Here is a 52719-nt window from a genome sequence, read left to right on the forward strand (position 1 = left end):
AATGACTAGGCTACTTCTCCCTCGCCGCGATTAAAACGCTTTTATCTCGAACAAAGTTTAACCACGAAAGGTCAACGCGCCTTAATTAAGTATATGCATTAATTGATTATTTATTGGGAGCTAGGAGGATATTTCTTTATTTGTATCTAATTATTGAATTCAGGGCTCAATAACGATGTTTCATTGAGAAAATTAAGTCTCAATTTATCGATGTAGGTACTAATTTTTCTCGAACTATTTGACTAGATACACAAAGATTCATGTATATACGTGATACGGGTCACGGCGATATACCAAGTGACTTCACAATTACTTCGCAAAGTAAAAAAATTACCGCGTTGATGATTTCTGGAGCGTAAAATGTACATGGCTCAACCGGGCCATATTGATCATATCAAACAGGTCAATGCTGGTCGTGTATATAAACTAATTGACCTTAAAGGTCCTATTTCTCGTATCGATCTGTCCAAGCAAAGTGAGTTGGCCCCGGCGAGTATTACTAAAATTACCCGTGAACTCATTGAAGCTCACCTTATTCACGAAACGACGGTTCAAGAAGCCACGACTCGTGGGCGTCCTGCTGTCGGTCTGCAAACCAATAACGAAGGTTGGCAGTTTCTGTCGATGCGTCTTGGTCGTGGGTATCTCACTATCGCGCTTCATGAATTGGGTGGCGATGTACTTATCGATACTAAGATTGATATTCATGAACGTGACCAAGACGATGTACTTGCGCGTCTTCTGCATGAAATTGATGAGTTTTTTCAAACTTATGCCGAGCAACTCGATAGGGTAACAAGTATTGCGGTTACGCTACCTGGGCTTGTGAATTCTGAGCAGGGAATTGTGTTGCAGATGCCACACTACAACGTTAAAAACTTAGCGTTGGGTCCTGAGATCTACAAAGAAACAGGTCTACCTGTCTTTATTGCCAATGATACCCGAGCGTGGGCATTAGCAGAGAAGCTGTTTGGTCACTCTCAAGATAACGATAATTCCGTTCTTATCTCGATTCACCACGGTGTAGGCGCTGGGATCATTCTCGACGGTCGAGTATTGCAAGGTCGCCACGGTAACATCGGTGAGCTGGGTCATATTCAGATCGATAGACAAGGCAAGCTTTGTCATTGTGGTAATCATGGCTGTTTAGAAACGGTTGCTAGTTCACAGGCTCTCCGTGAGCAAGTCAAAGAAAGACTGGCTAATGGCGAGGCATCATCACTAACGGCGTTTGAAGATGTCACAATTGAACAGATCTGCGCTGCTGCTGCTGATGGTGATCCACTGGCTGTTGAAGTGATTGAGCAGTTAGGTCGTTACTTAGGTGCCGCGATAGCGATTGTGATCAACCTGTTCAATCCTGAGAAAATTTTGATAGGTGGTGTTATCAATCAGGCTAAAAGCGTGTTGTATCCTGCGATTCAAAAGTGTATCGAAGAGCAGAGTTTATCGGTTTACCATCAAGATTTAGAGCTGGTGGAATCTCGATTCTATAAACAAGCCACCATGCCAGGTGCTGCGCTTGTTAAACAAGCTTTATATGATGGCCAATTGTTAATGAAAGTGATTGAAGGCTAACCCTTTTTTTATCGTTTTTAGCCTTCCTTTAACCCTTTCCATGCACTTAAACTATGTATAACAGCATTTGTTGTACTTAGTTTAAGCATCTGTGTATTTGCGCTTTGCTTTAACCTATCGAATTAGGCTATTGTAGCCACAGTTATTATTTGTCACTAAGGTGTTGTATGTCTGGCGTTTTAAATTCTGTTGATCAGAGAACTAAACTCGTCGGTGAAAACCGTCTGGAACTCTTGTTATTTAGCTTAAATAGTCGCCAACTATTTGCGATTAACGTATTTAAAGTGAAAGAAGTCTTAAAAGTGCCTGTACTCACTCGCTTGCCAGGCTCTCACCATCATATTACGGGTGTTGCTTCTTTACGTGGTGAATCTGTACCTGTGATTGACTTACGCAGTGCGATTGGTTTCCCACCATCACGTGATGAGACTCAAGAAAACAACTTGATCATTACCGAATACAACCGAACCGTACAAGGCTTCTTGGTTGGACAAGTTCGCAATATCGTGAATACGACATGGACAGAAATCCAACCGCCACCAAAGACTACGGGTCGAGCAAACTACCTAACTGCTATCACGCATATCCAAGAAGAAGAGCAGCACAAAATCGTTGAGATCATCGATGTTGAAAAGGTGTTAGCGGAGATCATCGACTACGATGTGTCGATTTCTGACGGTGTTCTAGATCAGCAGTTAGCGAATGAAATGGTTGGCCGTAATGTGCTTATCGTGGATGATTCTTCAACAGCACGCAACCAGATCAAAGGCACCTTGTCGCAACTTGGTTTGAACATTATCGAATGTTGTGACGGCTTAGAAGCACTGACTTTACTTAAGAAGTGGTGTGATGAAGGCAAAGACATCAATCAAGAAATACTGTTGATGATCACCGATGCTGAAATGCCAGAAATGGATGGCTACAAACTGACTCATGAAGTTCGAACTGATCCTCGAATGCATGACTTGTTTATTACGCTAAATACTTCATTAAGTGGTAGTTTCAATGAAGCCATGGTTGAGAAAGTAGGGTGTAATCGCTTTATTTCTAAATTCCAACCAGACCTCTTAGTTGAAGTAACTCAAGAGCGAATGCGTCAGATTTTGTAATTAATGCAGCTGTACGGTTTGTTTCGAATGACCTTGGCGAAAACGTTTGCTAGTATTTGATACAGCATGTTTTTTAACAAAATATGCTCAACTACTAACGTAACTTTTCATGCACAATCTAAGGTAGTTCCTCTGAATGATATGGTTAACGTCTAAAGTCGTCATGACTTTGAGCTTATTACTGTATAGGGAATTTAAGAAAAGACGTACGGAAGCGGACGTTGAGGTATAACTCAACAACTTGAATTTAAGGGAAGCGGATGCTTCCCTTTTTCGTTTCTAGCGTTTCTTGGAGGGCAACTTGATTCGTTAATGAAAATCTCGGGATTTGGTGTTCAAACCAATAATTTCATCGGTAATATCGATGAGTTTACCCGCTATAACATGCACAACTTCGCCTTCCTTTTCTAATATTCCTTGTACTTTTAACGCTTTGGCTGTCAGATAAGCTTGCTGTTGAGAGCGCGCGGTTGCTCCCCATACCACGACATTAATATTGCCCGTGTTATCTTCTAATGTAACAAAGGTAACACCTGCCGCGGTTCCGGGAGCTTGTTTTCCTGTGACTAATCCAACAACCGTGACCATAGATTTGTGTCTTTGCTGTATTAAATCCTTCATGTGTGTGAATCGACCTAATCGTCCCGCTTCTTCTAGCAAAGTGATTGGGTGTTTGTTCAATGAAATTCCGACACTGGTGAAGTCTTCGAGTAGATCTTGCATCTCATTGGGTTTGTGCAGTGCATGTTCGTCATGTCCATCCCCAACATCGTCATAGACTTGGCTAAACAGAGGTAAATCAGAAGCGGAGTCCATGATCGCCCAGCGAGTCTGGAAGCGGTCTCCCGATACGTTATGTAGCGCATTGGCCGATGCCAGTAGCTCGATATCTTTCTTATTCATCGATAACTGTTTCACCTGGCTAGGGTGGCGATAACCGGATTGTGGCCGATTGGCGAGCACGCTTTGAATCCCATGTTCGCTGAATCCTTTGATTTGTCGCAGCCCTAAGCGAATCGCTAAACCATTCTGATGAGCGATGACAGTGTGGTTGTCTTGTGAGGCGTTCACACATACCGGAAGAACTACCACATTGTGTCGTTGTGCGTCTTGTACCAACTGTGATGGGCTATAAAACCCCATAGGTTGGCTATTGAGCAAGGAAGCATAGAAGCATTCTGGGTAGTAGCATTTCAACCAAGCTGAGCAATACGCTAACACCGCAAACGAAGCCGAGTGACTTTCAGGAAAACCGTATTCGCCAAAGCCGCATATCTGTTTAAAGATCTGCTCAGCAAATTCTGTCTCATAGCCACGCTTTTGCATTCCCTCGATGAGTTTGTTTTTAAACTTAAAGACGTTGCCATTTTTCTTCCAAGCGGCCATCGCGCGTCTGAGCTGATCCGCCTCTCCACCTGTGAATCCTGCGGCAACCATCGCGAGCTTAATCACTTGTTCTTGGAATATCGGCACACCCAAAGTGCGCGACAGTACCGACTCCACGTCTTTAGATGGATAACTGATTGGCTCAATACCATCTCGGCGCTTTAAGAATGGGTGAACCATATCGCCTTGAATAGGCCCAGGACGTACGATAGCAATTTGAATCACCAAGTCGTAATAAGTCCTTGGTTTGAGCCTTGGCAGCATGCTCATTTGCGCGCGTGACTCTATTTGGAAGATCCCGACGGTGTCTGCTCGCTGAATCATGCCGTAAACCTGAGGGTCATCCTTAAGGCGGGTGATCTCAGCAATGGTCAGTGATCGCCTGTGAATGCGTTTGATCAGGTCGAAACATTTACGAATCGCAGAGAGCATACCTAACGCGAGTACATCAACTTTCAGCAGCCCCAATGTTTCAAGATCATCCTTATCCCATTGAATTATGGTTCGATCGTGCATAGCCGCATTTTCGACGGGAACCAATTCATACAAAGGCCCAGAAGAGATCACGAAGCCGCCAACATGCTGAGACAGGTGACGTGGAAAGCCGATGATCTCATTAACCAAATGGATAAACTGCTGTCCCTTCAAAGAATCAGGCTGTAGCCCCAATTGAGTGAGCTGAGCCTGCCAACCTAAGCTTTTGTCCCTGCGATTGGTGTTCTTTATAAAGTAATCAAGCTGAGTTTCTTGTAGCCCTAAAGCTTTGCCGACATCTCTGACCGCGCTTTTAAAGCGATATGAAATGACAGTTGCGGCAAGTGCTGCACGTTCTCTACCGTATTTTTTGTAGATGTATTGGATGACTTCTTCACGGCGCTCGTGCTCAAAATCGACATCAATATCGGGCGGCTCATCGCGCTCTTTACTGATGAAGCGTTCAAATAGCACTGAGATTTGTCTTGGGTCGACAGAGGTGATCTCTAGGCAGTAACAGACCACGGAATTGGCCGCTGAACCTCGACCTTGGTAAAGAATGCCTTGGCTTTTGGCAAATATGACGATGTCGTGAATGGTGAGAAAAAAGAAAGGGTAGTCAAGCGCGTCAATTAGCCTCAATTCTTTATCTATGATTTGTTGAATGTCATTAGGTACACCTTGCGGGAAGCGAGCTCGTTTTCCCTTTTCGACTAACATGCGTAGGTAGCTCATGGGTGTCTCACCTTGAGGGATCAGCTCGCTTGGGTATTCGTAGCGCAAGCTGGCTAAATCAAATTCACACAGCTCAGCGATTCGGTTGCTCTCTTCTAGCCACTCAGCTTTGAATATATGAGAGATCTTATTGATACTCCGTAAACAGCGCTCGGCATTAGCGAGTAAGTGACTGCCCACTTCAGTAATGGGACGTTGGTATTTGATCGCAGTGAGTGAATGCTGCAAGGGTAAGCGGTTCGCGTTGTGCATCAGCACGCCACCACACGCTGTTATCGGCAGTTGATGATGTTGTGACAGCTCAACGCAGTAATCTGTGTAATGCTGGTCGGTTTGTTTTAGGTGTCGTTGTAAGCCGATCCAAAGCCGACCTGAATGATGCTGGGAGAGCCATTGCCCCCAGTGTGCGTCTTCATTTTTCTGTTGAGGAAGCCAAAGAATAAAGCAGTGTTTAGCCGACATGATATCCCACTCAGAGAGCTGATAATGTCCCTTGCTACTACGACGTCTCGCATTGGTAATAATACGACACAGCTCGGCGTAGGCTTGTCTATTCGGACATAACAAGACAACTTGGCACTCTTCATTTAACCAAAACATGCTCCCGACAATTTGCTTGAGCGACAGTTTATGTTGCTTTATCGCAGAGTGAACCTTAACGATGCCCGCTACTGAGCACTCATCAGTAACCGCGAGTGCTTTGTAACGTAAGAAGTCGGCCTGTAAAACAAGCTCTTCCGCGTGTGAAGCTCCCTCTAGAAAGGAGTAATTACTTTGACAGAAAAGCTCTGAGTATTGCTGAGACATAACGTAATCTCACTTAACCATTGCGAGTGAAGATGATTGAAAAGGGCGTTTAAATTGAGTAAATGGTGCGGGTTGGCGATTCAACTTTTGTTGGTTAGCTAAATAAGCCGTGCAAAAACCACTGTTTATCTGGTGTTCTAAATACCCATAACCATCGACCGTTTTCACTGTGAGCAATAAAGTAGTCACGAATGATCTTCTCTCCGTCCCACCAGCCAGACACAATGCGCTCAGGGCCTTGAGATAAGGTGACGCTTTCGGTTAAGGCTTCGGGCTCTGGCAGTAAAATACTGGGCCGGAGTCGTTGTTGATGGACGTTGAGATCTATGGTTTTTTGCTCGCTCTCTGGGGGCGTTTGCTTTTTTGCCACAGACTTACTCAGTGTTGGGATCGAATACTGATTGGCCTTTTCTGGCCTTGGATCGTGCAGTATTTTGGGAGTCTGAATACAAGCTTGCCCAAGCTTTGCTTGAAGCAGCGAGAGCAAATCTAGCGCAGCAAGCGTTCCTGTATTGCCATCGAAAAGATCATGGTAGGCGACTTGCGGTTCTCCATGACGAATCAAAGAGAGAGTCAGCCCCTGTACGGGTGCTGTTATCTTCAGTGACTCTAAGGTTAGATGCGTTAGGTTTGCCCATTTGACTGCAAGGTAATCGCCCTGCGCGGAATAAAAAGAGACATGATGGTCGTCTTTATCCCTTAGGTGCAAAGTCAGCGTTAACTCGAAAGCCACTCGGTCGCGCAGCTTCAAAAAACACTCGAGTTGATTCAGTAATTTCAGCAACGGCTTTTCGATAAATAGGATGTTTTCAATATCAAACAACAGCTCCAAATATTGCTGGAAATTCTCTGGTGGGTGATAGAAATCAATTGGGTGCTTGAACTGCCCATTAAGGCGACCGACATAATTCACCAGGTCGATATCAAAGCGACGCGCGACCTCTTGCAAAGGCAGCTTTAATAAGTCTTCAACGGTATTGATACCGACACGGTTCAGGCGTTCCACTTGCTTGGTCGGTAGCTCACTGGAACTCAATGCTTGTTGATTGACCCAAGTTTTCATCTGCTCAATATTGTTTGTTGCTTGATTGATCGCTTGCTTACCCAAAAGGATCGCAGCAAGCGGCGAATAACCCGTAGCGAAGCTGAACTGGATATTGAGCGTCTCCAAGTGGCTTTTGAGCTCATGCCAGTAGTTATCTAGCCCGTCGTAAAGTGACAGCATGTTAGAGGCTTTAATCAACAAACCATTAGGTGGCAATAACGCCATGTCGGAAGTGACCAAATACGCCCATTGAGCGATCTCTTTGAGCTTACTTTTCTCCAGTTCAATACTGTAAGGGTGGACGTGTAAGTTGTGACACAGCGCCGCCGCAGATCCTAAGCCCATACCAAGTGAAATTCCCGATTGCAACGCAGCTGGGTTTGCTTGCAGTACTCGGTGATCTTTTTCATCCACGATGATAATGGGTTGTTCGCGTGAGTCTTCGCTCGAACCCAATTCATTAGAGTTAAACAAGGTATCCAATTGTAGGGATGAGAAATGCAGATACAACCACAGCATACGTTAGCCTTGCTTCGCAATAGGAAAAGCCAGCACAGTGTTACCTGACAAAGCACGATCTAAATTGTCTTCATGAATGACTTTCTCTGTGAGTAACGGCCAGTTGTGTGTCATGTCTAGAATAAAGCTGCCATACGACCAACTGCCTTTTCTTTTCGTGACTTCAACCTTTAACCCTTGGATGTGAGAAGACAGCTTCATGCTTAAAGAAACGGGTAGGGATAACTGATTATGGCTGGTGGTTTTAAAATGAAATTGCAGACACTTGCCCGTTTCGCTTGCCGCTTGCAGGCGCTTGGTTTGGTGAATTTCTAGCTCCGCTCCCCATAGCAAAACAGAATGACAGGCACCACTCTTGAGACACTGCTCTGCGGCCCATAACGCATCGAGATCACGTTGAGGCTGAATAACGAGAATGTTCTCTAATTCAATGCCTTGGTTGCTAAAAAACTCGGCACAGATCTTCCCTGGAGGGTTGATGAAAATGGCCAACTTCTGCGATTTTTGTTGAGCTAAATAAGGAGTGAGTAGACGAAGTTCGCCGATCCCTTGTTGTGTTTCAACCTCAATAACGCCGTGCGTCGGGAAGCCGCCATCAAGCTGTTTATCCAATTGAGGATAGCCTGTCGAAGTGGTGCTGCCTTGCGTTGTTGATTGTAACCCTTTCCAGATTAGCTGGCGGTCTTGTAAGTTTTTTATTAGTTCATGCATAATCAAATACCTGTATATTTATACAGTATATTTAACAATGAAAAAGATGCAAAGCAAAATGACGAAAATCAGGTGAACTAAATATTAGATGGTTGATTTAGATACAAAAAAAGCCGCTATGGAAGCGACTTTTTACTGTTGGTTAATGATATCAGTTACTTAGGTTGAGCATCGATACATTGGCCATTAATGTCTGTCACACTTGGGTTCATTAAGTGTAGGTACAGAGGGATGATGTCGAGTGGCGTTTTTAGCTTATTCGCATCTTCTCCTGGGTACGCTTTTGCACGCATGCGTGTTTGAGTGCCGCCCGGATTAATCGCATTAACGCGGATATCGGTACCTTCAAGCTCATCGGCTAAGATCTGCATCATGCCTTCTGTAGCAAACTTTGAAATTGCGTAAGTACCCCAGAACGCGCGGCCAGAGTGACCAACCGTTGAAGAGGTAAAGACAATACGACCCGCTTCCGCTTTCTTAATGACAGGCAGTAACGCTTGAGTCATTAGAAATTCAGCTTTAACGTTGATTTGCATGACGCCATCAAACGTTTCTTCATCGATTTGATCGAATGGACTTAACGTGCCAAGCACACCTGCGTTATGCAGTAGACCATCTAAACGACCGAACTGTGATTCAATGGTTTCAGCCATGTCGATGTAGTTCTGTTTTGTCGCGCCTTTTAAATCCAATGGGATAATCGCAGGCTGTGGGTAACCAGCGCTTTCGATTTCATCGTAAATCAATTCAAGGTTTTTGACATTGCGTCCTAACAGAATAACAGTTGCACCATGTTGAGCGAAACTTAGCGCGGCTTGGCGACCAATGCCAGCACCGGCACCTGTAACCAAAATTACTTTATCTTTGAGGGCATCTGTAGAGATTGGGTAATCCACTGTGCTTATCCTTCTTTCTTTTATTATGTTCGTCATTCCATTGATGTTTAATCACACAGATAACCGCAGGAATGATGAGAAATTCTTGGTAATCGTGACAAGATGGTTACAATACACTAATTCATACAATAGGGGATATGACATTGGAATTTTTGTTGGACTACGGCTTGTTTTTAGCCAAGATTGCGACCGTTGTAATCGCCATCATTGCAATTTTAGTGATAGCTAAATCTGTGGGTGGAAAATCAAGCGCGATTAAAGGTGAGCTGGAAATCACGAACCTATCTGAGCACCACAAACAAACGATTGAACAACTAGAGCACCATTTACATGATGATGCTTTTATCAAAGCACGTGATAAAGCAGAAAAGAAAGCGGAAAAAGAAAAAGTAAAATCACGTGGCAAAGAAGTGAAGAAAGCAGCGAAAGAGGGGGAGCTTGATAGCAAGCGTGAACCACACCTATTCGTTCTTGATTTTAATGGCAGCATTGATGCGAAAGAAGTGGCTTCATTACGTGAAGAGGTAACGGCGGTTCTGGCTGTTGCTCGTGAAGGTGATGAAGTATTGCTTAAGCTTGAGTCTGGCGGTGGTATGGTTCACGGCTATGGTCTGGCGTCTTCTCAACTTGACCGTATCAAAGCGGCAGGTCTGCCTCTGACTATCTCGGTAGATAAAGTCGCAGCAAGTGGCGGTTACATGATGGCATGTATCGCAGACAAAATCGTATCTGCACCGTTTGCTATTGTTGGTTCTATTGGTGTTATCGCTCAACTGCCAAACTTCAACAAACTGCTTAAAAAGCACGACATTGAATTCGAACAGCTAACGGCAGGTGAGTACAAACGCACGCTTACTATGTTTGGTGAGAACAGTGATAAAGCACGCGAGAAGTTTAAAGAAGAGCTAGAGGAAACTCATGGTTTGTTTAAAGATTTCATCCGTGACCACAGACCTGCGCTAGATCTTGACAAAGTAGCAACGGGTGAGCACTGGTTTGGTACACAAGCGCATGAACTTGGGCTGGTGGATGAGATTAGCACTTCTGATGATTTAGTCGTAGCGGCATGTAAGGACAAAACAGTTCTAGCGATTCACTACGTACAGAAGAAAAAGCTGTCAGACAAACTAGCGGGCGTGGCAGGTAAATCTGCAGACAGCGCGCTGATGAAGCTGATTGAACGTGGTCAAAAGCCGATTGTTTAAGCTTATTGAGTTCTAGTTCTAGTTCTAGTTCTAGTTCTAGTTCTAGGTTTAGTGCCTTACGTTCATTTGCAGACGTTTGAGCCTTAAAAAGAAAGCGCATAAGTCATAAGACTTATGCGCTTTTTTATTGCTCCACTTCCGAGCGGGTGACCACTATGTTGTAGGGGGAGCGGAGTTTTATACCAAGCACTGACTTACTGTGATTGATATTAAATCTTGGCTCCATAGTCATTGCGTTTTGGACAAGTGGTCAGAATCTCTCGATGACCTGTGTCTTTGAGCTCTTCCAGAATCACATCAAAGCCCCATAAGCGATAGAGATGTTTCATCACTTCGTCGTAGCCTTTATCAAGCGGGATACGGCCGTGAGGTACATATTGCAGTGTCATCGAGCGGTCACCGCGAACATCGACATTAAACACCTGAATATTCGGCTCAAGGTTGCTTAGATTGTACTGCGCCGCAAGCTTTTCACGAATTAAGCGATAGCCCGGATCGTCGTGAATAGCGCTTATCTCAATGGTGTTTTTGCGGTCGTCGTCGAGCACAGAGAACAACTTAAAGTCTCGAATGATTTTTGGTGAAAGGTATTGGCTGATAAAGCTTTCATCTTTGAAATTGTGCATGGCAAAGTGCACCGCCTCTAACCAATCACTTCCGGCTAACTCAGGGAACCATTCTTTGTCTTCATCGGTTGGTTCTTCACAGATACGTCGAATGTCTCTAAACATCGCAAAGCCAAGCGCATAAGGGTTTATTCCGCTGAAATAAGGGCTATTGTAGGCGGGTTGAGCAACCACACTGGTGTGGCTGTGTAGGAATTCTAAGATGAACTTATCACTCACCAAGCCTTCGTCGTAAAGGTGGTTAAGAATGGTGTAATGCCAGAAGGTTGCCCAGCCCTCATTCATTACTTGAGTTTGTTTCTGAGGATAGAAGTATTGGCTTACCTTGCGAACAATACGAACACACTCACGTTGCCAAGGTTCAAGCAGTGGGGCGTTCTTCTCAATAAAGTACAGAATGTTTTCTTGAGGCTCACTAGGGAAACGTATCTTGGTCTCTTCTTCCTTACTTTTGTTCTGAGGAACCGTTCTCCAAAGTTCGTTCACTTGAGATTGCAGATACGCTTCACGTTCTTCTTGTCTTGCGGTTTCTTCCGCAATGGAAATCTTTTCTGGGCGTTTGTATCTGTCTACGCCGTAGTTCATGAGAGCATGACAAGAATCGAGAAGTTTCTCGACTTCAGCTACACCGTATTTTTCTTCGCAATCGGTAATGTATTTTTTCGCGAATAATAGATAGTCGATAATCGAGCTTGCATCAGTCCAAGTTTGGAACAGGTAATTACCCTTAAAGAACGAGTTATGGCCGTAACAGGCATGCGCCATTACCAATGCTTGCATGGTGACAGTGTTCTCTTCCATTAAGTAAGCGATACATGGATCTGAATTGATCACGATTTCGTACGCTAAGCCCATTTGGCCGTGTTTGTAGTTTTGCTCTGTCTGGATGAACTTCTTACCAAAAGACCAGTGGTTGTAATTGATGGGCATACCAATACTGGAGTAAGCATCCATCATCTGCTCAGAGGTAATCACTTCAATCTGGTTCGGGTAAGTGTCTAAACGGTAATGCTGCGCCACACGCTTAATTTCTACGTGATATTGTTCCAAGAGGTTGAACGTCCAATCTGGACCATCAGGCAGCATCTTGTCGTTTTTCTTCTGTGCAGATTTGTCTTTCTCTGCAACGTTTGATTTCGCTGTCATGGCAAACTCCCTTACGCAGTCTCTTTCTGGAACAGTTCTCTAAACACAGGAAAAATATCATCCACCGTTTTAATGTTCTTCATGGCGAAGTTATCGAAGCTCGCTTCTAGCTTCTCGTACTCGTGCCAAAGCGTTTGGTGTGAACGGCGCGTAATTTCGATGTAAGAGTAATATTGGCAAGTCGGCAATAGCGTATTGACCAACAGTTCTTTACAGCGAGGTGAGTCATCCGCCCAGTTATCTCCATCAGAAGCTTGTGCTGCGTAGATATTCCACTCATTAGCAGGATAACGATCTGCGACAATTTCTTTCATTAGTTTCAGTGCACTAGAAACGATCGTGCCGCCAGTTTCTTGTGAATAGAAGAACTCATGTTCGTCAACTTCTTTAGCCTGAGTATGGTGACGAATAAACACAACATCGACGTTTTCATATGTGCGATTGAGGAATAAGTAAAGCAGTACGTAGAAGCGTTTTGCGATGTCCTTGGTGGCTTGATCCATTGAGCCAGATACATCCATTAGACAGAACATAACGGCTTGGCTAGATGGAATAGGGCGCTTCTCGTAGTTTTTAAAACGCAGGTCGAAGGTGTCAATAAATGGCACGCTTTCAATTTTTTTACGTAACTCGGCAATCTCTTCTTTTAAACGACTTTCTTCAAAGGGTTGTGCTGGTTCCGTCATTTTAACTTGGTCAAGCTGCTCCATCAGTAGGTTAAGCTCGCGCTTTTTACCTGCTGTCATCGCGGTTCTACGAGCCAGAGATTGCTGCAGTGAACGCACGATTGCGATGTTGGAAGGAATCCCCGCGCTTTGATAACCAGAGCGATGTGTCTTCCATTCGGTGATTTTGTTGACCTGATTCTTCTCTAGATTAGGAAGAGCTAAATCTTCAAAGAGAATATCAAGATATTCATCTTTTGAAATTTGGAATGTAAATTCATCTTGGCCTTCGCCATCAGGGCTTGCGTCACCCTGGCCTGCGCCACCACCTTGACCGCCACCTTTAGGACGTTCAATTTTATCGCCCGTGATGAACTGGTCATTACCTGGGTGAACGCGTTCTCTTACGCCGCCTTGACCTTGGTGAAAGCTTGGCTCTTTGATGTCTTTATGGGGAATAGTGACGTCTTCACCGGTTTCAGTATTGGTGATTGAGCGTCGGTTGACTGCATCGGCCACAGATTCTTTGATTTGCTCTTTATGGCGTCGTAAGAAACGCTGTCTATTCACAGCACTCTTATTCTTGCCATTGAGCCTCCGATCGATAAATTGTGCCATAAGAACTCCCTCTCAGCTGATGTTGCGATCCTACTTTTTATTCGGGTATAAGAGTTATTAGTTTACTAAAGCTATTCGTTCGTTAGGGTATAAAGTTATTGGTTTGTACGAGCTGCCCAATTGAGCAGCTCAATACAGTTTGGTTATGAGGATTTACGAACTCTTAGGTACCACTCAGATAGCAGTCTCACTTGTTTCTCGGTGTAGCCTTTTTCCATCATACGAGCAACGAAGTCGTCGTGTTTTTTCTGATCATCCGTTGAGGTCTTAGCATTGAACGAAATAACAGGAAGTAGCTCTTCTGTGTTAGAGAACATTTTCTTCTCAATTACAGTGCGCAGTTTCTCGTAGCTCGTCCAAACTGGGTTTTGACCGTTATTGTTGGCTTTGGCACGAAGCACGAAGTTCACAATCTCATTTCGGAAATCTTTAGGGTTACTGATCCCTGCTGTTTTCTCGATTTTCTCTAGTTCACCATTCAGAGAAGCACGGTCAAATAGCTGTCCTGTTTCTGGATCGCGGTACTCTTGGTCTTGAATCCAGAAGTCCGCGTAGGTGACATAGCGGTCGAAGATATTCTGTCCGTACTCAGAGTAAGACTCTAGGTAAGCGGTTTGAATTTCTTTACCAATGAATTCTACGTAACGCGGTACTAGGTATCCTTTCAAGAACTCAAGATACTTCTCAGCGGTCTCTTGAGGGAACTGCTCACGTTCAATTTGCTGTTCAATCACGTAGAACAAGTGAACCGGGTTTGCCGCCACTTCGGCTTGGTCGAAGTTAAATACACGAGACAGGATCTTAAAGGCGAAACGCGTTGATAGCCCAGACATGCCTTCGTCAACGCCGGCATAATCTCGGTACTCTTGGTAGCTCTTCGCTTTTGGATCGGTGTCTTTTAGAGTTTCACCATCGTAAACACGCATTTTTGAGAACAGAGAAGAGTTTTCAGGCTCTTTCAGTCTCGATAGGATGCTGAATTGCGATAGCAGATCGAGTGTGCTTGGTGAACAAGGGGCTTTGGATAGCTCACTGTGCTCAAGCAGTTTTTGGTAGATCTTAACTTCTTCAGAGACGCGCAGACAGTAAGGGACTTTTACAATGTACACACGGTCGAGGAAGGCTTCGTTGTTTTTGTTGTTACGGAAGGTCTGCCACTCGGATTCGTTTGAGTGAGCTAGAATCATACCGTCAAATGGCAGTGCAGAAAGTCCTTCAGTACCGTTGAAGTTACCTTCTTGTGTTGCCGTTAGGAGTGGGTGCAAGACTTTGATTGGCGCCTTGAACATCTCTACGAATTCCATCACACCTTGGTTTGCTTTACACAGTGCACCAGAGTAACTGTAGGCATCAGGGTCATCTTGAGAAAAGTGCTCAAGTTTACGAATATCGACTTTACCTACAAGTGAAGAGATATCTTGGTTGTTTTCATCACCAGGTTCTGTCTTCGCGATCGCAACTTGGTCGAGAATAGAAGGGCGCAGTTTGATGACTTTGAATTTGGATATGTCACCACCGAAGTCATGGAGGCGTTTTGCTGCCCAAGGTGACATGATAGAGCGTATGTAACGTTTCTCTATTCCGTACTCTTGTTTCAAAAGCTCGCCATCTTCGTTTACGTCAAATAGACAGAAGGGGTGATCATTCACTGGGCTTCGCTCACCATCGGCAGACAGCACATAGATTGGTAGCTTTTGCATCAGTGCTTTGAGTTTTTCAGCAAGGGAAGATTTACCACCGCCCACAGGGCCAAGTAGATAAAGGATTTGCTTACGTTCTTCTAAACCTTGCGCTGCATGTTTTAGATAAGAAACAATCTGTTCAATCGCGTCTTCCATGCCGTAGAAATCTTTAAATTCACTGTAGCGTGAGATGACACGGTTCGAGAAAATACGACTTAGTTGAGGATCTTGAGCAGTGTCAATGACCTCCGGTTCGCCAATGGCGAGTAATAAGCGCTCGGCAGCATTCGCGTACGCACTTTTATCGTCTTTACACAGCCCTAAGAACTCTTGCAATGTCAGCTCTTCTTCCTTGGCTGCTTCATAACGTGATTGATAGTGGTCAAAAATACTCATAGTCACATTCCCCTTGTTAACCAGTCAAAACTGACGAGCGATTGAAAAATAGGCTCTCCCTACATTTTAAGGTTAGACCCGCTTCGACAATTTTGCTTAACAATTATGTATTTATTTACAATTTTGCGTGTGAAAAACGTAGCGAGCGCAATAGGCAACTTGAGGCGTGTGGAATCGAATTATTTTACATTCGAGCGGATCTAACCGTTTGTTTTGTGATTTTAGGTCGCTTAACAATACTCACACTGGATTTATGTGTATTAGATGTATAACTGAGCTCTATTGATTTTTTGGAATGAAGTACCATATAATGCGCAGCGTTATCCAAAGTTGCTCAATAAATAGGTAAATATAGTGAAGAATAATGGGTTAAAAATAGTGGCTATCAGTGTGGCGTTACTGGCTTCGACAGCAACGCATGCAAAAATATCGCAGTGGTCACTGGGCGTTGCCGCCTCTTATTCTCCTGCTGTCTATAAAGAGACGCCGTCAAATCGTACGGTGATTCCCATGATTAGTTATGAAGGTGAGCATTTTTTCATGCGTGGATTCAGTGCGGGTTATCGCTTGCTACCTGCAGGTTCACCACAGAATATTGTGTTTAGAGCGGTTTATGATCCAAGAACATTAAAGCCAAGTGACTCTGATAATGCTGATATCCAGAAGTTAGATGAGCGTAAAGCGTCGGTGTTGGGAGGTGTAAGCTATCAAGTGATTACATTGGTCGGTATGTTTGAAGCGACAGCGGGCTCAGACTTAGGGTTTAGGCACAATGGCATCTATGCAGAAGCGGCATGGCGCCTACCAATTCGTCGTAATGGCTGGGCGATTACACCATCTATTGGTTACTCGTATAACAGTAAGCGTTTGAATAATCACCTGTACGGGGTGAGTTCAGCAGAAGCGTCGAGAACTAATTTGAACGAGTTCGATGCAGACTGGGATGGTCAGTACTTTATTGGTTTAGGTGGTTATCTGCATGTGACGCCAAATGTTCGAGTAACCGGCGGTGTGCGATATACCAACCTTGAAGGTGATATTGAGAACAGCCCAATACTTGAAAGCGGTATTAATATGGCAGCGAATGTTGGCGTAGCATACGTCTTCTAGGTGCTGTTGTTTTTCTCGTTATAGACGAAAAGAAAAAAGGGTTACTCATGATGAGTAACCCTTTTTTTGAAATTTTATAAGCCTAGTTAAAGCTAATCTTCTAATGCACTAAGCACTAAATATTTGAGATAGCTCTGTCGCACATAGGTGGTACTGACGAGGGCAGTTACGCCACGTTGTTAGCATGCGACGGTACTTTTCTAACATTGGCATTTGACTATTGAAGTGGTGATCTGCTTTGTCAAATTGAGGGTAAAGTCCTTCAGAGTCAACAAGGAAACGCACGTAATGTACGATTTGTGCTTCAGAAGCAATATCGAAACCTAGGAATTGTAGACGACGTTGGTCGACTTCCGCACGCTCTTGATCTGCAAGCATTTTATTCGACTCTTGCATCGCATGGTACATCTCCATAATGTCGATAATTTCGCGACATTCTGCTTCAGTTAAACAACCAAATTCTTTGTTAAGCTCACGCATTTGGAGTTCGTAACCACGTTCTACAATCGTTTGTAGACGCTGGTATTTAGCTGAGTTCTCAGGATCCATTTGAGACATTAGGTAGTATTGATTTGATAGAATTAGACGCTGAGCATTGGTCATTTCCATGGGAGGAACCTCACTAAAAAACTAAATGTTATATTATTTTGTTGCAGTAAGAGTAACAGCATTCCTAAGAGTGGAAACATGATCTCAACACGGATTTAATATGATTTTTTGAATTGATAAACAAAAGTTGTAAAGAAAAGTGAAAGGATTGTTTTAACCAAAAAAGAAAACGCCCCAATCGAAATTGAGGCGTTTGAAATCACTATTAACGTAAGTCTAAATTAGTATTTTACGTTTGAATGGTATTGACTGAGGATAGCAACAATCTCGTCCATTTTTTCTTTGCTTGGCGGATTTGTACCTTCAAGAGGGTAGTCGTGACCCAATGCTTCCCACTTATGAGCACCTAGCTTGTGGTATGGAAGCAGTTCTACTTTTTCGATGTTATCCATGTCCTTAATGAATTCACCCAGAAGATGCGCATCTTCTGGCGTATCTGTGTAGCCAGGAACAATCACATAACGAATCCACGTCTTCTTACCTATTTTGTGTAGGTAGCGTGCAAAATCCAGAGTACGTCGGTTGGATACACCAATGAAATCGTGGTGAATTTCATCTCGCATATGTTTAAGATCCAGCATTACCAGATCAGAGGCTTCTAGTACTTCATCGACCACTTCAGTGTGTTTACGAATATAGCCATTAGTATCAAGACAAGTGTGGATGCCTTCAGCTTGAGCCGCGCGGAAAAAATCACGAACAAACTCAGGTTGTAGCATCGCTTCGCCACCTGAACAGGTGATACCACCGCCAGAGGCTTTCATGAAATGACGGTATGATTTTGCTTCGTTAATGATCTCTTCGACCGTTACTTCCTTTCCGTCATGAAGATCCCATGTATCGCGATTATGGCAGTACATACAACGCATTAAGCAGCCTTGAAGAAACACAATAAAGCGGATACCAGGGCCATCGACAGTACCACAAGATTCGAATGAGTGAATGCGACCAGTTGTAGACATGAGCTATTCTCGTATAGGAATTTATACCGTTTATTTTATTACAAAAACGGTACATAAAATAGGGTCAAATGGTAACTAGGTCTTTAAAAATAAAGGCAATCACCTGTGAAGATGATTGCCTTTATTTAACTTGAAAAGCAGGCGGTGAAAGCCTTTTCTATGGCTAGAAGAAAGCAAACATAGCGATGCCACCAGTACCGTACACTGACTTTGTTGCTTCTTGGTAATCGGGTGTTTTTGCGGTAAGTGCGAAAGATGCACCAACGTATTGGTTATACCAAGCAACACCAAGTATCGCTGTCGCTTGAATGTTCTCTAAAGTGACATCGTAGATCGCAGGATCTTGGTCATTTTTCTTTGCATAATCATTAACACCGGAACGATCCCCTTCGACAGTCAGGTCATTAAATCGGTAACGCCCTTCAAGACCTGCGTAAGTAAACCAACCTGTATTTGAAGCACCTATCATGCCTGCTTTGAATGGGTTTTCTGTGCTGATGTTCGCTGCGCCAAAGTTGCCGCCCAAGTCAGTACCCCAACGGAACATAAATCCAGTAGAAATGTCGCTTCTAAAATTACCAACGTTGATCTCTGATACGTTAGATATCTCGAAGTCAGTATTCGCTAATGCTTGATTACGCATTAGGTTGAAATGACTTAAGTAACCAAGGCTACCTGCGTACTCATCATCAACTTGATACTTCCAACCCATAGGTTCGTCTGATTTAGTGATTGAGTGAACCAGTTTTTGAGCGTCTTCGGAAAGTGCTCGCTCGCCTGTAGTACCAAACGTGATGTTAAAACGCTGGGCTTGTTGTGGGTTCAAGCTGATGTAGTTGAATTCTGTATGTAGGTAACCTGCGTATGGACGATCATTGGCTGATGGTTTTTCTAATTCAATGTCAGAAGGCGTGTACATCTTGTGACCAATGGTGATTTCCCACTTATCTAAAGAGCTTGCGCCCCAATAGGAAAGGCTCAATGGTTTTACCCAAGCGTATGGCGTAATACTTGACGATGTGTAACCCAGAAATAAACCGTTGGTATAGTCTTGGTCGACACCAAAGATACCATCGTTGTCTAACGCAAAAGTTAACGTAGAGCGTTCAGATGCCAGTGATGAACAAGAGAGGAGAATCAGTGGTAAATAACGAAGGTATTTCATGTAGCGGTTACTCTAAAATGATGAACAGAAATAGTACCGTAGTTTGAGTGGATTTGTAGAAAAAAAGTGAATGCGAGTGTGCTTTTTGTGGCCAATCTAATCTTTCTTGGGGGAGGGGGTATTGATGAGATTTAGAGTAGATATAAAAAAGCCCCGCACATTGGCGAGGCTAATAGTTTTTACTGTCTATTGAGCGTGAGCTTATAGAGACTCAGTAAATGTACGTGCGATTACGTCAGCTTGCTGCTCTGTAGTCAGAGAGTTAAAGCGTACAGCGTAACCAGAAACACGAATCGTTAGCTGAGGGTATTTCTCAGGGTGCTTAACTGCGTCTTCTAGAGTTTCACGGTTAAGAACGTTCACGTTAAGGTGTTGACCACCTTCAATGCCAGCTTCGTGGTGGAAGTAACCATCCATTAGGCCTGCAAGGTTAGCACGTTGGCTATCTTCTTCTTTACCTAGCGCGTTTGGCACGATAGAGAAAGTGTAAGAGATACCATCTTGAGCATCAGCAAACGGTAGTTTACCTACAGACGTTAGTGAAGCTACAGCGCCTTTCTCATCACGACCGTGCATTGGGTTTGCACCAGGAGCGAAAGGAGCGCCAGCACGACGACCGTCTGGAGTGTTACCTGTTTTCTTACCGTAAACCACGTTAGACGTGATAGTAAGAACTGACTGTGTAGGGATTGAATCACGGTAAGTCTTAAGCTTACGGATCTTGTTCATGAACGTAGAAACTAGTTCACAAGCAATGTCATCTACACGAGAGTCGTTGTTACCGTATTTAGGGTAATCGCCTTCGATTTCGAAGTCAGTTGCAATGCCATCTTCGTCGCGGATTGGTTTAACAGTCGCGAATTTGATTGCAGACAGTGAGTCAGCAGCAACAGACAGACCAGCGATACCACAAGCCATAGTACGACGAACGTCGCGGTCATGAAGAGCCATTAGAGACGCTTCGTAGCTGTACTTGTCGTGCATGAAGTGAATGCTGTTTAGAGCTGTCACGTATTGCTTAGCTAACCAGTCCATGAAGTGATCTAGACGGTCCATTACTTTATCGTAATCAAGAACAGCGTCAGTCATTGGCGCTTCTTTAGGACCAACTTGCATCTTAAGTTTTTCGTCCACACCGCCGTTGATTGCGTAAAGCATTGTTTTCGCAAGGTTAGCACGAGCACCGAAGAACTGCATTTGCTTACCAACGATCATTGGTGATACACAACAAGCGATTGCGTAATCATCAGAACCAAGGTCAGGACGCATTAGGTCATCATTTTCGTACTGGATAGAAGAAGTATCGATAGATACCTTCGCACAGAAACGCTTGAAGCCGTCAGGCAGTTGCTCAGACCAAAGAACTGTGATGTTTGGCTCTGGAGAAGGACCCATAGTGTATAGAGAGTTAAGGAAACGGAAGTTCGAACGCGTTACTAGCGTACGACCATCAACACCCATACCACCCATAGACTCTGTAGCCCAGATTGGGTCGCCAGAGAATAGCTCATCGTACTCAGGAGTACGTAGGAAACGAACCATACGCAGCTTCATTACGAAGTGGTCGATCATCTCTTGTGCTTGGTCTTCTGTGATTTTGCCAGCAGCGATATCACGCTCGATGTAGATGTCTAGGAAAGTCGAAGTACGACCTAGAGACATTGCAGCACCGTTTTGAGATTTAACCGCAGCTAGGTAGCCGAAGTAAGTCCACTGAATAGCTTCTTGAGCAGTTTGAGCTGGCTCAGAGATATCGAAACCGTATTTCTCAGCCATTTGCTTGATTTGACCTAGAGCACGATGTTGCTCAGAGATCTCTTCACGCAATTGCATTGTAGCAGCAAGATCTTCGCCGTTCTCGAAACGCTCTTGTAGAGAAGCGAATTGAGCAGCTTTGTCTTTCATTAGGAAGTTGATACCGTAAAGTGCAACACGACGGTAGTCACCAATGATACGACCACGGCCGTAAGCATCAGGAAGACCAGTCAGAACACCAGACTTACGACATTTTAGGATATCAGGAGTGTAGATATCGAAAACGCCAGCATTGTGTGTTTTGCGGTATTCTGAGTAGATTTTTGAAACCATTGGGTCAAGAGTTTCACCGTATGCTTTACAAGAACCTTCAACCATACGTACACCACCGTTAGGGATGATTGCACGTTTTAGTGGCTTCTCAGTTTGTAGACCAACGATAGTCTCAAGATCTTTCTCAATGTAACCTGCATCGTGAGCAGTAATGGTAGAGATAACAGAAGTATCGAAATCTACAGGTGCTTTAGTTGCGTTTTCCTGTTTGATACCTTCCATTACCGAAGACCAAAGCTTGTTAGTTGCTTCAGTACCCTCAGAAACTAGGAAAGACTCGTCGCCTTCATATGGCGTGTAGTTCTTTTGAATGAAATCACGAACGTTTACTTCGCTTTGCCACTCACCTGCAGCAAAATCTTCCCAAGCTTTAGCAAATTGCTCTGCCATGACATACCTACCTTTTTAGTAGAAAAAATACGTACATTAACACTGTTGAGCCAGCGCCCCTCGTAAGGGTAGTACACTCTTATTAATAACAATATATATGAGCATATGAGCGTCATATGGTTATATATATTGTCACTACCTTTTATATGTTGTCTTTACTCTATGTATTCAAGACTACGCTAAAAAATTTCTGCAAACCTTAAACTAAATCAATAAACGCCAAAAAAAATTGAAAAAATTTGAGTGGCAGGGGTTGCCACCCAAACTTTTTTTTAATCCCAATACTACTTTTGTGTAGTAATGAGCATTATAGCCAAGCTTTTAGGCCATATTGACTTTCTAGCATACCAACTGCAAGCATTGCTACTAAACAGATAACTAAAACGCCAACTGGGATTACAATCTTGTCTACAAATGATAGACGCTTCGCACGCTCTTTATCACCAATTAGACCGTTGTTATCAAGAAGCATAGTCAGAGCCCATGCTAATACAGGGTTAACAACCGCTGAACCGAAGATACAGATACCAGCTGCTTGAGAATCCTTTGAATCCTTAACCATTTGCATACCCGCTTCAAGTAGAGGTAGAGATACACCTACAAGTAGCGCAACACGCATCACTGGTGGCCATACTGCAACGTCCATTGGGAAACCAAGAATCGCAACAATAATACATAGAGAACCAAGCAAGATTGCGCCGCCAGGAATTGGACGTTTCGCGATTGCTGCTGGGATCATGTAAGTACCCCAAGAAGAAGTGATGTTACCACCACCAACCGCTGTACCCACCATTTGACGAACTGAACACATAGTCATAGTGTCATCAACGTCCATCAGAACTTTTTCAGACTTTTTAGGGTAGTTTAGTTCTTGGAAGATACGGTGACCTAGGAAGTCAGGTGACCACATCGCTACCGCTAGGATTGCAAATGGTAGAGAAGCGATGAAGTGTTCAACGTTTGGCAAGCCAAGCATCCAACCTTCAGAAGTCGAACCCCACCAGTAAACTGGGTTTAGGTTTGGGATACCCATTTCAGTTTCGAATACGATATCGAAACCAGCGCCCAATGCTAATGCAATAGCAAGGCCTGTGAATGCACAAACTGGGATAGCTAACCAACGCTTGTTTACTTTTGCTAAGAAAGCATAGATAGCAATAGTAATAGCAAGAACGATTAAGCCAACGTAACCCATGCTACCCGCTTCAACAGTAGAAGATTGAAGACCAACCGCCCATGCTTGAATCGAGTTAATTTGGCTCATGGTACCCGTTAGGCCTAAGAAAATGAGCAAGCCACCAGCGGTACCTTCCGAAGTCAGGTTAACCAGCTTGGAGCCGCCTTTTAGGAAACTTAGGATTAGACCGAAGACACCGATAAGGATAGCCAATGCAAGAGGGTGAGCACCAGCGAGAGCGATGGTACCAATAAGAGGAATCATTGGGCCGTGGTTACCGGCAAGGTTTGCTTTAGGGTTGAAAAAACCAGAAGCAAGGATACAGAACAGCAGTGCAGGAATTAGCATTTCTACACGAGCAACTTCAATCGCGAAGTCTTTACCTAGGTTTACGTGATCCCAAGCTTGAGTTAGGCCGTCAGCCCAAGACATCATTACTGCAGAGTACATCGCGATGATACCGATGGTACCAGCAAGTGCAGGAACAAGATCTTCAAGTTCAAAACGGAAATCACGGCCTGGAAGGTTTAGGCCAAAACGACGAGGCTTCATGATTTGAAGTTCGTGATCTAAGTAATCTGAGCGGCTCTCAAACTCAGAAGCAGGGCGGTGTAGCTCTTTATAGCTTTTCTCTTCTACTTCAGAGTTCGCATTATTCACAACGTCTGACATAGATTCCTCATATTTTTATGTTAGTAATTCTAAAATTGAATTATAAAATTTCGCGTAATTGCGTTATTTCTTAGTTATAACTTATTAATATTATGTTGCACGGCTTTGATGTGCTTTATGCAGCTAAGTTAAAAGAAATGTTTGGCATTTTTAATGCCTTATTCTTTGCTGCTAAGTCTAACAAGCTTACCCTTTAGGGTGATTGATCTTGATCACTTTATGAGTTTATGTGAAAGAAAGCTACAAAACGAAGCGATTCATTAACGTACCGTTGATGAATTGTGTAATTAGTTTTCACAAATTGACGTTAGCTATCTTCTTCATGTCTTGCTCTACATAGCATCAGCCGGATACCTCTTACTTACTGAGTGGTTTCACTATTAGTAACTGGTCTCTTAGTTGCCTATGAAGTTTTAACCACTCAACGACCTTCAAATAACGTTCTCGTATAGTGAGTTTGGTGTACTACTGCGGGTGTTAGATTTTGTCGGAAGCGCAGTTTTTAAGTTCACAAAACGTGTTTTTCTTGTGAGGCATCAAGCTACGAGAATCTCATTTTGATTAACTTTATTTAAACAATGTCAGAGTCGCAATTACAGCTTGTTGATACATTTCATTCAGTAAATTGAGACTAAAACGCTATTCATTGCATAATAAGTCAGAGTTAATCGCTATTTATTCTCAATTATTAGGTTAATAATTTGTTGCATGTTGTTTCGTGTGGTGCTAGTTTGTATCGCATGAAAAGGTCGGAGTACCTTGCATTTTCACAAACTTGGGAGAGAAAGCGCATGAAAGATGTACCAGCGCTGGACATAAAGGATTTACACAAAACGTTTGGTCAAAATGAAGTTTTAAAGGGAATTTCACTTTCTGCGCATAAAGGCGATGTAGTATCGATTATCGGATCTTCAGGGTCGGGTAAAAGTACTTTCCTTAGATGTATCAACCTTTTAGAGACACCTACTGCTGGCGAGATTTGGGTTAATGGTGAATTAATTCAAATGAAGAACAACCGCCAAGGTGTTTCTGTTCCTGCCAATGAAAAACAAGTACAGCGAATCCGTTCTCGCTTAGCAATGGTTTTTCAGGGTTTCAACCTGTGGTCTCATCTGACCGTTCTCGAAAATGTTATCGAAGCGCCTGTTCATGTCTTAGGTGTACCTAAAGCACAAGCGATTGAAAATGCTGAGCTGCTACTGAAGAAAGTAGGGCTATATGAACGCAAAGATTACTACCCGGGTCATTTATCTGGCGGACAACAACAGCGTGCTGCGATTGCAAGAGCGTTAGCGGTTGATCCTGAAGTAATGCTATTTGATGAACCAACATCGGCACTTGATCCTGAGTTAGTAGGAGAAGTACTTGGTGTAATGCGCGATCTAGCAGAAGAGGGAAGAACCATGCTTGTGGTAACACATGAAATGGCTTTTGCTCGTGACGTATCAAATCATGTGATGTTCTTACATCAAGGCTTGGTGGAAGAACAAGGCGATCCAGCTAAACTGTTTACTGAGCCTGAATCTGAGCGATTACAACAATTTATCTCATCGATTTACTAATCAGAATTGAAATGCTGTTGCTAAGGTAAATGGCGACAGTGTTAACAATGAAACACAACAAGTAAGTTAATAAGTAACAACAAACACAATATTAAAATTAGCAAAACATAAAAACCTAAATCACAGGAGTAGGGATATGAAAAAGTGGTTATTAGTCGCGGCACTTGCTGCAACTGCTGCAACGGGCGTAGCTCAAGCAAAAGAATGGAAAACAGTACGTTTCGGTATTGAAGGTGCTTACCCTCCATTTAGCTGGACAGAAGCTGACGGTTCGCTGAAAGGCTTCGATGTCGATATGGCTAACGCGCTTTGTACTGAAATGCAGGTGAAGTGTAAGATCGTTGCACAAGATTGGGATGGTATTATTCCTTCTCTGCTTGCTCGTAAATATGATGCGATCATTGCGGCAATGTCTATCACGGAAGAGCGCAAGAAAAAGATCGATTTCACAGGTAAATACGCACTTATCCCGAACAAGTTCATCGCTAAAAAAGGTGCAGGCCTTAACTTTGATGATCTAAGTGGTCAAAAAATTGCCGTTCAACGTGCAACAACTCACGACAAGTACCTAACAGATAACTACGGCGACACAGTAGAAATCGTTCGTTACGGTTCATTTGACGAAGCTTACCTTGATCTAGCTAACGGTCGTGTTGCTGCTGTACTGGGTGATGCATCTGCTCTAGAAGAAGGTGTACTAAACAAAGCGGGTGGTGAAGACTACGAGTTTGTTGGTCCATCACTCACTGATCCTAAATGGTTCGGTGAAGGTTTTGGTATTGCTCTACGTAAGCAAGACAAAGATCTGACTAAGCAATTAGATGCTGCAATCCTTTCACTACGTGAAAAAGGCATCTACCAAGATATCGCTGCTAAATACTTCAACTACGACGTATACGGTAAGTAATCTCTAGCGTCACTTCTTAAGGGAGAGGCTCACCTCTCCCTGTCTTACCAACTTTTTCGCAGTTCTGTTGGAATTCATTATGTTTGATTTACAAGGATATGAAGCGTCGATCCTGAAAGGGGCGGTGCTTACAATCGAAGTTGCCTTACTGTCGCTAATTTTAGCTATGGTTCTTGGTATGCTAGGTGCCTTAGCTAAACTCGCGCCTTATCGCTGGGCTCGTGCAATTGCAACCCTCTATACAACCGTTATTCGAGGTATCCCCGATCTCGTATTGATGATGTTGATTTTCTTTGGTGGACAAATCCTTTTAAACAACAGTTTGTATTCCATCAATGAGTGGCTCAATGAATGGTTCACGTCGAGTGACCCTAACCACGAGTGGACTGCTTACTTACCTGATTATATTGATGTCAGCCCATTTATTGCTGGTGTCTTAACCATTGGCTTTATCTTCGGTGCTTACATGGCTGAAACCTTCCGTGGTGCCATCATGGCTGTTGATAGCGGCGAAATGGAAGCGGCAAAGGCCTATGGCATGGGCCCTGTTTTAGCGTTCCGTCGTATTCTATTACCGCAAATGATTCGTCACGCACTGCCGGGGTTTGGTAATAACTGGTTGGTTTTACTAAAAACTACCGCGCTGGTTTCTATTATTGGCCTTGAAGACATGGTACGTGTTAGCGCTCTGGCGGCGGGTTCAACCAAAATGCCATTTACCTTCTATATGACGGTAGCAATCATCTTCTTATTCTTCACCAGTGTTTCGACGGGCTTACTTAAGTTGGTTGAACGTAAATTCAGTATCCACGCGAGGTAGTTATGGACTTTTCATTGATAATTGAAAGCCTGCCGATTTACCTTGGTGGTTTGTGGACAACGGCTTGGATGGTTTGTGTCGCTTTGATTGTTGGCTTATTCGTAGCCATACCATTAGCTATCGCTCGTAACAGTCCAAATATGATGATTAATGCACCAGCTTGGTCGTTCATTTATTTCTTCCGTGGTACGCCGTTATTGGTTCAGTTGTACCTGATTTACTACGGTATGGACCAATTCTTCCCAGTAAAAGATACACTATGGGAAAACGCGTGGTTCTGTGCTTTAGTTGCGTTTATTCTGAACACATCAGCATATACTGCAGAGATCATTCGTGGTGCTATTAATGGCTTACCGAAAGGTGAGGTTGAAGCCGCGAAAGCGTACGGCATGAGCACACCAAAGACTTACCGCCGCATCATTTTGCCAAGTGCTCTACGTCGTGCATTACCGGCTTACAGTAACGAAGTTATCTTTATGCTTCATGGTTCAGCGGTAGCAGGTATCGTAACCATTATGGATTTAACGGGTGCTGCACGTTTGGTCAACTCTCGCTACTACGCTCCATTCGAGTCTTTCCTAACGGCAGGTCTATTCTACATGGCGCTAACGTTTATTATCATTGCGATTTTCAAATTCGCAGAGAAGCGTTTCCTTGCTTACCTAAGGCCGTTAAGTTAACTCTACGATACAGATTTTCTTAGATAAACGGCGCTTTTGTAGCGCCGTTTTTAATTTCAATTCAATTGTTCGGGTTCTAATAAGTTTAAGTGGTATTTGTTAAATTCACTTCATAAATTACGAACCCATTAGTCGAATCAATTGACTTCATTAAACCCATAGATACACTTGCTCCAATTTTTTTGAGTGTCGTATAACAATGAAAAAAAACATCTTATCTTTGTGTCTAATTCTGCCGTCGTCTCTACTACTTTCTGCATGTGGTGGTTCTAGTGATTCCGCTCAACCTCCGAGTAAAACGGCGGTACAAAAAGCGCTTGAATCCGGAGATGCATCCCTTGTATCTAATGCCAATGAGTTTATTGACGCCAGCCAAACGCTCGTTGCCCAATACAAATCTGATTACAGTCAAATTAAACAGTCTCTGTCTAAAAATTCAGACGGCACGCCGCTGCGCAATCTTCATTGGGATCCAACACACGATGCCGCGATCATCTTACCAACTTACGGCTTCAACGATGTCATCCTGCAAACCAATAAAGCGATGCAGAGTGGATATACTGACCAAGAGCTTGCGATTGGTATTGCAGGTTATACATCGAGCGGTAGTCGTTACGCTGCGTTAGCAAGTAACCCATTTCGAACTAAGCAACGTTCAACGGATTCAGTCAACGCAGAAATGGAAGTGTGGTTGAAAAACTTGGTGGGTTGGGCATCAGGCACAAGTTCACCTAAGAATGTTGTCTTGGCTCAGATGGATCAGTCTTATTATTTTCCTGATGACAAAGCAACGCGAAACTGGCTAACGAGCAACATCAATCCTTCGATGGTTATCAATGATGATAAAGCCTGTGACGGCAGCAAATTAAGCCAATGTATTGAAACGAACAACCCTGATTTATTGATTTTGTCTCAAAAGTTAAATGATGGTGACGAAATTAACGATGTAATGACGGGGTTACGTTTGGCGTTCAACAAAAAGATTCCCGTACTGTATTTGCATCTTGATGGCGGTATGACGGACTTAGGCAACGCACTATTTGCAGAAATGCATATGACGTATGTTGGTGATAACTCTTGGCGCAGGCTAGGGCTGTCAAATTGGGATTCAACGCAACTGATTGATCGAATGCCAGATAATATCGTCAAACAACAAGCACTTTTACAGCGCCTGAAACTCGATAGTTTCACTGTTGACTTGAATTTATGTGATGACAAATCTTGCCCAGATGAGTCCAACATGGATGAAGAGTTCTATAAGGCCGCGAACAGTATTCGTTCACACCTAACGACGCTTGATAGCAAAAAAATTGATCTCTTTGCATCCAAGAACTACGAATATGAAAAGCTGTTACTGCTACTTGCTGATCGCTACCGACAAGACGTTAAGTACCCAATGGGTAAAGACGTAACAGATAGAATCGACTTTCTTCGGTCGTATTACAGTGATTACGCGACATACAACACTCGACAACATAACGCAGCACAGCCGAGTTTAGGGAACTTCAGCACCAAGAACTTTAAGAATGTCCCTCTCATCACCAAGATTATTACTTTAGAGTCAAAGAAAAACTTCCGTGCGGCGGGTGTATATGCCTTACCGGGTAAGACGATCAAAGTGACGCGATTAGATAATAACAAAGTGGCAACGTCGATTGCCCTTAACACACTACGTAGCGGTGCGACTCATGAGTTTTCGGGTAAAGACGGCTATGCAAGGCCGAAGTTTTTGACTTCGGTAACTTACCCCGTAAAACATGGAGAAACGATATACCTGACCTCTGCCTATGGCGGGACATTACAAGTTCATTTTGATACCAACGATATCGATGTAGAGCTGCGTTTTGAAAATGTTGCCCAACACCCTGTTTGGCGAAGTCAAGCGGACAACGATAGCTTTGTCGCGCAGCTCGAAGAAGGTAACTTTGACTGGGCTGAGTTGGTGACTCCCGGATTTGAAGTTCACTCTAAACTAGACAAGATGAAAGAGTCTATCGGAGCTTCTGATTGGGCACAGCCGCATGATATGGCTCTCGCCACAGAGCGTTACGTACACAACCTTCCTCATGCACTTGCGGGTTTCAAAGGGCCAGGAATTGATGAAATTGCTGAAATACACCAATACGGAGAGGCAAAGGGCTGGGAAATTGCGAACATTGATATTGTAAAGCACATGAATGCCGATCAAGCGACTTGTGGTTACGGTTGTTCAGGAAACCCTTACGATGCTTATTGGTCTTTTCATCCTCTAGGGCATGGTGATTTGCACGAGCTTGGTCATGGACTGGAAAGAGGACGTTTTAGATTCTCTGGGTGGGAAGGCCACTCAACAACCAACTACTATTCGTATTTCAGTAAATCAAAGTATTACAAAGATACGGCAAAGGTATCGTCTTGCCAAAGCCTAGACTTTAAAGGGCAGTATCAACTTTTACAGCAGAGCCGAACTCAGCCAGATCCAAACGCTTTTATGGCGGCTCAAAATCAAACGGGTTGGAGTTGGGGGGCTCGTATGTTCATTCAAATGATGATGTTGACTGAGCAGCAAGGTGTATTGAATTCAGGTTGGCATTTACTAGGGCGCTTACACTTGATTGAACGCGAGTTTAATCGCTTGAAAGCCAGTGATACTCTTTGGAACAACGGTAAAGGCTCGATTGGTTTTTCAGATTACACCAAACAGGAAGCCGAAGGCATCACCAACAATGACTGGTTACTTATCGCATTAAGCTACGTTGCAGAAAGGGATATGACACAATACTTAGATATGTGGGGATTCAGTTTCAGTGATAAAGCGAAGCAACAAGTCACAGCTCTTAGTCTAAGTAACATGCCTTTGACATATTTTGCATCGTCTAATCAAGGCTATTGCTTAGATGAATTTGCTAAGACGCCGTTAGATGTTGACGGCACGACCGCTTGGCCGCTTAATTAGGTATATGGCAGATAGAGTCACGAATAAAAAAGAGAGGAGATATTAACTCCTCTCTTTCGTTATTCGCTTCTGGTTAGCCTAGTGAACACGATTTACCAGCTACTTGATATGGCTAAGTTCTGTTACCTAAAAGTAACTACTTAAACGTCGACCAAATTGGCGCGTGATCTGACGGTTTTTCGATGCCGCGTAGTTCGTAGTCGATGCCCGCTTCAGTACACTTGTCAGCAAGCTTCTGAGTCGCAAGTACCACATCAATGCGCAGGCCGCGGTTGTCCACGAAGCCTTTTGAGCGGTAATCAAACCATGAGTATTGATCGTTCACTTCAGGGTGTAGTAAACGGAAGCTGTCCACAAAGCCCCAATCCATCAATGTTTTCAACCATTCGCGTTCTTCTGGTTGGAAAGAACATTTACCGGTTTTCAACCAACGTTTCGCATTAGGTTCACCAATGCCGATATCAATATCGGTAGGGCTGATATTAATGTCGCCCATTACGATCACTTGTTCATCTTTGTTGTGGTAATCGTTCAGGTACGTCATTAAGTCTTTGTAGAACTGGCGCTTGTACGGGTATTTGGTTTCATGCTTAATGTTGTCGCCTTGAGGGAAGTAACCATTTAGCACAGTGACCTTCTCACCGTTTTCATCTTCAAACGTCGCCATGATCATACGCTTTTGATGGTCTTCATTGTCTGTAGGAAAGCCTTTTTGTACCGAAATTGGCTCTTGCTTACAAAGCATAGCCACACCGTAGTGAGCCTTTTGACCGTGGAAGTAGACCTTGTAACCCATAGCTTCAACATCGGCTAGTGGGAAGGCTTCATCGTGCACTTTGATCTCTTGTAGACCAATCACATCAGGTTGGTGCTTATCGATAATAGCCTGAAGCTGATGAAGGCGGGCTCTAAGGCCATTGATGTTGAAGCTAATTACTTTCATTTGTTTTTATACCTCTCGTAAACCCTTGTGATTGCTTGCTTTTCAAGGGCTTGCTGATTTGGTGGGTTTCATGATTAATCGTATTTAAGCATGCTTAATAATTTCTGTCGCCATTTTGTCGCCCCTAAATGGCGACAAAATGGTGTGAATACTCACTTTTACGCAGAATCTACTGAGTCTTTAGCAAGTCTAAAAAGAACGCGTATTCAAGTGCGTCTTCTTTTAATCGCTTAAATCGACCGGAAGCGCCACCGTGACCAGCTTCCATATCGGTTTTGAACAGCAGCACGTTGTTGTCTGTTTTCATCTCACGCAGCTTCGCCACCCACTTCATGGGTTCAAAGTATTGTACTTGTGAGTCATGCAGGCCTGTTGTTACCAAGATGTTCGGGTAGCTTTGAGCCTTCACATTGTCATATGGTGAGTAACCTAGCATGTAATCGTAATAGGTTTGCTCGTTCGGGTTGCCCCATTCGTCATACTCGTTGGTGGTGAGAGGAATCGATTCGTCAAGCATGGTTGTGACAACGTCTACAAACGGAACATGTGCTCCGATGCCACGGTACAGTTCTGGTGCTTGGTTGATGATTGCGCCCATCAATAGACCGCCAGCAGAACCACCAACGGCGAACACTTTATCTTGTGCGCCGTAGCCTTCTTCAACCAGCCCTTTGGTCACATCGATAAAGTCGTTGAACGTGTTTTGCTTGGTCAGCTTTTTGCCGTCCTCATACCAAGGGCGGCCAAGCATCTCGGAACCTCGAATATGTGCGATAGCATAAACGAATCCGCGATCAAGTAAGCTGAGTCGAGCCGAGCCAAAGGTTGGTTCGATAGTGTGGCCGTAAGAGCCATAGCCGTATTGGTAGATTGGGTTAGTGCCGTCTTTCTTGAATAAGTCTTTGCGATAAACCAGAGAGACAGGTACTTGCTTACCATCGCGAGCCGTTACCATAATTCGCTCTGATTGGTAGTTATCCGCTTCGAAATCACCCAATACAGGTGTTTGTTTCATGACTTCGGATTCTCCTGAACTTAGGTCGAAATCATAGTAAGTACCTGGCGTGGTTAAGCTGCTGTAATAGACGCGAACTTTTGAGTTATCTAATTCATAGTTACTTGTTAGGTAAGCAGCAAAAGCAGTGTCGTTAAATTCAAGTGGGAACTCTTTCCCTGTTGAGAGTTGACGAACTTTCACTGTAGACAAGCCATTCGCACGTTGCTCGTAAACCAGATGGTCATCAAACAGCTCGAAGTCAACAAGTTGAGTATTCTCGTCAGCAGGAATGACATCGACCCATTTAGAGCGGTCATGCATCTCTTCAGCAGTGACTTTCATTAAACGGAAGTTGACCGCTTGGTAGTTGGTGTAGATGTAGTACCAATCACCTAGCTTAGCGATGCTGTACTCGATACCCGTTTCTCGTGGGTAGAAAGCTTCGGCTTTAGCGTTTGGGTTGTTGGCATCTATGACTGAAACACCGCTGGTTTCTGTACTCGAGTGCCAAATGTAGACCTGTTCACCATCTTTGCTTTTGCTCAAAGAGGTGTAGTAAGCGCTGTCGGTTTCTTCGTAGATTAACTCATCGCTTGTTTGAGGTGTGCCTAACACATGGCGGTAAACTTGATAACCAAGTAATGTTTGTGGATCTTTTTTGATGTAGTAAAAGGCTTGGTTGTCGTTTTGCCATGCAATCGCGCTCGAAGCCCCTTCAATTTCATCTGTTAGGTATTCACCTGTCGTGAGGTCTTTAATCTTGATGGTGTAAATACGGCGGCTCAGCGTGTCTTCGCCATAGGCCAACAAGTTTTCGCTTGGGCTGATCGTTAAGCCACCAATACTGAAAAATTCATGGTCTTTTGCTAGTTCGTTAACATCTAAGATGACTTGCTTGTCTGTACCTAAAAAGTCATTTTCACGCAAGTGAACTGGGTATTCGTTGTCACCTGTGACTTCATTCGAGTAGTAGTAGCTGCCTTTGCGAACTGGAACCGAATGGTCGTCTTTTGCGATTCGGCCTTTGATCTCTTCAAATAACTGTTCTTGTGATGCTTCAGTGTGTTTCAGCACGGCCTCTGCGTACTGGTTTTCTTGCTCAAGATGCTGCAAGATCTCTGGGTCTTGGCGCTCATCATCACGCATCCAGTAATAATCATCGATTCGGGTATCACCATGAATCGTCATTGCATGAGGGACTTTCTTAGCTACGGGAGCTTGGGTTTGATGTGCGATGAGTTGCGATGGAGAGTTGTGGTCCATGGTTGTTATTCCTTGATTGCTGCATCCGGCGACAAGTGCGGCCGATACGGCTAATGTGGTTAAAGCGAAACGCATCTGTATATCCTATTGTGTACCTTACTCGTTTTAATGCCAGCATCCTTTAGTGGTTAGTTTTCTTCCAGTGATGTTATTTATAATTGGATTCTGGATTGGTACTTTCAGCGTAAGTGTCTGTTATTGTTTTCAATAAATCAAAGTAATGTTTAATGGAATCGATGGTAGATGTGATCTGGGGGAAACGTGCAATGAAAAAGGGACACACTTTTCAGTCTGTCCCTCTTCGTTGTTTGAGCTGAGGTAGAGTTTACTTTAGATAGCCAATGGCATTTCGTTTGAATGGTCAGGTTTACGATTAACCCAACGTAAACCAAGCATGGCGATGAATGACATTGCAATCATCAAGCAACCGAGCGGAAGTTGGTCTTGAGCTGGGAAGAACGAGGCCAGTAGTGTTGCGATGCCAGCACCTAGATTTTGCATACCACCCAAAATTGCACCTCCAGTACCTGCGTGGTACGGGAATGGCGAAAGCGCCCCTGTTGTTGCCGCCGGGAATAAGATACCAGCGCCCAAAAAGTAAATCGTAGCACCACCGATCAAAGTTAATGCTGTTGTTTGACTAAATAGACCTGGTATCAACACCACGGTAGACCCTACCAAGATAGCAACTAGTCCAACATTCAGAGCGCGGCGCTCACTGCTACGTTGTGCGATGTAACTGGATAGGCCAGCACCGACTAAGTAACCTGGAATGGGTAATACAAACAACAAGCTTACTGTGGTTGCTGGCAAGCCAAGTACTCCGCCAAGTAATACACCTGCCGCAGCTTCAAATACCGCTACACCTGCAAATGTTGCGACCAATACCAATAAGAAACCTTGGAAACGTTTGTCAGATAGAACGAACTTGTAGCTGTTGGCAACCGATTCATGTTTGCGTCGTTCTTTTGGCAGAGTTTCCATCATGCTCGTCATCATGGTGATCACCACTGCGATACCAAACAGCGCCAGGAACAAGTAGCTAGAACGCCAACCGAAAGCTTCTGTTAAGTACCCACCTAATACAGGAGCCATCAATGGTGAGAAAATCACACACATGCTAATTAAGCTGTTTGCGCGGTGCAGTTCTGCGCCTTCAAAACAGTCGCGAGTCAATGTACGAGACATCGCACCACCACAACCGATGCCTAAACCTTGTATAAAGCTACCTGCTAAGAACCATTCATATTCGTGAGCAAACAATGCTACCAAAGTACCGATGATGTAGATGATCAAACCGACAACGATGATTGGTTTGCGACCTAGGCGATCAGAAAGTGGACCGTATGCAAACTGCGACAGACCATAAGGGATCAGGTAGCACGCCATCACAGCTTGAAGCGAAGATGCTGAAACCAAGAACTCACCCGCCATATGACCGATAGAAGGCACGTACATCGTTTGAGTCATTTGACCCACGGCAGTCAGGATAGCGATTAAAAAGGTAAGTTTCGCTAATGGAAACGAGGCGGACATTTGCGTATCTCTCCAAAAATTAGGACGTAAAAAGCCTTGGCGTTCCATTAAGGAGAGCCAAATAAGTAAAGTAACCTGGGAATCTAGGCGCGAGATATTAGAGATTGAGCATCTACTTAGCAACCAAAAAGTGTGAAGTTGATCAAGATAAAAATCTATAGCTTGGATTATAAAAACTAATCCGAATTCATTGAGGTTATAAAATAAAAGGAGTTATTGGCTTCCTTGAAATGTTGCAATTACTCTGAATCAATTTGCGTTATTCATGACCGGAAGCGTAGGCACAAAGAAGCCTAAGTCTGACAAGCTGAAAGCTCTTGAAATCAAAGCAATAACAGACAAAATACACGATTTATTAACATTTCTATAAACTTTCGTTTTATATGCACGTAATTTGTGCTGTAATTATCCGCTAAGCTATTCGTCTAACTCATTCACATTGTGCATAGCAGTTTGTTACTAATGTGATGGTTACGGTTATGGAAGTCTTTTGGCTTAAATAAGGATATTAAATGCGTTCTCTATCAGTACAGTGGAAAATAACCCTCTTAGCAGGTTGTTGTTTAATCATTACGTCACTGTCTCTCATTGGTTTCTCGATCTACAACGCGACGAGTAATCAACAGGTCATAAAATCTCAAAGCTCAGAATCGGTGATTAACAAAACTCAACAGTTGTTGGCATCCGTTTCTCAGCTTAATGCTCAAGAAACTCAACGTTATGTCGATGAAGCTATTTATCGAGCAGAAATGTTGGCTTCTAGTGCCCAGTTTCTAAAGAACAATGCAGACGAAAACTTTACCCCAAGTGAAGAGCTTCGTACTGCGTTAGATGAAATGGTTCGTCGTTCCGTTTTGAACTTTGATTCTATTCAAGGGGCTTACCTAGTCTTCAAGCCCGATTTACTTGATGCTGAAGATGCGAATTATGTCGATGCGGATTATGTCGGCTCGAATGAAAGAGGGCGTTTTGCTCCTTATTGGAAGGTGGCAGATAATGGTGAGAATGTTCTTCCAAACGTGTTATCAGAATCAACATTGAGTGATAACAGCAATAGCGAACGCTTTTTCTGTCCTTTGTCATCTGGACAAACGTGTATTAGTACGCCAAGAGTTGTGAGTAGCGGTGGTCAAGAACTGCTTACGTCTTCGATTTCGGTGCCTATCATCGTTGATGATGTGGCGATTGGTTTCTTGGGCATCGACTTAAGGCTCGATGGTTTAACCAATGTTGTCACTCAATCGGATCAAAGCTTGTTTGAAGGTGCAGGCGCGGTTTACGTCGTTAGCTTAGACGGTTCCGTTATCGCTTCTGATGATCAAAGTATTGCGGTTGGTTCGAGTTTTCAAAGCAACAATACAAGTAGTGATCTAATGACGGACTTTATCTTTGGTGGCGAAGTCACGACTCAATGGAGTGAGAATGGTGAGTGGTTACTCGCATTTGCACCTGTTGTTGCCGCCAACCAAACTTGGGGTGTGCTGTTTGAGATTCCAAGAGAGAGTGTGGTTGCTGACGCGAATCAATTGGATGCCATTATTAGTACTAAGCTAAGTGAAGGTATTAAGACTGAAGTGATTGCGGGTATTAGCTTTATTTTTTTCGGTCTAGCGATCATCGCTTTTGCTTCACTGTCCATTGTTAAGCCTATTCGACAGGTAGTTGAGAGACTGAACGATATTGCTTCTGGTGAAGGTGATTTAACGCAACGCTTGGAAGTGAAATCTCAAGACGAAATTGGTCAGTTGTCACAAGGGTTTAACCTGTTCTTAGACAAGCTTCAACACACTATTAAAGAGGTGATTCAGACCACTGAGCAAGTGGCGAGCACGACAAGCCAGGCGAAGGCCTCTGCATCAAGTACTCGTGAAAGTAGTGAGTCTCAGTTTAAAGAAGTGGATCTTGTGGCGACCGCGGCAGAAGAGATGACTCAGACTTCGGGCTTAGTGGTACAAAATGCTGAAATAGCCGTTGATGCCGCTTGTGAAGCGAATCGTTCTGCTCAGCAAGGCCAACAGGTTATCGAACTTTCTGCCGGTGAGATGAGAAAGCTGGTGGATCGTATGTCGAGCGCCGTGCCTATTGTTGAAGAGTTGGCTAAAAATAACGGTAACATCACTGAGATCTTAAGTGTGATTGAAGGGATCTCTGAGCAAACCAACTTACTGGCATTGAATGCGGCGATTGAAGCGGCTCGTGCAGGTGAGCAAGGTCGAGGTTTTGCCGTCGTTGCTGATGAGGTAAGAAACCTCGCAAGTCGCACACAGTCATCGGTTGGTGAAATCAGAGCCGTGATCGACAAGGTCCACGCGGGCACTCAAGATGTCGTTGAAGCGATACAAGAAGGTAATATTCTCGCTAACGACACGGCATTACATGTTCAAAAAGCGGTCGAAGATCTGGGTTCGATCTTTACTTCTATAGAAGCGATCAGTGATATGAACAACCAGATCGTGAGAGCGGCAGAAGAGCAACAATCGGTTTCCGGTGAAGTGAACCAAAGTGTTGTTAATATCCGTGATTTGAGTGCGAAGATCTTGGATCAAGCCGCAGCTTCTGAACAAGTGGGTAGCGAAATTGATCAACTGTCCCAACAGCAGCAGAAATTGGTTAATCAGTTCAAGGTTTAGCCTAGTTGTTCACTGTATAGCTTTTAAGCTTAGTTAACAATTGAATAGAAAAAGGGACAAATGAAGATTTCATTTGTCCCTTTTATTTTTCTTGGCCTCCAAGGCTCCAAGGCTCCAAGGCTCCAAGGCTCTAAGGCTTGGCGATATCCGCGAAACCGATTAACGATGTTAGTCTTCGATAAACCAGTAACCTTTATTCACCAATTCCGTCACGACGGTTACACCTGAAGGAGAAAGATTAGTTGTTGAGTTAATTACCGAATCATCACACAGTACGTTTAGTAGCGAAGAATCAGCCTGTTCAACTTTAACGACTTCCCCATTGATGTAAGCTGTGTTGCTTTCATTCTCATGGTAGAGCGCTTTTAAGCCCGATACTCGACAAATCTCGCCTTCTGACTCTAAGTGCTGAGCGATCTCTTCTTCTGTCCATAATGGCTCAGGAGCGACGATATCAAGCTGGTGGCGTGATTGGCTTAGCAAACATCCCATGAATTCGCTGATGGTTTCAGGTTGCTCTAGTGCAGATTTCAACATGTCAGTTAGATTGCTTAAATCCGATGAACGAATTTTGCCGTAGCCTTCTTGCGTTTTGAACTCTGGATCATGCAGGTGAACATCACCCATATCATGAGCAAGTACAAAGTCGGCAAAGTTGCTAATCAGCTCTTGTTCTTTAGGGGAGCGGTAGCCAATAGAGTAGCTCATTGACGGCTCTAACGTGTTCCCTTCATGCGGGAAACCTGGTGGGATATAAAGGATATCGCCTGGCTCTAAAGTTTCATCAATGATCGGGTCAAAACCTTCGATTTGACGAAGTGCAGAAGCTTGAACGGTCTCTTTGTATTGGCCAATATCTTTTGCGCCGACTTTCCACTGGCGTTTACCTTGGCCTTGAATGATGAATACATCGTATTGATCAATATGGGGGCCTACGCCACCTTCTGGTGCTGAATAGCAGATCATTAGATCGTCGAATAGCCAGTTTGGTAACGCTTGGAACGCTTCAGTCAGCTGATTGGCACCCTGATGCCAGTGGTTAGCCGCTTGAACGATCAATTGCCAATGTGTTTCAGTGAGTTCGCCAAACTTCTCTTCTGAGAATGGACCATGTTCTGCAGTCCATTGATTGTCGAGGTTAGAGACAAAGCGAGAATCCACTTCTTCTTCCATCGATAAACCAGCAAGTTCTTCCGGCGAAATTGGGTCGACGAAGTTTTGGAAGCCACCTTTCAAGATGGTTGGTTTTTTATGCCAGTAGTTTTCAAGAAATTCGGGCATAGAAAAGCTAAGTTGGTACATGTGAATCCTGTATGTTTTTATGCTAGATGCTAGATGCTAGATGCTAGATGCTAGATGCTAGATGCTAGATGCTAGTTTGGCTTGTAAATCTTGTTGGACAATCTTAATTGCTTCTAACGCAACCTTTGGGTCGATTTCGTTGCTTTCGAGCAGATAGATCAGGTCGACAGCTAACTTAACTTCTTCTGGGGCGTTATCCAGTGGTGATGATGGGTTATCAGTGTTCATTTCGCTTGGGGTTCTCTAAGTTAATCAGTCTCTCAATATTTTTCATTGAGTCTTCGCAGCGTTCTAATCGTTCTTTTGCTAATTGCCAAGCCTCGTCCGCTTTTTTCTTACTGTGGCGAGGCGCAGATTCAAACGCTAACTTGCGTATTCGTACTAAATCGACCAATCGCTTTTGCCAATCTTGATGCTGAGCGAGTTCGTTATATAGGTCGTTAAGGTTTTTCCCTGACTTACTTTTTCGATCTAACCTTAAATCATGATTGGCTAGTTCTCTTTGGATTGCAGCTATCTGATTAGTGAGTTTTTCTGTCAGGTAGTTGGCCCGAGAAGCAGTAAGTTGGTTTGTCGCTTGTTCTCGAACAATAGTGTTGTACGTTGCCTGAGTTTCGAGTGCGTAGGGCAGTAAAATAGAAGAGCTGCACTTAAACAAGGTTCTATCGAACAAGGCTTGATGATAAGCCCCTCGAGATTTATCAACCTGCGAGCAATGGCCAATTAAGATATCAATGACGCTTTTTAATTTAGAGAAATGATTCATTTTACTTACCTTGGGCGACTGGGCTATAAGGTTACAAACCAAGCTTCGTAAGCCAGCTTAATCGCAAGTACGCTTACAACAGTAACAAAAACAGGTCGTATAAATGTAGCACCGAAACGAATAGCAGAATGTGCCCCAACAAATGCTCCAGCCATCAAACAAAGACCCATAGTTAAACCAAGAACCCAATCAATATGACCAAGAATTGCGAAGGTCACCAAAGACGTAAAGTTACTGGTAAAGTTCATGGCTTTAGATAGACCAGAAGCAAGTAAGATATTAAGACGATAAAGCGCCATCGAGCTCACAGTCCAAAAAGCGCCAGTTCCTGGGCCTGCAACACCATCATAAAAGCCGAGAATGAATCCTTGGTACTTTTGCTTTCTTTTAAGTACTGGGCACGGTTTAGGAGACACATTATGGCTCACATCTGGAGTCTTGTGAAAAATGGTATAGACCGCTGCTGCGAGAATGACTAGCGGTAATACCTTCTCTAACCACTCTGTGCTTATGGCATCAACAGTCAGGGTGCCGATTGTTGCACCTATTAAAGTAGATATGAATGCATTGACCCAACATTCAGGTTTGAACAGCTTCTTGCGATAGTAAGTAAAAGCGGCTGTTGATGAGGCGAATGTTGCGGCCAGCTTATTAGTACCGAGTGCAATGTGTGGTGGTAAACCAAGCGATAGCAAAGCTGGTACAGTTAACATTCCTCCGCCACCGGCGACAGCATCAATAAAGCCTGCAGCAAATGCAACCAAGGCAAGTATGACCAACATGGTTGGTTCAATCATTTCCATAAATAGCTAGTGTTCTCGTTATCGGCTGTTCGGGCAGCCACATGAAGAATCGAGGGATTAGTCATGCTGGGTTGTGAATGCAAGGGCCTAGCGATGGCAGACCCATAACTACCACGAGGGTAGAAAAATTAGTATTTTATTGTTCTTTTAAAAGGCGGTAGCGAATCGAGTAGGGACTTTCCGTATCGCTTCGTGACTATGCGTCTATCAAGGATCGTGACTTTACCAGAATCTCGTTCTTTACGCAGCAATCTACCCACAGATTGAATAAGCTTTTTACTCGCTTCTGGAACAGTAATCTGCATAAACGGATTACCGCCACGAGATTCAATATATTCTGAATGTGCCCGCTCTACAGGTGAGGTAGGAACACCAAAAGGAATCTTGGTAATAACAAGGTTTTCAAGCAGCTCGCCAGGTAGATCAAGACCTTCAGAAAAGCTACCCGTTCCAAAAAGAACGCTTGTTTTACCTTGGTCTATGAGCTTTTTATGTTTTTTTAGGATTTCAGTTCGTGAGGTATCCCCCTGGACCTGTAACGCCCACGACTTTTTAACGAAATCTGTTGCCAAAGCTTCTGCCACTTGGTTCATTTGCCAATAAGAAGAGAATAGAATGAGGTTGGCTTTGTTGTCTTCTATTACCTTAGGCAAAATTTCAATAAGATATTCGGTAAACTGAGGTGCTTGTGGTTCGTACTTCATTGCAGGTACCACTAATTCAGCTTGGTTCTGATAATCAAACGGCGATGCCAAAGCAAGAAATTGTACGCCATCCTCTGCTTTTTGGCTGATACCTGATTGATGACAAAAAAAGCTGAAAGAGTTGAGTGCTCTCATGGTCGCAGATACTAACACTGCACCAACACAACGACTCCAAATCTGTTGGTCCAGTTGCCAACCGACTTCTAATGGTGAGACATTAACAACAAAGTCCCCCTCGCTTTCTTTGCTTAATTCAAGCCAGCGAGCCAAAGGCGCCCCTTTTTCTCTCTTAGGTTCAGCCATTAATCGCCAAACTTGAGCAAGGTTTTCTGTTCTTTGTATATAGAAGCCAATTTCGGCAAGCGCAGGCTCTGCAAGCTTCGCGGAAAGCTCTCCGTCTTTAACTCGTTCTGCAATCAAGTCTGCAATTTTTGCTACGGCTTGGCTCGCCTTTTGCGTTAATTGTTTGAGATCTTTCGATTCGCTTTCTAACCATTCAGGTAAGTCACCATGCTCGAAGCGATACAAGCCATCTTCGAAGTGGCTAGCGTCAAACTGTTTGCTCATTTTAGTCAGAGTCGGGATCAGTTGTTGTACTGAGTCTTGCAACTCATTTCTAAATCTATGAACACGTTTCTCGTCTGCTAGCCCCGAAAGCTTAGTGATCGATTGATTCAAACGCTCTAACCAAGAGGCAGCACCTTTTAAGCTTGCGGCAGCAGAGGAGTGATCTCTCGCTACGTGTGGCAAGTGGTGAGCTTCATCAAATATATAGATGCTATTTTCTGGTTCTGGCAGTATCACACCGCCGCCTAGGTCCGCATCAGCCATCACTAAACTGTGATTGGCGATAATCACGTCTGCTTTATCTAGCTCTGAACGCGCTTTTTGGAAAGGGCAGTCTCTGTGCGTAGGCATACTGTTGTTACAGCTGTGCTTATCACTGACGATCATCTGCCAAATCATGTTGTCGATAGGTTTTGGCCACGAATCACGGTCACCATCCCATTTACCTTGGGTGAGGCTGCGGTACATGGTTTGCAGTTGCTCGATGTCTTTCTTTTTTGGTTTGGACTCGAACATCGCCATTTGACCACCATCAACCCCACACGCAGCGGCCAACTTCTCTGTACAACAATAACGCTGCCTTCCTTTCGCTAAGATGAAAGAAAACTCTCTATCGGTAAGTCGTCTATATAGAGGGAGATCTTTATTGACGAGTTGTTCTTGTAGCGCAACGGTCGCTGTTGAAATGACGATTTTACGATTGTTGAGCACGGCGACAGGAATTGTTGCCATTAAATAAGCCAGTGACTTCCCGATCCCGGTACCTGCTTCAGCAACAATCATGCGATTACTTTTGTGGTATTGACCACAAAGTGTCTTCGCTATTTCTGCAACAAGGTAATTTTGAGCACGTCGAGGTACAAAGTTATCCAACTGATCTTGGAGGTTTTGATAACTGGTGCGTATAGAATTTTGAATTTTAGTAGTTAGCATACTGTGACCTACGTAACGGAGCGAGGATAGTAGCACATATCACTAGTCGGTACATTTACCGCAAAATAGCTTGCTTTTGAATCAAAGGTAGATCTCGTTCACAAAAAAAAACTGAACCTTCAGGAACTTAACGATTTTATTTATGTTACGAAATATATATATTGAAAAATCGCACAATGCAGGCGTTAAATTCTGTGAATCGCGATTTAAATCTAAGTTGGTGGAGTATTATACTGAGTTGTTCTTTTTTTGGGCTATTATATTTCCCTTTAAATTTAAGGGTAAGTTGCTCGTAAAATGATGAAAAAAAATGTAAACCTATGATTTTTATGTATTTTTGTTTTTTTTAGGTTTGTTTTTAGTTTATTTGACACGCAGGATAATCTTTTGCAATCTAGACCACGAAATTTAGTGGCGGTGATTAACTACCAAAGAGTAGTAATGACCAGTCATAAAAAATAAAAGGGAACCGGGCAAGGATCTCCCATTCTTAGAAAAGGCAGTGGATTTATTATGAAAAAGACTCTATTAGCTCTAGCAGTTATGACAGCAGCTGGTTCTGCAAACGCAGCAATCGAAATTTACAACCAAGACGGCGTTTCTGTTGACCTTAAAGGCGACATCGAAGTTGTATACAGCAACGAGTACAAAAAAGGTTCTTCAATGGAACAAAAAATCGAAGACGCTGACTTCGGTTTTGATATCAAGTACATGGTAAACGAAGATTGGAAAGTTGGAGCTTACTGGGAATTCAACGGTTCTGAGAACGCAAACGCTCAAAAAACTCGCAATGGTGATACTTACGTAGCGGCATACAACGACACTTTCGGTTCAATCAAGTTTGGTCGTCTATGTACTGCTGTTGATGATCTAGGTATTGGTAAAGATGAAGCTTACGGTATCTCTACACTTCTAGACAACGCAACTAACGAGTGTGCTGACGAAGCTGTTCGTTACGATTACGACAATGGCGCTCTATACGCAACTCTAGGTTACGTACAAGACAAAGTAAATGGCGAGAACAACAAAGAAGAGCAAGGTAAAGATACTGAGTACTTCGATGCTCGTATGGGTTACCGTTTTGCTGATTTCGATGTTTCTGCATTCGTTGCTAATTTCGATACTAACGTAGCAAAAGGCGATCACCAAGGTTACGGTGCTGAGCTAGTATTCTCTGGTATTGAGAATGTTTACCTATCTACAGCATACTACGGTGTAAACTCTGATACTGCGAACGATGACAACTCTGTAATCGCATTTGCTGCAGGTTACACTATGGGTCTTTGGGGCTTCAACACTGGTTACTCAATCGGTGACCACGACGATAAAGTTAAAGAAGAAGATCGTTGGTTCGTTAACTCTACTTACGCAATCGCACCAAACACTAAAGTGTACGCGGAAGTCGGTGGTATTGACTACGATTCAAAACGTCTTAACGACAAAGGTGCAAAATACTACAAAACAGATACTGGTCTAGCAATTGGTGTTGAAGCATCATTCTAATGACCTCGTAATCGAGTTTTAGAAAAAAAGCCACCTTAGGGTGGCTTTTTTGTTAGGATAAAGAACAGTTTATTCGATTTTAAAGAGAGACATGATGAAGAAAGTATTGTTAGCTTTGGGCTTACTTACAAGCGTTATTGGCAGTGTAAGCGCGGCTACTCTAACGCCTCAGAAAGGCGTATCAATTCTGTACATTAATGGTCAAGCTGCTCAAAACAAAATCAGTGAAAACCAGATTAATGAGGGTTTTAACCAGGTTTTAGTTCGTTTTGATAAAAAATTTGGTAACAGCGGTGTTTACTCTTCGGCACCTTATGTATTGAATTTTGATGTTACTGGTGAAGAGGTTGAAATTAAGTCTCCAAAAGTACGTAGCTATATGGAAGCGGAGAAGGTCTTTGAAGGTGCGAATCCATCATGGGTCGTTTTACAGGATGATGTGATCATTAAATATCAACAGGATGTCATTGAACGTAAGCCCGGTTTTGCACCGTTTGGCGGTCTAGAGTCTCGACTAGCTGAGCATAATGCAAGTAAGGCAGTCTATTTTAAAGATGGCGTGTTACTTGATAAACCAGCGGAAGCAGTGGTATTAGCTTCTGTGGTAGACAATACGACAGCACAGACAAGCGGCAAAGCTCAGAAACCAGTGAAACTGGCTGAGACTCAGAATGTTGAGCAATTGCAGGCTTGGTATATCAAAGCTTCTAAGCAAGAACGCAAAGAATTCCGTAAATGGATGATTGACCAAGAGTAATCAATCTTCATCTACAAAAAAGCGAGACTAATAAGAGTCTCGCTTTTGCTATATTAGTACTTTTTCTGTATCAGTAAGAGCTAAATCTCTTTCCATTCACCTGGCTGAAGCTGACCCACGTTCATATTGCCCATTGAGTAGCGGATTAGACGCAGGGTAGGGAAGCCTATGTTTGCCGTCATTCGTCTTACCTGACGGTTACGTCCTTCGATGATGGTAATCGCTAACCATGTTGTTGGTATCGCCGCTCTGAAGCGCACAGGAGGAGTTCTTTCCCAAACCTGAGGTTCTTGCATCACTTCTACTTCTGCAGGCAATGTCATACCATCTTTTAGCTCAACACCTTTTCTCAATTTATCTAAATCTTTCTCAGAAGGCGCACCTTCAACCTGTACCCAGTAAGTCTTGGTCGATTTTGAGTTCGGCTGAGTCAACTTAGCTTGAAAGATGCCATCATTGGTCAAGACCAATAAACCTTCACTATCTCGATCTAAGCGACCAGCAGCATAAACATCTTTTACGGGAATAAAATCCGCTAGCGTTTTTCTACCTTCGCCATCAGTGAACTGGCTGAGAGTATCAAAAGGTTTGTTGAATAGAATCACTTTGCGATCTTCGGGTGCTACCTTAGGCTTTGCGTTGGTAGTTTTGCCTTTATATCGGTGTTTGCTGGAGTGCGGTTTTTTGTGTGAACTGCCAGTGTCATTTTTGCCACTGTGTTGATTCTGTCTATTACCGCTTTGTTTTAATGTGGTACCAGAACGAGCCGGTTTGTCTGAACGAGATGCGCTGCGTGAGCGAGTAGACATGTTAACTACCTTGCAAAAATGTAAACGAAGTGTGCCGAAAAGTTTTCATAGAAACGGAATTGAGCTATCATTTGCGCGCCTAAAAGACACAAAATAGAACAAGTTGATGGACTCTTAAGCCTGATTTGTTTAATTATACCTTCGTGTTTTATTATAACTGGCTCTTTTATTAAAACAATGCACTCACGGATTTGGCTCATGCTGTCATCAAGATTGCATGAAAAATAAGATAGAGTACGACTATCGAGTAAGCAGTTTTCACTCTCAGAGTCGCTTACTGGTCAATTTATAACACTCTCACTGCTTTAAGTGAGCTTGTAAGAACTATAGGGAAATTTCATGCCTACTGAAAAACCAACGATCATCTATACCATTACTGACGAAGCTCCGGCGCTAGCAACTTACTCTCTGCTGCCTATCATTCAATCTTTTACGGCTTCTTCTGGTATTAACGTTGATACTCGCGACATTTCACTTGCAGGGCGCATTATTGCCAACTTCCCTGACTACCTGAACGAAGAGCAACGTATTGGTGATGCATTAGCAGAACTTGGTGAATTGGCTAAGACACCAGAAGCGAACATCATCAAGCTTCCAAACATCTCTGCATCTGTTCCTCAACTTCAAGCAACAATCAAAGAGCTTCAGTCAAAAGGTTACGCACTTCCTAATTACCCAGAAGAAGCAAACACTGATGAAGAGAAAGCCGTTAAAGCGACTTACGATAAAATCAAAGGCAGTGCTGTAAACCCTGTGTTACGTGAAGGTAACTCGGATCGCCGCGCTCCACTTTCTGTTAAAAACTACGCGAAGAAGAACCCACACTCAATGGGTGCTTGGTCTGCGGATTCTAAGTCGCACGTTTCAAGTATGGACGACAAAGACTTCTTCGGCAGCGAAAAGTCAGTAACAATTGAAGGTGCTACAGAAGTTAGCATTGAATTCGTTGGTAAAGATGGTGCGAAGAAAACTCTGAAGCCCGCTTTTGCATTGCAAGATAAAGAGATCATTGATGCGTCAGTGATGAACAAGGCCGCTTTGGTTGTGTTCTTCGAGAAAGAGATCGCATCAGCTAAAGAGCAAGGTGTACTGCTTTCTCTTCACATGAAAGCGACGATGATGAAAGTATCTGACCCTGTGATCTTTGGTCATGCAGTTAAGGTTTACTACAAAGACGTATTCGCTAAGCACGGTCAACTGTTTGAAGAGCTTGGTGTTGATGTAAACAACGGCATCGGCGATGTATACGCAAAAATTGCTGCGCTTCCTCAAGAGCAGAAAGAAGCGATTGAAGCTGACCTACAAGCGGTATACGAGACTCAACCACCACTAGCGATGGTTGATTCGGATCGCGGCATTACTAACCTACACGTTCCAAGCGACATCATTGTTGATGCATCTATGCCTGCAATGCTGCGTTCTTCAGGTCAAATGTGGGATCCAGAAGGTAAGCAAAAAGACACGAAAGCTATGATCCCTGATCGCAGCTACGCAAGCATCTACCAAGCAGTTATTGATTTCTGCAAAGAGAATGGTGCTTTCGATCCAACAACAATGGGTAGTGTACCAAACGTTGGCTTGATGGCTCAAAAAGCCGAAGAGTACGGTTCTCACGATAAGACTTTTATCCTTGAAGCTGCTGGTCAGGTTCAAGTTGTTGACGCTTCAGGCGTTGTGCTTCTAGAGCAAGACGTAGAGGAAGGTGATATCTTCCGTATGTGTCAGGTTAAAGATGCACCGATTCAAGACTGGGTTAAGCTAGCGGTAACTCGTGCTCGTGCTTCGGGTGTTCCTGCAGTATTCTGGCTAGACGCGTCTCGCGCGCATGATGCTCAGCTTATTAAGAAAGTTGACGCTTACCTTCCTGAATATGATACCGATGGTCTTGAAATTAAGATCCTTGCTCCTTTAGAAGCAACTCAGTACTCACTGGTTCGTATCAAAGAAGGCCTAGATACTATTTCGGTTACAGGTAACGTATTACGTGATTACCTAACGGATTTGTTCCCGATTCTAGAGCTTGGTACGTCAGCTAAAATGCTATCGATTGTTCCACTTATGAACGGTGGCGGCCTGTTTGAAACAGGTGCTGGCGGTTCTGCGCCTAAGCATGTTCAACAAGTAGAGAAAGAAAACCATCTGCGTTGGGACTCTCTTGGTGAGTTCTTGGCACTAGCGGCATCTCTAGAGCACCTAAGCGTAGTAACGGGGAATGCTAAGGCACAAGTTCTCGCTGACGCGCTTGATAAAGCGACGGGTGAATTCCTAGATAACAACAAGTCTCCTTCACGTCGAGTGGGTGAGCTTGATAACCGTGGTAGCCACTACTACCTTGCAGCATACTGGGCGAAAGCGCTGGCTGAGCAAACGGTTGACGCTGACCTTGCTGCTGAGTTCGCAGGTGTTGCAACTCAATTGGCTGAAAGTGAAGAAGCTATTGTTGCTGAGCTGAATAACGCTCAAGGTCCAGCTGGCGACTTAGGTGGTTATTACCTACTTGATGATGCATTGGTTTCATCACTAATGCGCCCAAGCTCAACGCTAAACGCATTTATTGACGCATAGTGATTGGACTCATCGTTAGTAAGTCATGAACATGATTTACTAACGAGTTGCTTAGTCTGGAAGTTGAGTCACAGATAAAGTCAAAACGAAAGACGCTTTAACGATAACGTTAAAGCGTCTTTTTTATTCATAATGCTTCATAGACATAGACATAGACATAGACATAGACATAGACATAGACATAGACATAGACATAGGCCTAGCTAAAGGGATCTCTCGGACAAATTGTACTGTGAATAGCTTTTAGCTCTCAGATCGAAAAACCGCCCATTTAAGCCTGTATTACAGGTATCAAATGAGCGGTTTCAATGTTCTACTTACCTGACAGTCGTTTATTAAGACTGATAGAGGTCTACATGTTTGGCAATCGCCTATTTTACGGCGCTGCCTTCTACAGGAACAACGGAGCTAGCATGGGAGCCTTTAGGTCCACTTTCTACTTCATAATCGACCTGTTGACCTGCCTTTAAGGTTCGATAACCTTCCATTTGTATTGTGGAGTAGTGCGCGAAAATATCGCCGTCTTCACCTTCTGGACAAATAAAACCAAACCCTTTGGCATTGTTAAACCATTTTACTGTACCTGTAGCCATGCTATACATCCCTCATGCATTTTGTTACTAACGTTGTTATATCAAATCAATGTAAGTTCGATTGATATTATTCCTATCAACTAAACAATTTCAGCTGATAGCTTGAATCTCATACATTGCTTACGGAAATTAACGCTACCCTGCGTAATTATTCCTTATTATAAATTTTTAACGCTTATTACTAGGTTTAGAATCGTGTTACGAAGTTGTATCAGAAAAACCTTTTAGCTCCAATGTAGCTAATGATTGAGTACAGTCAATAGCAAATTGGTATAAAAATGATCAATTTTAATAACAAATCACATTCGAGATTGGCTGCATACTATTAACTAAATAGTAACTTAACGACGATCTTATCGTCACCATCAATAGTTGTGGTGTCTTTTTAATCAATCACATATGTTAATCCTGTTAATCGAGATCTTTTATTTGCAGCGATGGAAATGGTGGATTAGGCTCAGTATAGAGGAATATTTTTTGGTACTGTTTCTTGGTGCAGTTTCTTAGTACACCGTAATGCGTGAATGTGGTAAATTTGAGTTAACTAAACATTCACGATTTCCGAAAAATAACCCTTAGCAAAGCTAATATGAGCAGAAACTTTGAATGGGCATCTCCAGGCTCAGATTTACTGGAGAAAGAGAGAACGAAAGTAAAGCCACCGGCAATGTATAACGTTGTATTACATAACGATGACTACACGCCTATGGACTTTGTAATCGAGATCCTAGAGCGATTTTTCTCACTAGATATCGAAAAAGCAACGGAAGTGATGCTCAAGGTTCATTATGAAGGTAAAGCTATTTGTGGCACATACAGTGCTGAAATAGCCGAAACAAAGGTAGCGCAGGTAACGATGTACTCAAAGGAAAATGAGCATCCGCTACTATGTACAATGGAGCAAGTGTAAATTGCTCGAACAACACTGTTGTTCCCTTAGGAGGTACTTATGCTAAATAAAGAATTAGAGACGAGTTTAAATGGCGCATTTTCTCGTGCGCGAGACAAGCGACATGAATTCATGACTGTCGAACACCTCCTACTAGCATTATTAGAAAATGATGCGGCCAAGGAAGCGCTCCAAGCTTGTCAGGCTGATCTCGATGCTCTTCGCAATGAGCTCGATATTTTTATCGACCAAACGACCCCACTTATCCCTGAAAGCGACGAGACTCGTGAAACCCAGCCCACGCTGAGCTTTCAACGAGTACTTCAGCGCGCTGTTTTTCATGTTCAATCTTCAGGTCGCAGCGAAGTAACAGGTGCAAATGTACTTGTGGCTATTTTTAGTGAGCAAGAATCTCACGCGGCGTATCTTCTTAAGAAAAACGACATCAGCCGCTTAGACATAGTGAATTTTATTTCACACGGTATTACCAAAGGCAGTAATGAAGGCGATAGCGGTTCATCACCTGATTCATTTGGTGGTGCAGAGAATGCCGAAGAAGCTAACTCAGAAGATCGTCTAGAAAATTTTGCGACTAACCTTAACGAAGTAGCGAAGCAAGGTAACATTGACCCACTCATCGGTCGTGACAAAGAGCTAGAACGTACCGTTCAAGTTCTGTGTCGTCGTCGTAAGAACAACCCTCTATTAGTGGGAGAGGCGGGTGTAGGTAAAACTGCTATCGCTGAAGGTCTTGCATGGCGCATCGTTGAAGGCCAAGTCCCTGAAATTATTCAGAGCAGCGTAATTTACTCTTTGGATATTGGTTCATTGCTTGCGGGAACGAAATATCGTGGTGACTTTGAGAAGCGCTTTAAAGCGATTCTGAAGCAACTCGAGAAAGAAGAAGACGCTATCCTGTTCATCGATGAGATCCATACCATTATTGGTGCGGGTGCAGCATCGGGTGGTCAGGTGGATGCGGCAAACCTAATTAAACCGCTATTAAGCAGCGGAAAATTACGTTGTATTGGCTCAACCACTTACCAAGAGTACAGCAGTATTTTTGAGAAGGAGCGTGCTTTATCTCGTCGCTTCCAGAAAATCGATATTGTTGAACCATCGCTAGATGATACAACCAAAATTCTGATTGGCTTGAAGCCTAAATACGAAGCTCACCACGAAGTACGTTACACCAACAAAGCGTTACGTGCCGCTGTGGAGTTGTCTGCTAAGTATATTAATGAACGTCACCTTCCAGATAAGGCGATTGACGTTATTGATGAAGCGGGTGCTCGTAGTCGTTTGGCTCCAGCAAGTCGTCGTAAGAAGACAGTGAGCGTGGCTGATATCGAGTCGATGGTTGCGAAAATGGCTCGTATTCCTGAAAAGTCAGTATCGTCTTCAGACAAAGATACGCTGCAGAAACTGGATGACCGCATGAAAATGTTGGTATTCGGACAAGACCCAGCGATCGATGTATTGAGCGAAGCGATCAAGTTGACTCGTGCAGGATTAGGAGCAGACAATAAACCTGTTGGTTCATTCCTATTTGCTGGTCCTACTGGTGTCGGCAAAACCGAGGTGACGGTTCAGCTTTCTAAACTAATGGGTATTGAGCTTCTGCGCTTTGATATGTCTGAGTACGGCGAGCGTCACTCGGTAAGCCGCTTGATCGGTGCGCCTCCTGGTTATGTTGGTTATGATCAAGGTGGTCTGCTAACCGATGCTGTTATCAAGAACCCACACTCTGTTGTGCTACTTGATGAGATCGAGAAGGCACACCCAGATATCTTTAACTTGTTATTACAGGTGATGGACAACGGTACGCTAACCGACAACAACGGTCGCAAAGCAGATTTCCGCAATGTGATCCTAGTGATGACAACCAACGCTGGTGTCGCAGAAACCGAGAAGAAATCGATCGGTTTGATCCAACAAGATCATGCGCCAGACGCGATGAGCGAAATCAAGAAGGTCTTCACACCAGAGTTCCGTAACCGTCTTGATAATATCATCTGGTTCAACAGCCTTGATCCAAGTGTGATCAGTCAAGTTGTTGATAAGTTCATTGTTGAGCTTCAGGTCCAACTGGACGCTCGTGGTGTATCTTTAGAGGTTTCTGAGGACGCTCGTCATTGGTTAGCAGAAAGAGGCTATGACAAGACCATGGGCGCTCGTCCGATGGGACGTGTGATTCAAGAGAAGCTTAAAAAGCCTCTTGCTAATGAGTTGCTGTTCGGGAACTTGGTTGACGGCGGTACGGTTAAAGTATCTCTGAAAAAAGACGAACTGGACTTCATCTATGTTGGTGCGAAAGAAGAGGTTATGCATTAGGCATACTCCTTAAACACTAACGGCTTATAAAGAGCACTGAGTACAGTTAATCACGATATTAAACGCATGACTTCGGTTGTGCGTTTTTTTATGCTTGCTAGATGCTAGATGCTAGATGCTAGATGCTAGATGCTAGATGCTAGATGCTAG

Annotated in this window: 37 protein-coding genes; 15 read left to right on the plus strand and 22 right to left on the minus strand. The window is 43.5% G+C overall.

Features of this window, described 5'->3' with window-relative positions; genetic code table 11:
• Positions 1-360: 360 nt before the first annotated feature.
• Both ACED28_RS16500 and ACED28_RS16505 read left to right on the plus strand, forming a co-directional pair.
• On the plus strand, positions 361-1578 hold the full coding sequence (locus tag ACED28_RS16500) for an ROK family protein (RefSeq protein ID WP_017097686.1): 1218 nt from the start codon (positions 361-363) through the stop codon (positions 1576-1578).
• A gap of 167 nt (positions 1579-1745) precedes the next feature.
• Positions 1746-2687, plus strand: coding sequence for a chemotaxis protein CheV (locus tag ACED28_RS16505; RefSeq protein ID WP_009848992.1), 942 nt, complete (start codon positions 1746-1748; stop codon positions 2685-2687).
• A 309-nt stretch (positions 2688-2996) separates the two neighbouring features.
• Here the strand turns inward: ACED28_RS16505 and ACED28_RS16510 are convergent, their stop codons facing one another.
• The 4 genes from ACED28_RS16510 to ACED28_RS16525 form a co-directional block, all read right to left on the minus strand.
• Entirely contained in the window at positions 2997-6089 is a 3093-nt protein-coding gene (locus ACED28_RS16510; RefSeq protein WP_371710287.1) for an error-prone DNA polymerase, read from the minus strand.
• A gap of 94 nt (positions 6090-6183) precedes the next feature.
• Positions 6184-7653, minus strand: coding sequence for a DNA polymerase Y family protein (locus ACED28_RS16515; RefSeq protein ID WP_371710288.1), 1470 nt, complete (start codon positions 7651-7653; stop codon positions 6184-6186).
• A 3-nt stretch (positions 7654-7656) separates the two neighbouring features.
• Complete coding sequence (imuA, locus tag ACED28_RS16520) at positions 7657-8364, minus strand: translesion DNA synthesis-associated protein ImuA (protein WP_102248932.1); 708 nt, start codon at positions 8362-8364, stop codon at positions 7657-7659.
• Positions 8365-8519: 155 nt separating this feature from the next.
• Positions 8520-9260, minus strand: coding sequence for a YciK family oxidoreductase (locus ACED28_RS16525; RefSeq protein ID WP_029225624.1), 741 nt, complete (start codon positions 9258-9260; stop codon positions 8520-8522).
• A 137-nt stretch (positions 9261-9397) separates the two neighbouring features.
• Here ACED28_RS16525 and sohB point away from each other — a divergent pair, with 137 nt between their 5' ends.
• Positions 9398-10465: a protease SohB gene (gene sohB, locus ACED28_RS16530; RefSeq protein WP_371710289.1), complete on the plus strand. Its 1068-nt coding sequence runs from the start codon at positions 9398-9400 to the stop codon at positions 10463-10465.
• Positions 10466-10674: 209 nt separating this feature from the next.
• Here sohB and ACED28_RS16535 read toward each other — a convergent pair whose 3' ends face one another.
• From ACED28_RS16535 to ACED28_RS16545, 3 genes are all read right to left on the minus strand, one after another.
• The gene (locus ACED28_RS16535) at positions 10675-12237 is read right to left on the minus strand and encodes a SpoVR family protein (protein ID WP_017102060.1); all 1563 of its coding nucleotides are present in this window, start codon (positions 12235-12237) and stop codon (positions 10675-10677) included.
• A gap of 11 nt (positions 12238-12248) precedes the next feature.
• Positions 12249-13520: a YeaH/YhbH family protein gene (locus ACED28_RS16540; RefSeq protein WP_102512516.1), complete on the minus strand. Its 1272-nt coding sequence runs from the start codon at positions 13518-13520 to the stop codon at positions 12249-12251.
• A 143-nt stretch (positions 13521-13663) separates the two neighbouring features.
• Positions 13664-15598 (minus strand): PrkA family serine protein kinase, encoded by a 1935-nt coding sequence (locus tag ACED28_RS16545; protein WP_371710290.1) that lies wholly within the window; start codon positions 15596-15598, stop codon positions 13664-13666.
• A 354-nt stretch (positions 15599-15952) separates the two neighbouring features.
• On the opposite strand from ACED28_RS16545, the gene ACED28_RS16550 reads away from it, so the two are divergent.
• A complete protein-coding gene (locus tag ACED28_RS16550; protein WP_371710291.1) occupies positions 15953-16708 on the plus strand; it encodes a MipA/OmpV family protein in 756 nt (251 codons plus the stop codon).
• Positions 16709-16816: 108 nt separating this feature from the next.
• Here the strand turns inward: ACED28_RS16550 and ACED28_RS16555 are convergent, their stop codons facing one another.
• The 5 genes from ACED28_RS16555 to ACED28_RS16575 all read right to left on the minus strand — a co-directional run bounded on the left by ACED28_RS16555 (position 16817) and on the right by ACED28_RS16575 (position 23771).
• Complete coding sequence (locus ACED28_RS16555; RefSeq protein ID WP_009846313.1) at positions 16817-17317, minus strand: YfbU family protein; 501 nt, start codon at positions 17315-17317, stop codon at positions 16817-16819.
• 221 nt (positions 17318-17538) lie between these two features.
• Complete coding sequence (gene pflA / locus ACED28_RS16560; RefSeq protein WP_009846312.1) at positions 17539-18279, minus strand: pyruvate formate lyase 1-activating protein; 741 nt, start codon at positions 18277-18279, stop codon at positions 17539-17541.
• A 163-nt stretch (positions 18280-18442) separates the two neighbouring features.
• Complete coding sequence (locus ACED28_RS16565) at positions 18443-19444, minus strand: lipid A deacylase LpxR family protein (protein WP_371710292.1); 1002 nt, start codon at positions 19442-19444, stop codon at positions 18443-18445.
• 201 nt (positions 19445-19645) lie between these two features.
• Positions 19646-21922: a formate C-acetyltransferase gene (gene pflB, locus ACED28_RS16570; RefSeq protein ID WP_371710293.1), complete on the minus strand. Its 2277-nt coding sequence runs from the start codon at positions 21920-21922 to the stop codon at positions 19646-19648.
• Positions 21923-22229: 307 nt separating this feature from the next.
• Positions 22230-23771 carry a DUF3360 family protein gene (locus tag ACED28_RS16575; RefSeq protein ID WP_009846317.1) on the minus strand — a complete coding sequence of 514 codons (1542 nt, stop codon included), beginning with the start codon at positions 23769-23771 and terminating at the stop codon, positions 22230-22232.
• Between the two features lie 791 nt (positions 23772-24562).
• Here ACED28_RS16575 and ACED28_RS16580 point away from each other — a divergent pair.
• From ACED28_RS16580 to ACED28_RS16600, 5 genes are all read left to right on the plus strand, one after another.
• Positions 24563-25333: an ABC transporter ATP-binding protein gene (locus tag ACED28_RS16580; protein ID WP_004736532.1), complete on the plus strand. Its 771-nt coding sequence runs from the start codon at positions 24563-24565 to the stop codon at positions 25331-25333.
• A 136-nt stretch (positions 25334-25469) separates the two neighbouring features.
• Positions 25470-26240, plus strand: coding sequence for an ABC transporter substrate-binding protein (locus ACED28_RS16585; RefSeq protein WP_009846319.1), 771 nt, complete (start codon positions 25470-25472; stop codon positions 26238-26240).
• Positions 26241-26319: 79 nt separating this feature from the next.
• A complete protein-coding gene (locus tag ACED28_RS16590; RefSeq protein ID WP_012603591.1) occupies positions 26320-27060 on the plus strand; it encodes an ABC transporter permease in 741 nt (246 codons plus the stop codon).
• Positions 27061-27062: 2 nt separating this feature from the next.
• Positions 27063-27740 carry an ABC transporter permease gene (locus ACED28_RS16595; RefSeq protein WP_009846321.1) on the plus strand — a complete coding sequence of 226 codons (678 nt, stop codon included), beginning with the start codon at positions 27063-27065 and terminating at the stop codon, positions 27738-27740.
• A gap of 199 nt (positions 27741-27939) precedes the next feature.
• On the plus strand, positions 27940-30675 hold the full coding sequence (locus tag ACED28_RS16600) for an ImpA family metalloprotease (RefSeq protein WP_371710294.1): 2736 nt from the start codon (positions 27940-27942) through the stop codon (positions 30673-30675).
• 136 nt (positions 30676-30811) lie between these two features.
• Here the strand turns inward: ACED28_RS16600 and xthA are convergent, their stop codons facing one another.
• The 3 genes from xthA to emrD all read right to left on the minus strand — a co-directional run bounded on the left by xthA (position 30812) and on the right by emrD (position 35414).
• On the minus strand, positions 30812-31618 hold the full coding sequence (gene xthA / locus ACED28_RS16605) for an exodeoxyribonuclease III (protein ID WP_017102068.1): 807 nt from the start codon (positions 31616-31618) through the stop codon (positions 30812-30814).
• Positions 31619-31787: 169 nt separating this feature from the next.
• A complete protein-coding gene (locus ACED28_RS16610) occupies positions 31788-33878 on the minus strand; it encodes a S9 family peptidase (RefSeq protein WP_371710301.1) in 2091 nt (696 codons plus the stop codon).
• A gap of 330 nt (positions 33879-34208) precedes the next feature.
• Positions 34209-35414, minus strand: coding sequence for a multidrug efflux MFS transporter EmrD (emrD, locus tag ACED28_RS16615; RefSeq protein WP_029223912.1), 1206 nt, complete (start codon positions 35412-35414; stop codon positions 34209-34211).
• 512 nt (positions 35415-35926) lie between these two features.
• Here emrD and ACED28_RS16620 point away from each other — a divergent pair.
• The gene (locus ACED28_RS16620) at positions 35927-38044 is read left to right on the plus strand and encodes a methyl-accepting chemotaxis protein (protein ID WP_371710295.1); all 2118 of its coding nucleotides are present in this window, start codon (positions 35927-35929) and stop codon (positions 38042-38044) included.
• Positions 38045-38212: 168 nt separating this feature from the next.
• Here the strand turns inward: ACED28_RS16620 and ACED28_RS16625 are convergent, their stop codons facing one another.
• The 5 genes from ACED28_RS16625 to dinG form a co-directional block, all read right to left on the minus strand.
• Positions 38213-39346 (minus strand): JmjC domain-containing protein, encoded by a 1134-nt coding sequence (locus ACED28_RS16625; RefSeq protein ID WP_371710296.1) that lies wholly within the window; start codon positions 39344-39346, stop codon positions 38213-38215.
• Positions 39347-39403: 57 nt separating this feature from the next.
• Positions 39404-39574, minus strand: coding sequence for a pleiotropic regulatory protein RsmS (rsmS, locus tag ACED28_RS16630; protein ID WP_009846328.1), 171 nt, complete (start codon positions 39572-39574; stop codon positions 39404-39406).
• Complete coding sequence (locus ACED28_RS16635) at positions 39564-40112, minus strand: primosomal replication protein (protein ID WP_371710297.1); 549 nt, start codon at positions 40110-40112, stop codon at positions 39564-39566. The genes rsmS and ACED28_RS16635 overlap by 11 nt, the downstream gene beginning before the upstream one ends.
• Positions 40113-40135: 23 nt before the next feature.
• Complete coding sequence (locus ACED28_RS16640; RefSeq protein ID WP_009846330.1) at positions 40136-40915, minus strand: TSUP family transporter; 780 nt, start codon at positions 40913-40915, stop codon at positions 40136-40138.
• Positions 40916-41043: 128 nt separating this feature from the next.
• A complete protein-coding gene (gene dinG / locus ACED28_RS16645) occupies positions 41044-43119 on the minus strand; it encodes an ATP-dependent DNA helicase DinG (RefSeq protein ID WP_029223913.1) in 2076 nt (691 codons plus the stop codon).
• Positions 43120-43632: 513 nt separating this feature from the next.
• On the opposite strand from dinG, the gene ACED28_RS16650 reads away from it, so the two are divergent.
• Positions 43633-44622 carry a porin gene (locus tag ACED28_RS16650; RefSeq protein WP_065678761.1) on the plus strand — a complete coding sequence of 330 codons (990 nt, stop codon included), beginning with the start codon at positions 43633-43635 and terminating at the stop codon, positions 44620-44622.
• Positions 44623-44713: 91 nt separating this feature from the next.
• The gene (locus ACED28_RS16655) at positions 44714-45379 is read left to right on the plus strand and encodes a DUF2057 family protein (RefSeq protein ID WP_371710298.1); all 666 of its coding nucleotides are present in this window, start codon (positions 44714-44716) and stop codon (positions 45377-45379) included.
• Positions 45380-45459: 80 nt separating this feature from the next.
• On the opposite strand, the gene ACED28_RS16660 is transcribed toward ACED28_RS16655, so the two are convergent.
• Positions 45460-46188 (minus strand): pseudouridine synthase, encoded by a 729-nt coding sequence (locus ACED28_RS16660; protein ID WP_017097707.1) that lies wholly within the window; start codon positions 46186-46188, stop codon positions 45460-45462.
• 339 nt (positions 46189-46527) lie between these two features.
• Between ACED28_RS16660 and ACED28_RS16665 the strand changes: the two genes are divergently transcribed.
• Positions 46528-48753 (plus strand): NADP-dependent isocitrate dehydrogenase, encoded by a 2226-nt coding sequence (locus ACED28_RS16665; protein ID WP_371710299.1) that lies wholly within the window; start codon positions 46528-46530, stop codon positions 48751-48753.
• 371 nt (positions 48754-49124) lie between these two features.
• On the opposite strand, the gene cspD is transcribed toward ACED28_RS16665, so the two are convergent.
• Entirely contained in the window at positions 49125-49346 is a 222-nt protein-coding gene (gene cspD / locus ACED28_RS16670) for a cold shock domain-containing protein CspD (protein WP_009846336.1), read from the minus strand.
• A 589-nt stretch (positions 49347-49935) separates the two neighbouring features.
• On the opposite strand from cspD, the gene clpS reads away from it, so the two are divergent.
• Together clpS and clpA are read left to right on the plus strand one after the other, a co-directional pair.
• Positions 49936-50256, plus strand: coding sequence for an ATP-dependent Clp protease adapter ClpS (gene clpS / locus ACED28_RS16675; RefSeq protein ID WP_009846337.1), 321 nt, complete (start codon positions 49936-49938; stop codon positions 50254-50256).
• Positions 50257-50295: 39 nt separating this feature from the next.
• A complete protein-coding gene (gene clpA, locus ACED28_RS16680) occupies positions 50296-52569 on the plus strand; it encodes an ATP-dependent Clp protease ATP-binding subunit ClpA (RefSeq protein WP_371710300.1) in 2274 nt (757 codons plus the stop codon).
• Positions 52570-52719: the final 150 nt, after the last annotated feature.

The organism is Vibrio sp. 1F253, assembly GCF_041439295.1.
Lineage (GTDB): Bacteria > Pseudomonadota > Gammaproteobacteria > Enterobacterales > Vibrionaceae > Vibrio > Vibrio tasmaniensis_A.

What these genes read in the sequence shown, in the direction of transcription:
- ACED28_RS16500 (WP_017097686.1), top strand. Translation starts at nt 361, where the DNA reads ATGTACATGGCTCAACCGGGCCATATTGATCATATCAAACAGGTCAAT.
- ACED28_RS16505 (WP_009848992.1), top strand. Translation starts at nt 1,746, where the DNA reads ATGTCTGGCGTTTTAAATTCTGTTGATCAGAGAACTAAACTCGTCGGT.
- ACED28_RS16510 (WP_371710287.1), bottom strand. Translation starts at nt 6,089, where the DNA reads ATGTCTCAGCAATACTCAGAGCTTTTCTGTCAAAGTAATTACTCCTTT.
- ACED28_RS16515 (WP_371710288.1), bottom strand. Translation starts at nt 7,653, where the DNA reads ATGCTGTGGTTGTATCTGCATTTCTCATCCCTACAATTGGATACCTTG.
- imuA (WP_102248932.1), bottom strand. Translation starts at nt 8,364, where the DNA reads ATGCATGAACTAATAAAAAACTTACAAGACCGCCAGCTAATCTGGAAA.
- sohB (WP_371710289.1), top strand. Translation starts at nt 9,398, where the DNA reads ATGACATTGGAATTTTTGTTGGACTACGGCTTGTTTTTAGCCAAGATT.
- ACED28_RS16535 (WP_017102060.1), bottom strand. Translation starts at nt 12,237, where the DNA reads ATGACAGCGAAATCAAACGTTGCAGAGAAAGACAAATCTGCACAGAAG.
- ACED28_RS16540 (WP_102512516.1), bottom strand. Translation starts at nt 13,520, where the DNA reads ATGGCACAATTTATCGATCGGAGGCTCAATGGCAAGAATAAGAGTGCT.
- ACED28_RS16545 (WP_371710290.1), bottom strand. Translation starts at nt 15,598, where the DNA reads ATGAGTATTTTTGACCACTATCAATCACGTTATGAAGCAGCCAAGGAA.
- ACED28_RS16555 (WP_009846313.1), bottom strand. Translation starts at nt 17,317, where the DNA reads ATGGAAATGACCAATGCTCAGCGTCTAATTCTATCAAATCAATACTAC.
- pflA (WP_009846312.1), bottom strand. Translation starts at nt 18,279, where the DNA reads ATGTCTACAACTGGTCGCATTCACTCATTCGAATCTTGTGGTACTGTC.
- ACED28_RS16565 (WP_371710292.1), bottom strand. Translation starts at nt 19,444, where the DNA reads ATGAAATACCTTCGTTATTTACCACTGATTCTCCTCTCTTGTTCATCA.
- pflB (WP_371710293.1), bottom strand. Translation starts at nt 21,922, where the DNA reads ATGGCAGAGCAATTTGCTAAAGCTTGGGAAGATTTTGCTGCAGGTGAG.
- ACED28_RS16575 (WP_009846317.1), bottom strand. Translation starts at nt 23,771, where the DNA reads ATGTCAGACGTTGTGAATAATGCGAACTCTGAAGTAGAAGAGAAAAGC.
- ACED28_RS16580 (WP_004736532.1), top strand. Translation starts at nt 24,563, where the DNA reads ATGAAAGATGTACCAGCGCTGGACATAAAGGATTTACACAAAACGTTT.
- ACED28_RS16585 (WP_009846319.1), top strand. Translation starts at nt 25,470, where the DNA reads ATGAAAAAGTGGTTATTAGTCGCGGCACTTGCTGCAACTGCTGCAACG.
- ACED28_RS16590 (WP_012603591.1), top strand. Translation starts at nt 26,320, where the DNA reads ATGTTTGATTTACAAGGATATGAAGCGTCGATCCTGAAAGGGGCGGTG.
- ACED28_RS16595 (WP_009846321.1), top strand. Translation starts at nt 27,063, where the DNA reads ATGGACTTTTCATTGATAATTGAAAGCCTGCCGATTTACCTTGGTGGT.
- ACED28_RS16600 (WP_371710294.1), top strand. Translation starts at nt 27,940, where the DNA reads ATGAAAAAAAACATCTTATCTTTGTGTCTAATTCTGCCGTCGTCTCTA.
- xthA (WP_017102068.1), bottom strand. Translation starts at nt 31,618, where the DNA reads ATGAAAGTAATTAGCTTCAACATCAATGGCCTTAGAGCCCGCCTTCAT.
- ACED28_RS16610 (WP_371710301.1), bottom strand. Translation starts at nt 33,878, where the DNA reads ATGGACCACAACTCTCCATCGCAACTCATCGCACATCAAACCCAAGCT.
- emrD (WP_029223912.1), bottom strand. Translation starts at nt 35,414, where the DNA reads ATGTCCGCCTCGTTTCCATTAGCGAAACTTACCTTTTTAATCGCTATC.
- ACED28_RS16620 (WP_371710295.1), top strand. Translation starts at nt 35,927, where the DNA reads ATGCGTTCTCTATCAGTACAGTGGAAAATAACCCTCTTAGCAGGTTGT.
- ACED28_RS16625 (WP_371710296.1), bottom strand. Translation starts at nt 39,346, where the DNA reads ATGTACCAACTTAGCTTTTCTATGCCCGAATTTCTTGAAAACTACTGG.
- rsmS (WP_009846328.1), bottom strand. Translation starts at nt 39,574, where the DNA reads ATGAACACTGATAACCCATCATCACCACTGGATAACGCCCCAGAAGAA.
- ACED28_RS16635 (WP_371710297.1), bottom strand. Translation starts at nt 40,112, where the DNA reads ATGAATCATTTCTCTAAATTAAAAAGCGTCATTGATATCTTAATTGGC.
- ACED28_RS16640 (WP_009846330.1), bottom strand. Translation starts at nt 40,915, where the DNA reads ATGGAAATGATTGAACCAACCATGTTGGTCATACTTGCCTTGGTTGCA.
- dinG (WP_029223913.1), bottom strand. Translation starts at nt 43,119, where the DNA reads ATGCTAACTACTAAAATTCAAAATTCTATACGCACCAGTTATCAAAAC.
- ACED28_RS16650 (WP_065678761.1), top strand. Translation starts at nt 43,633, where the DNA reads ATGAAAAAGACTCTATTAGCTCTAGCAGTTATGACAGCAGCTGGTTCT.
- ACED28_RS16655 (WP_371710298.1), top strand. Translation starts at nt 44,714, where the DNA reads ATGATGAAGAAAGTATTGTTAGCTTTGGGCTTACTTACAAGCGTTATT.
- ACED28_RS16660 (WP_017097707.1), bottom strand. Translation starts at nt 46,188, where the DNA reads ATGTCTACTCGCTCACGCAGCGCATCTCGTTCAGACAAACCGGCTCGT.
- ACED28_RS16665 (WP_371710299.1), top strand. Translation starts at nt 46,528, where the DNA reads ATGCCTACTGAAAAACCAACGATCATCTATACCATTACTGACGAAGCT.
- cspD (WP_009846336.1), bottom strand. Translation starts at nt 49,346, where the DNA reads ATGGCTACAGGTACAGTAAAATGGTTTAACAATGCCAAAGGGTTTGGT.
- clpS (WP_009846337.1), top strand. Translation starts at nt 49,936, where the DNA reads ATGAGCAGAAACTTTGAATGGGCATCTCCAGGCTCAGATTTACTGGAG.
- clpA (WP_371710300.1), top strand. Translation starts at nt 50,296, where the DNA reads ATGCTAAATAAAGAATTAGAGACGAGTTTAAATGGCGCATTTTCTCGT.